47 protein-coding genes and 4 pseudogenes (1 of these 51 only partly in view) are annotated in these 57,671 nt (G+C 62.9%); 30 read left to right on the forward strand and 21 right to left on the reverse strand.

The genetic code is table 11. The annotated features are described in order from the left end of the window. Nucleotides 1-233: 233 nt before the first annotated feature. The 3 genes and pseudogenes from ABMA59_RS01625 to ABMA59_RS01635 all read left to right on the forward strand — a co-directional run. Nucleotides 234-440, forward strand: a pseudogene (locus ABMA59_RS01625) (transposase); the annotation flags it as partial. Continuing rightward, nucleotides 362-1,003 carry an IS5 family transposase gene (locus ABMA59_RS01630; protein ID WP_349003545.1) on the forward strand — a complete coding sequence of 214 codons (642 nt, stop codon included), beginning with the start codon at nt 362-364 and terminating at the stop codon, nt 1,001-1,003. The pseudogene ABMA59_RS01625 and the gene ABMA59_RS01630, both read left to right, overlap by 79 nt. A gap of 985 nt (nt 1,004-1,988) precedes the next feature. Beyond that, nucleotides 1,989-3,584, forward strand: coding sequence for a phage integrase N-terminal SAM-like domain-containing protein (locus ABMA59_RS01635; protein ID WP_349003546.1), 1,596 nt, complete (start codon nt 1,989-1,991; stop codon nt 3,582-3,584). 218 nt (nt 3,585-3,802) lie between these two features. Here the strand turns inward: ABMA59_RS01635 and ABMA59_RS01640 are convergent. Then, nucleotides 3,803-4,452: pseudogene (locus tag ABMA59_RS01640) on the reverse strand (DDE-type integrase/transposase/recombinase); the annotation flags it as partial. A gap of 37 nt (nt 4,453-4,489) precedes the next feature. Here ABMA59_RS01640 and ABMA59_RS01645 point away from each other — a divergent pair. Beyond that, nucleotides 4,490-4,762: pseudogene (locus tag ABMA59_RS01645) on the forward strand (Tn3 family transposase); the annotation flags it as partial. A gap of 82 nt (nt 4,763-4,844) precedes the next feature. Here ABMA59_RS01645 and ABMA59_RS01650 read toward each other — a convergent pair. Next, entirely contained in the window at nt 4,845-5,831 is a 987-nt protein-coding gene (locus tag ABMA59_RS01650) for a LacI family DNA-binding transcriptional regulator (RefSeq protein WP_349003547.1), read from the reverse strand. A 149-nt stretch (nt 5,832-5,980) separates the two neighbouring features. Between ABMA59_RS01650 and hisD the strand changes: the two genes are divergently transcribed. After that, nucleotides 5,981-7,285 (forward strand): histidinol dehydrogenase, encoded by a 1,305-nt coding sequence (gene hisD, locus ABMA59_RS01655; RefSeq protein ID WP_349003548.1) that lies wholly within the window; start codon nt 5,981-5,983, stop codon nt 7,283-7,285. After that, nucleotides 7,282-8,034 carry an SDR family NAD(P)-dependent oxidoreductase gene (locus ABMA59_RS01660; protein ID WP_349003549.1) on the forward strand — a complete coding sequence of 251 codons (753 nt, stop codon included), beginning with the start codon at nt 7,282-7,284 and terminating at the stop codon, nt 8,032-8,034. Before hisD ends, ABMA59_RS01660 begins: the two co-directional genes overlap by 4 nt. Before the next feature lie 281 nt (nt 8,035-8,315). Here ABMA59_RS01660 and ABMA59_RS01665 read toward each other — a convergent pair whose 3' ends face one another. The 8 genes from ABMA59_RS01665 to ABMA59_RS01700 form a co-directional block, all read right to left on the reverse strand. Next, the gene (locus tag ABMA59_RS01665) at nt 8,316-9,596 is read right to left on the reverse strand and encodes a TRAP transporter large permease (RefSeq protein ID WP_349003550.1); all 1,281 of its coding nucleotides are present in this window, start codon (nt 9,594-9,596) and stop codon (nt 8,316-8,318) included. Next, on the reverse strand, nt 9,593-10,093 hold the full coding sequence (locus ABMA59_RS01670) for a TRAP transporter small permease (RefSeq protein WP_349003551.1): 501 nt from the start codon (nt 10,091-10,093) through the stop codon (nt 9,593-9,595). Before ABMA59_RS01670 ends, ABMA59_RS01665 begins: the two co-directional genes overlap by 4 nt. A gap of 5 nt (nt 10,094-10,098) precedes the next feature. Then, the gene (locus ABMA59_RS01675; RefSeq protein WP_349003552.1) at nt 10,099-11,103 is read right to left on the reverse strand and encodes a TRAP transporter substrate-binding protein; all 1,005 of its coding nucleotides are present in this window, start codon (nt 11,101-11,103) and stop codon (nt 10,099-10,101) included. 164 nt (nt 11,104-11,267) lie between these two features. Beyond that, nucleotides 11,268-12,278, reverse strand: a complete 1,011-nt coding sequence (locus tag ABMA59_RS01680; RefSeq protein WP_349003553.1) for a TRAP transporter substrate-binding protein — start codon at nt 12,276-12,278, stop codon at nt 11,268-11,270. Nucleotides 12,279-12,470: 192 nt separating this feature from the next. After that, nucleotides 12,471-13,154, reverse strand: a complete 684-nt coding sequence (locus tag ABMA59_RS01685; protein ID WP_349003554.1) for a GAF domain-containing protein — start codon at nt 13,152-13,154, stop codon at nt 12,471-12,473. Continuing rightward, nucleotides 13,073-14,389 carry an amidase gene (locus tag ABMA59_RS01690; RefSeq protein WP_349003555.1) on the reverse strand — a complete coding sequence of 439 codons (1,317 nt, stop codon included), beginning with the start codon at nt 14,387-14,389 and terminating at the stop codon, nt 13,073-13,075. The genes ABMA59_RS01685 and ABMA59_RS01690 overlap by 82 nt, the downstream gene beginning before the upstream one ends. Before the next feature lie 26 nt (nt 14,390-14,415). Continuing rightward, nucleotides 14,416-15,804 carry a phenylacetate--CoA ligase family protein gene (locus ABMA59_RS01695; protein WP_349003556.1) on the reverse strand — a complete coding sequence of 463 codons (1,389 nt, stop codon included), beginning with the start codon at nt 15,802-15,804 and terminating at the stop codon, nt 14,416-14,418. A 22-nt stretch (nt 15,805-15,826) separates the two neighbouring features. Then, nucleotides 15,827-17,185: an MmgE/PrpD family protein gene (locus ABMA59_RS01700; protein ID WP_349003558.1), complete on the reverse strand. Its 1,359-nt coding sequence runs from the start codon at nt 17,183-17,185 to the stop codon at nt 15,827-15,829. A 109-nt stretch (nt 17,186-17,294) separates the two neighbouring features. Here ABMA59_RS01700 and ABMA59_RS01705 point away from each other — a divergent pair, with 109 nt between their 5' ends. Together ABMA59_RS01705 and ABMA59_RS01710 are read left to right on the forward strand one after the other, a co-directional pair. After that, on the forward strand, nt 17,295-18,569 hold the full coding sequence (locus ABMA59_RS01705; protein WP_349003559.1) for an acetyl-CoA hydrolase/transferase family protein: 1,275 nt from the start codon (nt 17,295-17,297) through the stop codon (nt 18,567-18,569). After that, nucleotides 18,566-19,330: a GntR family transcriptional regulator gene (locus tag ABMA59_RS01710; RefSeq protein WP_349003560.1), complete on the forward strand. Its 765-nt coding sequence runs from the start codon at nt 18,566-18,568 to the stop codon at nt 19,328-19,330. Before ABMA59_RS01705 ends, ABMA59_RS01710 begins: the two co-directional genes overlap by 4 nt. A 2-nt stretch (nt 19,331-19,332) precedes the next feature. Here the strand turns inward: ABMA59_RS01710 and ABMA59_RS01715 are convergent, their stop codons facing one another. The 7 genes from ABMA59_RS01715 to ABMA59_RS01745 are packed head-to-tail and all read right to left on the reverse strand — an operon-like array spanning nt 19,333 to nt 26,558. Next, nucleotides 19,333-20,457 (reverse strand): CaiB/BaiF CoA transferase family protein, encoded by a 1,125-nt coding sequence (locus ABMA59_RS01715; RefSeq protein WP_349003561.1) that lies wholly within the window; start codon nt 20,455-20,457, stop codon nt 19,333-19,335. A 24-nt stretch (nt 20,458-20,481) separates the two neighbouring features. Next, nucleotides 20,482-21,717: a CaiB/BaiF CoA transferase family protein gene (locus tag ABMA59_RS01720; protein ID WP_349003562.1), complete on the reverse strand. Its 1,236-nt coding sequence runs from the start codon at nt 21,715-21,717 to the stop codon at nt 20,482-20,484. Continuing rightward, nucleotides 21,717-22,886, reverse strand: coding sequence for an acyl-CoA dehydrogenase family protein (locus tag ABMA59_RS01725; RefSeq protein WP_349003563.1), 1,170 nt, complete (start codon nt 22,884-22,886; stop codon nt 21,717-21,719). Before ABMA59_RS01725 ends, ABMA59_RS01720 begins: the two co-directional genes overlap by 1 nt. Nucleotides 22,887-22,900: 14 nt before the next feature. Then, the gene (locus ABMA59_RS01730; protein ID WP_349003564.1) at nt 22,901-23,419 is read right to left on the reverse strand and encodes a MaoC family dehydratase; all 519 of its coding nucleotides are present in this window, start codon (nt 23,417-23,419) and stop codon (nt 22,901-22,903) included. A gap of 18 nt (nt 23,420-23,437) precedes the next feature. Further along, a complete protein-coding gene (locus ABMA59_RS01735) occupies nt 23,438-24,280 on the reverse strand; it encodes an HpcH/HpaI aldolase/citrate lyase family protein (RefSeq protein ID WP_349003565.1) in 843 nt (280 codons plus the stop codon). After that, nucleotides 24,277-25,677 carry an MmgE/PrpD family protein gene (locus ABMA59_RS01740; RefSeq protein ID WP_349003566.1) on the reverse strand — a complete coding sequence of 467 codons (1,401 nt, stop codon included), beginning with the start codon at nt 25,675-25,677 and terminating at the stop codon, nt 24,277-24,279. The genes ABMA59_RS01735 and ABMA59_RS01740 overlap by 4 nt, the downstream gene beginning before the upstream one ends. Next, nucleotides 25,677-26,558 carry a polysaccharide deacetylase family protein gene (locus ABMA59_RS01745; RefSeq protein ID WP_349003567.1) on the reverse strand — a complete coding sequence of 294 codons (882 nt, stop codon included), beginning with the start codon at nt 26,556-26,558 and terminating at the stop codon, nt 25,677-25,679. The genes ABMA59_RS01740 and ABMA59_RS01745 overlap by 1 nt, the downstream gene beginning before the upstream one ends. A gap of 221 nt (nt 26,559-26,779) precedes the next feature. On the opposite strand from ABMA59_RS01745, the gene ABMA59_RS01750 reads away from it, so the two are divergent. The 4 genes from ABMA59_RS01750 to ABMA59_RS01765 all read left to right on the forward strand — a co-directional run bounded on the left by ABMA59_RS01750 (nt 26,780) and on the right by ABMA59_RS01765 (nt 31,177). Continuing rightward, the gene (locus tag ABMA59_RS01750; RefSeq protein WP_349003568.1) at nt 26,780-27,526 is read left to right on the forward strand and encodes an enoyl-CoA hydratase-related protein; all 747 of its coding nucleotides are present in this window, start codon (nt 26,780-26,782) and stop codon (nt 27,524-27,526) included. Nucleotides 27,527-27,641: 115 nt separating this feature from the next. Next, entirely contained in the window at nt 27,642-28,403 is a 762-nt protein-coding gene (locus ABMA59_RS01755) for an SDR family NAD(P)-dependent oxidoreductase (RefSeq protein ID WP_349003569.1), read from the forward strand. Nucleotides 28,404-28,414: 11 nt separating this feature from the next. After that, complete coding sequence (locus tag ABMA59_RS01760) at nt 28,415-30,040, forward strand: GMC family oxidoreductase (protein WP_349003570.1); 1,626 nt, start codon at nt 28,415-28,417, stop codon at nt 30,038-30,040. A 72-nt stretch (nt 30,041-30,112) separates the two neighbouring features. Then, a complete protein-coding gene (locus ABMA59_RS01765; protein ID WP_349003921.1) occupies nt 30,113-31,177 on the forward strand; it encodes a serine hydrolase domain-containing protein in 1,065 nt (354 codons plus the stop codon). A 36-nt stretch (nt 31,178-31,213) separates the two neighbouring features. Here ABMA59_RS01765 and ABMA59_RS01770 read toward each other — a convergent pair whose 3' ends face one another. Continuing rightward, nucleotides 31,214-32,593 (reverse strand): MmgE/PrpD family protein, encoded by a 1,380-nt coding sequence (locus ABMA59_RS01770; protein WP_349003571.1) that lies wholly within the window; start codon nt 32,591-32,593, stop codon nt 31,214-31,216. Between the two features lie 76 nt (nt 32,594-32,669). Further along, nucleotides 32,670-34,508 carry an oligopeptide/dipeptide ABC transporter ATP-binding protein gene (locus ABMA59_RS01775; protein ID WP_349003572.1) on the reverse strand — a complete coding sequence of 613 codons (1,839 nt, stop codon included), beginning with the start codon at nt 34,506-34,508 and terminating at the stop codon, nt 32,670-32,672. Nucleotides 34,509-34,688: 180 nt separating this feature from the next. Between ABMA59_RS01775 and ABMA59_RS01780 the strand changes: the two genes are divergently transcribed. The 11 genes and pseudogenes from ABMA59_RS01780 (at nt 34,689) to ABMA59_RS01830 (ending at nt 47,282) form a co-directional block, all read left to right on the forward strand. Next, a complete protein-coding gene (locus ABMA59_RS01780; RefSeq protein ID WP_349003573.1) occupies nt 34,689-36,494 on the forward strand; it encodes an ABC transporter substrate-binding protein in 1,806 nt (601 codons plus the stop codon). Between the two features lie 58 nt (nt 36,495-36,552). Beyond that, entirely contained in the window at nt 36,553-37,578 is a 1,026-nt protein-coding gene (locus ABMA59_RS01785; protein WP_349003574.1) for an ABC transporter permease, read from the forward strand. After that, entirely contained in the window at nt 37,575-38,483 is a 909-nt protein-coding gene (locus tag ABMA59_RS01790) for an ABC transporter permease (RefSeq protein ID WP_349003575.1), read from the forward strand. Before ABMA59_RS01785 ends, ABMA59_RS01790 begins: the two co-directional genes overlap by 4 nt. A 78-nt stretch (nt 38,484-38,561) precedes the next feature. Further along, the gene (locus tag ABMA59_RS01795; protein ID WP_349003576.1) at nt 38,562-38,873 is read left to right on the forward strand and encodes a hypothetical protein; all 312 of its coding nucleotides are present in this window, start codon (nt 38,562-38,564) and stop codon (nt 38,871-38,873) included. Nucleotide 38,874: 1 nt separating this feature from the next. Beyond that, a complete protein-coding gene (locus ABMA59_RS01800; protein ID WP_349003577.1) occupies nt 38,875-39,714 on the forward strand; it encodes an SDR family NAD(P)-dependent oxidoreductase in 840 nt (279 codons plus the stop codon). A 103-nt stretch (nt 39,715-39,817) separates the two neighbouring features. Beyond that, nucleotides 39,818-41,230, forward strand: a complete 1,413-nt coding sequence (locus ABMA59_RS01805) for an FAD-dependent oxidoreductase (protein WP_349003578.1) — start codon at nt 39,818-39,820, stop codon at nt 41,228-41,230. A 241-nt stretch (nt 41,231-41,471) separates the two neighbouring features. After that, on the forward strand, nt 41,472-42,593 hold the full coding sequence (locus ABMA59_RS01810; protein WP_349003579.1) for a sugar ABC transporter substrate-binding protein: 1,122 nt from the start codon (nt 41,472-41,474) through the stop codon (nt 42,591-42,593). A 42-nt stretch (nt 42,594-42,635) separates the two neighbouring features. After that, nucleotides 42,636-44,183 (forward strand): sugar ABC transporter ATP-binding protein, encoded by a 1,548-nt coding sequence (locus tag ABMA59_RS01815; RefSeq protein WP_349003580.1) that lies wholly within the window; start codon nt 42,636-42,638, stop codon nt 44,181-44,183. Continuing rightward, on the forward strand, nt 44,155-45,159 hold the full coding sequence (locus ABMA59_RS01820; RefSeq protein WP_349003581.1) for an ABC transporter permease: 1,005 nt from the start codon (nt 44,155-44,157) through the stop codon (nt 45,157-45,159). Before ABMA59_RS01815 ends, ABMA59_RS01820 begins: the two co-directional genes overlap by 29 nt. Nucleotides 45,160-45,228: 69 nt before the next feature. Continuing rightward, nucleotides 45,229-45,927: pseudogene (locus ABMA59_RS01825) on the forward strand (SDR family NAD(P)-dependent oxidoreductase). A gap of 287 nt (nt 45,928-46,214) precedes the next feature. Beyond that, nucleotides 46,215-47,282 carry a LacI family DNA-binding transcriptional regulator gene (locus tag ABMA59_RS01830; RefSeq protein ID WP_349003582.1) on the forward strand — a complete coding sequence of 356 codons (1,068 nt, stop codon included), beginning with the start codon at nt 46,215-46,217 and terminating at the stop codon, nt 47,280-47,282. Between the two features lie 56 nt (nt 47,283-47,338). On the opposite strand, the gene ABMA59_RS01835 is transcribed toward ABMA59_RS01830, so the two are convergent. Together ABMA59_RS01835 and ABMA59_RS01840 are read right to left on the reverse strand one after the other, a co-directional pair. Further along, nucleotides 47,339-49,117 carry a hydantoinase B/oxoprolinase family protein gene (locus ABMA59_RS01835; RefSeq protein ID WP_349003583.1) on the reverse strand — a complete coding sequence of 593 codons (1,779 nt, stop codon included), beginning with the start codon at nt 49,115-49,117 and terminating at the stop codon, nt 47,339-47,341. 4 nt (nt 49,118-49,121) lie between these two features. Then, on the reverse strand, nt 49,122-51,179 hold the full coding sequence (locus ABMA59_RS01840) for a hydantoinase/oxoprolinase family protein (protein ID WP_349003584.1): 2,058 nt from the start codon (nt 51,177-51,179) through the stop codon (nt 49,122-49,124). Nucleotides 51,180-51,359: 180 nt separating this feature from the next. Between ABMA59_RS01840 and leuC the strand changes: the two genes are divergently transcribed. From leuC to ABMA59_RS01875, 7 genes are all read left to right on the forward strand, one after another. Then, complete coding sequence (leuC, locus tag ABMA59_RS01845) at nt 51,360-52,787, forward strand: 3-isopropylmalate dehydratase large subunit (protein WP_349003585.1); 1,428 nt, start codon at nt 51,360-51,362, stop codon at nt 52,785-52,787. Continuing rightward, nucleotides 52,784-53,443, forward strand: coding sequence for a 3-isopropylmalate dehydratase small subunit (leuD, locus tag ABMA59_RS01850; protein ID WP_349003586.1), 660 nt, complete (start codon nt 52,784-52,786; stop codon nt 53,441-53,443). The genes leuC and leuD overlap by 4 nt, the downstream gene beginning before the upstream one ends. Next, nucleotides 53,436-54,068: an isochorismatase family protein gene (locus ABMA59_RS01855; RefSeq protein WP_349003587.1), complete on the forward strand. Its 633-nt coding sequence runs from the start codon at nt 53,436-53,438 to the stop codon at nt 54,066-54,068. Before leuD ends, ABMA59_RS01855 begins: the two co-directional genes overlap by 8 nt. 2 nt (nt 54,069-54,070) lie before the next feature. Then, nucleotides 54,071-54,952, forward strand: a complete 882-nt coding sequence (locus tag ABMA59_RS01860) for an isocitrate lyase/PEP mutase family protein (protein WP_349003588.1) — start codon at nt 54,071-54,073, stop codon at nt 54,950-54,952. Then, nucleotides 54,952-55,899, forward strand: a complete 948-nt coding sequence (locus tag ABMA59_RS01865) for a 3-hydroxyacyl-CoA dehydrogenase NAD-binding domain-containing protein (protein ID WP_349003589.1) — start codon at nt 54,952-54,954, stop codon at nt 55,897-55,899. Before ABMA59_RS01860 ends, ABMA59_RS01865 begins: the two co-directional genes overlap by 1 nt. Nucleotides 55,900-55,969: 70 nt before the next feature. Beyond that, a complete protein-coding gene (locus ABMA59_RS01870) occupies nt 55,970-57,559 on the forward strand; it encodes a GMC family oxidoreductase (protein WP_349003590.1) in 1,590 nt (529 codons plus the stop codon). A 56-nt stretch (nt 57,560-57,615) separates the two neighbouring features. Next, on the forward strand, nt 57,616-57,671 hold the 5' end (the start) of the coding sequence (locus ABMA59_RS01875) for an iron-containing alcohol dehydrogenase (RefSeq protein ID WP_349003591.1). The gene runs 1,105 nt beyond the window's last position; only the first 56 of its 1,161 coding nucleotides appear in the window; its start codon is at nt 57,616-57,618; its stop codon lies beyond the right edge, outside the window.

Genomic DNA, 57,671 nt, shown 5'->3' on the forward strand with positions numbered 1-57,671 from the left:
ATTTTTCAATAGGTACGGCATAGGTACGAAATGGCCTCAAGCTATGCGTACCTGAGGCCCGAGAACCCGCTGAGAGTGATCTCAGTGTCGTATAACGTCGCTGGAAAGTGTCAGGCAGTTGTTCTAGGCCGTGTGGACGAATTGACTCAAGTATAGGTTTGAGGATTCCGGGAACGAATTCAATGTGATTCATGGACCGCCGACTGATTTGGAGGTTGGCGATGTCGACACGGATGGCTGAAGCGGATTGGGCCGTTGCGTTGGAGGTGTTCCGGGCGGCGCTGCCGCGACGTGGCGCCAAGGGTCGGGACGATCGGCTGTTCCTGGAAGCCATGCACTATTTCTCGGAACACAACATCAAATGGCGGGCGCTGCCCGAGCGCTTCGGCAACTGGAACAGCGTCTGGAAACGCTTCGACCGGCTGAGCAAGGCGGGCGTGTTCGAAACCTTCTTCGATCATCTTGCGGCGCTGTCGTCTTCGGCGCACCTGGTTCAGATGTTCGACTCAACCGTAGTTCGCGCGCATGTGTCGGCGGCCGGCGCAAAAGGGGGCAGCAAGGCCAGGCGCTTGGCCGCTCGCGCGGCGGCTTCTCGACGAAAATCCATTTGAAAACAGACTTCGACGGTCATCCCATCGCCTTCGACCTCACCGGCGGCGAGAAGGGCGATGCGCCTCACTTCAAGGTCTTGCTTGGTCTCGGTCCCGATACCGATCCACGCGCTGGCGTCGGCGACAAGGGCTATGCCAGCAAGGCCAATCGGGCAGCCGCGCGCAAACGCGGCATCATCCCGGTCATTCCCGCAAAAGCCAACGAAAAGGCCCAGCCTGCCTTCTTCCCCAAGCTGCTCTACAAGGGACGAGCGCGCATCGAACAGACCGTCGGCAAACTCAAACGCTTCAAGCGGGTCGCACTGCGATGCGAGAAAACCAAACGAAACTTCTTCTCAATCGTCGCCTTGACCGCCGCTTTCATCTTGGTCAAATCCGTCCACACGGCCTAGTGGGCGTGATGTCGCCATAAAGCCGCGTTCCGGGTCTGCATTGCTCGCCAGCCCGACATGAGCCTCTTTAGACAATCTACACCGATGCGATGCGATGCCATTCTATTTAGAGTTGTATCAAAAAATCCAATTTCAGCAATATGCCTTTTTTAGTTGCGCCATCTGGCGAATCGCGGCAATGTTCGTGCTTAGTCTCATTGCTTCATAGCTGGACTTATTGCGAAACATAAAAGCGTAGGACGCGCTCTACCCGGGAGGGAAGAGTGTCTGCGCTTCGCTGTCCAAATCACCTGCAACTTGACCTTTTTTTTGATGCCGGCCATTTACCCCGGCGCATTGAGAGCCCGCGCCCAGACGCAACTGCAAAGGACAGCAATCCCACTAGAATTGATAGCGAGCCCGTAGCTCGTGCTCCAAAGGACAGCGATCCTAGCGAGGCCGTAGCGTTTGCGGCGAAGGCGGGCGGTGACGCAGCTGCAGAAAATCAATGTCACCTGGAAGTATGGCTGACCGATGTAGCGGTTGCGACCCGTTACGGCGTTTCAAGAGCTACAATCTGGCGATTTTGTGCAGACAATCCTTGCTTCCCCGTTCCGCGCAAGATTTTTGCGGGCACCACACGATGGCGATTGTCGGAGCTGCTGGAATTTGAGGCTCGAATTCCTCAGTTCCAGAGATCAGGCGTCGCGCATTCTGAACACCCGACTGAGCCAAGATGCCGCCGCTCTGCGAGCATCGCGACTGCAATAACGACGGTAGATGTAGACCCAGCCGCAGAACGATTTCTTCGGGACGCTCAGGTGGCACGGACCTTCAACGTGTCGCGAGCAACAGTTTGGCGGTTGTGCGCTAGAAGTTCAAACTTTCCTCTACCCTATAAGATTTCCGCTGGGACCACTCGATGGCGGCTTTCGGAGCTGCTCGAATTTGAGGCGCAAACATCCGAATTTCAGGTGGGTGGCTTTGCGCACCTAGGAGGGGCCAAATGACCCGCTCCTATCGGAACATACGGCTAAAGGGCGACCTGGTATATAGCGAAGCTTTTTTGCTTTTTCGTTTGGATATCTCCAACAGCACGCTGATCCGCTTTCAAGCTGACGATCTGCGGCCCATCGATGATGCTAAGCCTAAGCTGTTTCGTGGCGCTGAAATTACTCGCTATCTCAAGAAAATAGCGATCGACAGCCCCGAGCCGTGTCCCCTCAGCAAGTTCAGGTGTCTCAAATGTAAAATTCGGGTGGAACCTGAAGTGAACACGCTGACGGTCGGATTAACGATAAGCGGCAGGTGGATGGTGCGCGGCCACTGCCCGTTCTGCGATCGACCTGTGAAGAAACTGTTCAGCGCGACAGTTTGCGACAAGGTGCACGCGTGTATCGATTCCAATACCAAGCTCGGATCGATAGACGAATGTGTCGGCGCAACTGAGGTTGATGTTGGGAAGGAAGCAGCCCGGGCTGACCTGACATGGACTCCCGAAAACGAGCGCTGCATTTACGCCTACCAGAGCTATGGGGGACGCTATGACGCCAAGACGCTTGATGCGCATATCGCAGCAGTACGAGCCTTCGAGAAGTTTCACGGAGGTAAGCCCTTCTCGAAAATGAAACCCGAGGATGCCGCGGCATATAGGGGTTACGTTCTTGGCGCTCGACATTTCTCGCGATCCACCATCCGCCATCAGATGTCGTTCCTGTCGCGTATCTTTGGGTGGCTCGGGAAACAGGAAGGCTACCAACAAATTGGCGAGACTTTCGCAGAGGGTTTTCTACTTCCTCGGCGTTTCGAATCCAAGGAGGCGACGGAACCTCGGCCGTTTCCGACTATGGAGGAGGTTTTCCGCATGGTCCTGGCCATGCCTCATCACACGCTTTTACAGCGCCGGGATCGGGCGATAGTGGTTGCCTCGTTTTTGTTTGGAACCCGTAGCGAAGCGACGGCCTCGTTGCGCGTTGGATTGGTCGACGTTCCCAAACAAACCGTGTCTCAAGATCCTACTCTGATGCGCATCAAAAATGGCAAGAGCCAAATCACAGCCTGGTTTCCGATTGGCGGGCCATTGGCCGAGATTCTCAGCGCCTGGATAAAAGAAATGATTGATCTTGGCTTCGTAGGGAATGACGCGCTTTTTCCATCGGACCAACTTCTTACCACACACAAAATGCTTCTAAGGGATTCCAATCATATGCCAATTGAACCTTGGAGTACGGACGCTGCGGTAAGGCGAGCCTTCCGCCGCGGATGTGCGGCCGCTGGGTTACCCTACTTCAATCCACACTCTGCGAGGCACTTTCTAAGGTCCGTACGTGACATGTTTTGCAGAACTCCGGAAGAGCGGCGAGCATGGTCCCACAACCTCGGGCATGAACGAGAAAGCACCACAGAGCTGAATTATGCAAAAATGACGGACAGACGTGCCAGCGAGATTTTCAAGCAGATGAAAATAGGAAGTTTTGAGACCAACGCTGAGAGAGACCTGCTTATCGCTTACTACGAGCACGACTTGATTCCAGGAACGCCAGAGTTCGGACTGGCAGAGCGGCTAAGTTACGAGCGCAAGAGTCGCAAATTGCGACGCTAATCTGGATGGCTGCAAGTCATTCCTGGTCACGTCATCGACGATATTTAGCGCCCGGAAGCGTCGCCCAAAGGCAAACCGGTCAGATCGTGTCCCATTGAGTGGTGTATGACCTGTGATCTGCCTCCGAGTTTTCATCCAGCAGCAATTAGAGCCTCGGCGGGTCTTGACGTGCTCCCCAATTTTGGACCGCCCGGCTGGAGGATTTTCCGGGCCAAGGCTCATGGCGGATGGGATGCGCCGGAGCCGTTCATGAGCGATATCGGCACCTTGTTGCCGATGGCGCTGTGAGGACAAACTTCGTTGTAGTCTCGACGCCAATGCTCCATTTTCTGACGGGCGTCGTCAAGCGTCAGGAACCAGTGGGTGTTCAGGCACTCCGCCCGGAACTTGCCGTTGAATGTGAGGAGGGATCAGCAATTGATCCGGTGGATCAAATGCCCCGACGCAAGATGAACGAGTTGTCGGTCGCCTTGCCTGGCCACGAGAAGTCGAGAACGACATCCTTCTGATAAGCCCACAGGTCGAGGTCGCGCGAGATGAACTCGGAACCCTGGTTGACGCGGATCGTGCTCGGATAGCCGTGCTGGCGGCACACCCGTTCGAGCGTGGCGACGACATCTTCGCCGCGATAGCTGAAGCGAGGATCGACCACCGGCGAGAAGCGCGACCAGGTGTCGACGATGGTGAGAACGCGCAGCTTCCTGCCGGTCGCCAGTTGATCGTGGACGAAATCCATCGCCCAGGTCTGGTTGCATCTTGTCGCCTCGGTTCGGTCTTCCCGGAGCTTCGCCTTCACGCGTCGCTTCGGAGCCTTGTTCCTGAGCTGCAGCCCTAACTCATTGTAAAGCCTGCGGGTTCTCTTCATGTTGATGGAGGATCGAGCGGTATTCGAGTCTGCATAGCCTCGGCGCTGCCAAGCAGGTATCAACAAAAGGGAGGCAGCGCACAAACTCAAACGCGCGGTCTTCTTCCAAGAGCGAGGCGAAATCCGTGAGCGCTCATTCGAGAGTCAGGTGTTCGGTAAGCCTCCGACTCGGTCTTGTCGGCAGCGCGATCGTGTATTGGAATACCCTCTATCTGAAAACCTGACCGGCATCTACTCTTCGAACACCGAGCATCAAACGCCAGAAGGCTTCCGGTCGCCCAGACTGCCGGCAACGCGGCTTCTTGCTGCATGATGTTCATGCTCCGTGCAAGCGTAGCATATGTAGGAAAACAGATCTTGTTCCGGCGCCCAATGGATCAATTATACCGGATAGTCTAAGAAATGGTGTTCCTCAATACAATCTCGATCGGAATGTTATTCATTTCTTTCGTGGCCGAATCCCGCTCAAGGCTTGCGATTGTCAGTTCGACCATCCGATCCAGAGGTTGGCGTACAGTCGTAAGCAGGTAGGAAGGCCAAGCGGCCATTGCGATATCGTCGAAGCCCACGACTGAAACGTCCCGAGGAATCGAGAGGCCAGCCGTGCCTCGAAGATAGTCCATTCCGCCCAGCGCCAGAATGTCGTTGGCGAAGAAGATCGCGTCGGGCTTTGTCGCGATTGCAGCCTCGGCGGCCCTGAAACCCTCGGCGAACGAGTAGCTCGCCGTATCGACGCGTCCGACGAGCGAACTGCCGGCCCCCATGAGGCCCGCAAGAAAGCCTGCCTCGCGCTCCCTGTTGGTCGAAGTCTGCCGCGGACCTGCGACATAGGCAACGCGCCTGTGACCTCTATCGGCGAGCATGTTCGCCACATCGCGGGCGCCGCCGAAATTGTCACAGGATACGCTCGGCACGTCGGCGTCGGAAATCGTTCGGTTGAAGAGCACGATGCGGCGCGAATCGCGCCGCCACTCCTCGGCGATGCGCGATGAGATGGATGCCGAGGCGACGATGAGGGCGTCGACATTGTACTGGCGAAGCGCGGGCAACTGCCCGTCGACGTCCTGGCCTGGAGGGGCCCGGAACAGCAGCGAACGGAAACCCGCGAGATCGAGGGCGGCCGCGAGCTTGTCCAGCACTTCCGAATAGAACGGGTTTTCCATGCCGCCCATGACGATGGCGACGATGCCGCTGCGGCGCGTCGACAGGCTTCTGGCGATGGCATTGGGACGGTAGCCGAGCTTCTCGGCCGCCTCCATGATGCGTGCCCGGTTCGCAGGGGATACCTTGCCGGCAGGGTCGAACGCGCGCGACACCATGGACTGCGAGACGCCGAGGAATCGGGCGATATCGCGGGATGTGACGGGGAGAGCGCGCTTCATGGGCTTCTTTCTCGTGCAACGTTTGTGCATCCGAGTGCATCGGGCGACATTCGTCAATCGAATCCTGCATATATGTATACTTGTTCCCATTGCAATCGCTCCTTGGCAACGGTATGCATCCGGATGCACAGCATAATCGGAGACTTGTCATGGCAGTTTGGTTGAAGCGTGGATCGGTTTCCGACAAGGCGGTTCAGGATCGCCGCGTTCGCGACACCGTCGAGGCGATTCTCCAGGATGTGGAAACGCGCGGCGACGAGGCGATCCGCCAGCTCTCCGTCAAGTTCGACGGCTGGGATCGTGAGGACTACCGCCTGACCGAGACGGAAATCGAGGCCTGCCTGTCGCAACTCACAAAGCGCAACCTCGACGACATCCGCTTCGCGCAGGCCCAGATCCGCAATTTCGCGGAACATCAGCGCGCGTCGATGAAGGACATCGAGGTCGAGACGCTGCCGGGCGTCTTCCTCGGGCACAAGAACATCCCGGTGAACTCGGTCGGCTGCTACGTTCCAGGTGGCAAGTATCCGCTTCTCGCATCGGCCCATATGTCGGTGATCACCGCCAAGGTGGCGGGCGTGCCGCGCATCATCACCGCCGCACCGCCCTTCAAGGGCGAACCCGCTCCGGCGATCGTCGCCGCGCAGCACCTGGCCGGCGCCGACGAGATCTACTGCCTTGGCGGCGTCCAGGCGGTCGCGGCGATGGCGGTCGGCACGGCGACGATCGCACCGGTTGACATGCTCGTCGGTCCGGGCAATGCCTTCGTCGCGGAAGCCAAGCGCCAGCTGTTCGGCCGGGTCGGCATCGACCTGTTTGCCGGCCCGACGGAGACCCTTGTCATCGCCGACGACACCGTCGACAGCGAACTCTGCGCGACAGACCTTCTCGGCCAGGCCGAACACGGCCCGGACTCGCCCGCCATACTGCTCACCAACTCGGAAAAGCTCGCCCGCGAGACCATCCGGGAGATCGAGCGCCTGCTGGAGATCCTCCCGACCGCCGAGATCGCCCGCAAGGCGTGGGAAGGCTTTGGCGAGGTGATCGTCTGCGACAGCTACGAGGAGTTGGTCGCCGAGGCCGACCGTATCGCGTCCGAGCATGTGCAGGTCATGACCAGGGATCCGAGCTACTTCCTGGACAATATGACCAACTACGGCGCGTTGTTCCTCGGGCCACGCACCAACGTCGCCTATGGCGACAAAGTGATCGGCACCAATCACACGCTGCCGACGAAGAAGGCCGGCCGCTACACCGGCGGTCTCTGGGTCGGCAAGTTCCTCAAGACCTGCACCTACCAGCGGATCGAGAGCGACAGCGCCTCGGCGCTCATCGGCGAGTACTGCTCGCGCCTCTGCGCGCTGGAAGGCTTTGCCGGCCATGGCGAGCAGGCCAATATCCGCGTGCGCCGCTATGGCGGCCGTAACATTCCTTACGCCGGGATCGCAGAATGAGCGACCGTTTTCGGCTCGACGGCAAGACGGCCTTGGTCAGCGGCGCCGGGCGCGGGATCGGGCTGGCCGTTGCCGAAGCGCTGGCGCAGGCCGGCGCGGACGTTACGCTCGCGGCACGGACGGCCGATGATATTGAAGGCGAGGCCGCCCGGCTGCGGGCCGGCGGCTATCGCGCCAAAGCGCTGCGCCTGGACGTCCTCGACGTGCTTGCCGCGACGGATGCGATCGCGACAGCCGGGCCGTTCGACGTTCTCGTCAACAATGCCGGATCCAACCGTCCGGCAAACTTCCTCGACGTGACGCCGGAAGACTACGACGCCGTGACCGACCTCAACGTAAGGTCGGCCTTCTTCGTCGCCCAGGCCGTGGCAAGGGGCCTTGTCGCAGCCGGCAAGCCTGGCTCCATCATCAACATGTCGTCGCAGATGGGCCATGTCGGGGGACAGAAGCGCACGGTCTACTGCGCGACCAAGCATGCGATGGAAGGCTTCACCAAGGCCATGGCGCTCGATCTGGCGCCACACGGCATCCGGGTGAACACGGTCTGCCCGACTTTCATCGAGACGCCGATGACAAAACCCTTTTTCGCCGATCCGGTGTTTCGCGAGACGACGCTGGCGAAAATCCCGCTCGGCCGGCTCGGCCAGCTCGATGACGTCGTCGGCGCGGTGATCTACCTGGCCAGCGACGCCTCCGGTCTGGTCACCGGCTCGGCGCTAAGGGTCGATGGCGGCTGGACCGCTGTCTGACCCAGGAGGAAAATGGGCCGACTGCCGGCATCGGCGGCTCTCGTCAAATCAGACCGATGTTCGGGGAAGTGGCGCCATGATCGGTTGATGGCGCTGCTGGCAAGCCGGTGAAACTCAGGCGCGAGATCCGGGCCGCCAGTCTGCCGGGAATGCCACGATGCCATCCCGGTTGCCGCTGAACAGATCGGCCGTCTCGTCAGCTTCGTATTGGCTTGCCGATACGAAGCCCGCAGACAGACCCATACCGCCGACGAACCCCGTCCTTGCGACCCTTGCCTTCTTCAATAGCCCGCCAGCTTTGGCAGGAAGAGGAAGATGCTCGGGAAGAAGAGAGCGCCCAGCGTCACGCCGAATTGGATGAGGATATACGGCCATACCTCTTTGACGATCTGGGAGATCTTCAATCCCGATATGCCCACCATGACGAAGAGCAGCACGCCGACGGGCGGCGTCAGCATGCCGACGATCAGGGTCAGGATGAAGACGAGCGCGAAGTGGAGCGGCTCGATGCCATAGGCGAGGGCCATCGGCGCGAAGATCGGCACGAGCATCACATAGGCCGCCGTCGATTCCATGAACATTCCGATCACCACCAGCATCAGGAAGATGAGGATCAGGAACATGGTCGGATCGCTGGTCATGCTCTCGATCGTGGTGCGCAGCAGCAGCGGCAGGTGATCGATTGAGAATATGAAGGTGACCGTGGAGGCGAATGCGATGATCACGGTGACGACGCCCGTCGCCAGTCCCGCATGGAGCAGGCAGACCGGGATGTCCGAGAGCTTCAGCTGCCGCGTGTAGAAGAGGCCGAGCAGCAGCGAGAACACTGCGGCGATCGCGCCACCCTCCGTCGCCGTGAACACGCCGCCCATGATCCCGCCGATGACGATGACCGGAAGCATCAGCACCGGCAGGGAACGGAAGCCGACACGCGCGAACTCGCCGAAGCTGAACGGATTTCCCAGCAGCGGAAAGCCGCGCCAGCGGGCGGCGAAGTAGACATAGAAGATCATCAGCCCGGCAATGAGCACGGCGGGCAACACGCCGGCGATGAACAGCGCCGGCAACGACAGCTCGGGGCCGACGATGGTGGCGTAGACGATCATCGCCGTCGACGGCGGCAGGATCGGACCGAGATTACCGGTCGCCGCGATCAGTGCCGCGCCGAAGGGACGGCCGTAACTGTTGCCGAGCGGCTTCATCAGCGCGCCGCCCAATGCCGCCGCATCGGCGACCGCGGTCCCCGAAACCGAGGCGAGGCCGAGGCCCGACAGGATGGTCACGTGGCCGAGACTGCCGCGCACACGGCCGATCAGGGTGTTGGCGAATTCGATGGCAACCGCGACGATGCCGCCGCGGACCATGAGCTCTCCGGCGAGCATGAAGAAGGGGATGGCCAACAGCGGAAAGGAATTCACCGCGAACATCATCTTCGAGGCCAGCATCTCGACCGGAAGGCCGCTCATCCAGAGGCCGACGAGACCGGCCAGCCCGAAGGCAAAGGCTATCGAGAGGCCGAGGATGCAGGTAACGAAGAATACGATTGCGACAACGGAACTCATGATACCGCCTGCTCCGTCAGCCCGTTGTCCGTACGTTCGACCGGCTTGCCGGCGATTAGGCGTGCGACGAGATGGACCGCCGACCATGCCGAACCCGCGGCGAGCGGGTAGTAGTACCAGGCCGCGCTGATCGGCAGGGTGTTCAGCATCTCGAACGATCGCGCCTTGATGCTGACAACAGACCCCCAGCACACCACGCACATCAGGACGAACACCGCGGCCACGCCGATCCGGTAGAGCCATGGCCGGTAAGCTTCCGGCAGGGCGTCGGGCACGGTCGTGACGGCGACGTGGAGGCCGCGCGAGATGCCGAGCGGCATTGTCAGGAAGGTCATCCAGATGAACGCCATGCGACTGAGCTCGTTCGCGAAGAGAAGCGATTTGCCGAAGCCGTATCGACCGACGACGTCGGCGGCGATGACGACCACGAGGATGGCGATCAGCAGCGTGACCGCAACCATCAGGGCGCGGTCGACGGCATCGAGAACACGCGTCATCGCAGTTACTTCACAGCCTCGACCGCGGCGATGAAGTCGTTGACGAGCTTGTCGCCGAGACGTCCCTTGACTTCGTCGACAACCGGCAGGGTAGCCGTCCGGAAGGCCTCGCGCTGTTCTGGAGTCAGCTTGGTGAACTCGACGCCGTGCGACAGGACCGTCTCGAGGTTCGTCGCCTCGTCGGCCGCCGCGTATTTGCGCTGCTCGAGCGTGGCCAGACGGCCGGCCTCGATCACCGCGGCGCGGTCCTCGGGCGTCATCGCGTCGAGCGCGCTCTTGCTGGCCGCGAAGACGATGACGTCGAAGAAATGACCGCTATCGGTCAGGTATTTCTGTTTGGCGTCGTAGAGGCGGAAGCTGTTGATGACGGCGTAGGGATTCTCCTGACCGTCGACGACGCCCTGGCTCAGCGCCGCGAACATCTCGCTCGCGTCGATCGAGGTCGGGCTGGCGCCGAGCAGATTGAACGTCGCGATATGAACCGGGTTGTTCTGCAGCCGGATCTTCAGGCCCTTCAGGTCATCCGGCTTCGAGATCGGCCGCACCGAATTGGTGATGTTGCGAAAGCCGAGTTCCATGAAGCCGAGGACGACGAGGCCCTTGGCCTCGAACAAGGGCTTCAGGCTCTCGCCGAACGGGCCGTCGAAGACCTTGAACGCCATTTCACGGTTCTGGAAGGTGAAAGGCATGTTCGTGACGCCGATTTCCGGCACCTGGGAATTGTAGAAAGCCGAGGAGACGAAGACGCCGAAATTGATTGCGGACTGCGCCTGGTTGATCATCTCGGGCGCCTGTCCGAGCTCGCTGTTGGCGAAAACCGACGCCGTATAGCGGCCCTGCGTCAGTTCCTCGACCTTCGGCATGAAGATGTCGCGCATGGCGCGGGTCGAGGAATGATTGTCGCCGAAGCCCGAGCCGAGCCGCAGCTCCTCGGCATGGACGGTGATGCTCGCCGCCGCCAGGGTGATAGCGCATGCAATGGCCTTGAAGCCATGCTGAAAGATGGACATGTCTTGACTTCCCCATTCTTCGGGCAGCCGTTCCCGCAGCTGCCGCGAACCATTGAATACGCATGCACTTTGTAAGGCCTGCGCCGTCTTGTCAAGCTTCGAACTGTGGAGAATCCGGGAATCCGAGAGCTGCGGGGCGTGCGGCGCGCGCGCCGCATCCGATTTCACTCGTTCGCCGCAACCTCAGCCAGGAAGCTGTCGACCAGTTCCTTTCCGAGCGTTCCCCGGACCTGATCGTAGACGGGCGCCGTCGCCGCCCGGAACGCCTCGCGCTGCTCCGGAGTAAGGACGGTGATCTCGACGCCCTTCTCGGCCACCACCTTCCGGTTAGCCGCTTCGTCTTCCGCTGCAATCCGGCGTTGCTCGATCGTGGCAAGGCGGCCCGCTTCAATGACCGCGGCGCGATCCTCGGGGGTCATCCGGTCGAGCACGGCCTTGGAGCCGGCGAAGACGATGATGTCGAAGAAATGCCCGGTCTCCGACACGTATTTCTGCTTGGCGTCGTAGAGGCGCAGGTTATTGATGACGGAGTAGGGGTTTTCCTGGCCGTCGACCACGCCCTGGCTCAGGCCTGAAAAAATCTCCGTGCCGTCAAGCGCGACCGGGCTCGCTCCCAGCAGTTCGAACGTGGCGATATGAACCGGATTGCTCTGCAGCCGGATTTTCAGGCCTGCCACACCCTTGGGCTCGACGATCGGATGTTTCGAGTTGGTGATATGGCGGAAGCCGAGTTCCATGAAGCCGAGGATGACGAGGCCCTTTTCCTCGAATTGCGGCTTCAACTGTTCGCCGAACTTGCCGTCGATGACCTTGAAGGCGGTCTCCCGGTCCGAGAACACAAAGGGCAGGTTCGTCACGCCGAGCGCCGGGACCTGGGAATTGTAGAAAGCGGTGGAGACGTAGACGCCGAAGTTTATCCCGCTCTGCGCCTGGTTGACCATTTCCGAGGTCTGGCCGAGCTCGCTGTTGGCGAACACGGAGGCCGTATGCCGGCCCTGCGTCAATTCCTCGACCTTCGGTGCGAAGACTTCCTTCAGGGCGCGGGTGCTGGAATGTGTGTCGCCGAAATTGGAGCCGAGGCGCAGGTCTTCGGCGTTCGACAGTCCCGTCAATGCGGTGAGGGTGGTCGCGCATATCGCGATCAGCGCCGTCCGACGCAGGTGCATCATGTTCATCTCGTTTTCCCATTTGTCGCATGTTGTTCTTGCATGCGTATTCAATATTGATGCGACAAGGATTTGAGGTCAACAATAAAACAAATGAATAATAATGAATAATTTCGCTGATGGAACTTTATGAAAAAAGAGAATATATCCAGCAGGAATATTCCTGACGGTTTCCTAGTCTATTTTCTTGAAGCCAAGCCGTTATTTGTTTCGGATCGCCTCCATGTACTCGCTGCGCAACCATTCGGGGCCGCCATGCGCCATCCATGCGGCTGTGATGGTCGGCGCGATGGCCCGAAGGATCTCGAGATCGGCCTGACGCATCGTCCACCTCGCCTGTGCCGCCATGATGAAGAGACCGATCGTGTCTCCTTGCCAGATCAGGGGCGCGTAGATCGCCGAGCCCATGCGGGAAGTTTTGAGATACTGCCTGAAATCCGGGGCGGCCTCGGTGTCGGCGAGCAGCAGCGGCATGCCGCTGGCGATGACCTGGCCGGGATTGCCGCCGTCGATCGGGATCAGGAGGCGGCGTTGTTCGGGAGGAAATCCGATATTGCCGATCAGCATCTGATGCTGGCGGCCGGGTGTCACGAAGAAGCAGCCCGCGACGAAGAACTGGGTTTGCCCCGGGCGCAGCGCATCGGGCAATTCGTGCGCATGCCGGTCGCCAAGGCCGGCGAAGACCACGGAGGCAGCCCTGTTGACAACGGTCTCGGGGCCGTCTGCCGCGCAAATGCGGGCGCCGGCTTCGCAGACGAGCGTGATCGCCGAACCTGCAGCGGAAGGATCGTGACCGGGTTGGCTCATTTCAACCTGTCCATCTCGCGGGCGATCGCGATCAGCTGCATGTCCGACCAAGGCCTGCCGATCAGCTGGATCGAGCACGGCGCACCGCCGTCCGCCGCTTCGCGTGGAAACGCGACGGCCGGGCACCCGGCAATGTTCGCGACGGCGGTCAGATCCGCCTGATTGACCGGTGCCGGTGCGCCGTGCGGAAAGGCGCGCTGCGGCGCGGTCGGAAGGAGCAGGACGTCGACCTGCAGAACGGCGCGCAGGGTCGCGGCGCGCAGGTCGCGGAGCCGGTGGTAGGCAGCGGCGAGACGCTCGCCGGGCGCGCGGCGGCCGTATTCGATCATGGCCCTGAACGGGGACGAGAAGGCGTCGCCGCCGGCGTCTATCTCCCTGCCGTGGACGAAACCGCCCTCCGCTTCCGAGACCAGCAGCCCGGCGCGGCGCGCCTCGGTCGGACGCCAGCCCGCTACGTCGACCGGCCTGACGGTCGCGCCGGCGTTGCTCGCCGCATCCAGCATGGAGAGGTAGGCCACCTTGACTTCCGGTTCGCACGCGACCTCGTCGACAGCGGACGACACGCCGAGAGTGACACCTGTCAAATCGATCGCCGGCAAGCCCGGGTCGATCCGATCCGGGGCGCAGAAGCCGTCCGGGTCCATCGGATCACGCCCCGCCATCGCCGAGAATGCCTGTGCGAGGTCGTCCGCGTTGCCAGCCAGCGGGCCGATCGAATCGAGGGTCCATGACAGCAGGGAGAGGCCGCCCGTCGGCACAAGCCCACGCGTTGGCTTCAATCCCCAGGCGCCGCAATAGGCGGCCGGAATGCGGACCGAGCCCATCGTGTCCGTGCCGAGCGTTATCGGCACCAGCCCGCCTGCGATGGCTGCGCCCGACCCGCCGCTCGATCCGCCTGGCGTGTGCCCGGGAACCCGCGGGTTCTCGCAGCGGCCCCAGAACGGATTGTCGGTCGTCGCGCCAAGCGCGCCCTCGTGCATATTGAGCTTGCCGACGATGACGGCGCCTGCCTGGCGCAACCGCCGCACGACGACCGCATCCGTCGATGCCGGCTCTGTCCTGAAGCTGGCACCGTTGGTGGTCACCAGACCCGCGACGTCGATATTGTCCTTGATCGCGACCGGCACGCCGTCCAGCGGTCCGAGCAAGCTGCCGGCTCTGCGTCGCTCGTCGCTCGCATCCGCCGCGAGCCGCGCCGCATCCGCGGCGATCGAGGTGAAGACATGCCAATCGCCATTGGTCGCTGAGATCGCGGCAAGCGTCTCTTCCAGAAGCGCGCGCGCCGTCGCCTCGCCTGCGCCCAGCCGATCCATCGCCGATCGCCCTGGTGCCGCAACGGTCATGCCTCGGCCTTGCGATTGTCGATCAGCCGGATGGGCTTCTGCCGGCTCTCGATCTGGGTCAGCGAGGCGAGGGCGCCCGGTGCCTCCAATTGCACGCCGATCTCGACGCCGAGACGGGCGCGCAGCAAGGTCTCGTAGGCGGCGACGTCGCCATGCCGGTCGCCCCGCGTCTCGACATGGACGGTCATGGCGTCACGTCCATCCGCGCGCTCGACCTTGCAGATATACTCCGACAGCAGTTCCGGATGGTTCTCGGTGAGGATGGCGCCGATGCCCGTGGGATAGATGTTGATGCCGCGCAGCTTCACCATGTTATCACTGCGGCCCAGGAAGCCGACGAGGCGGCGCAGCTTCAGCCCGAGCGGCGACTCGTTGGTGTGGAATGCCGATACGTCATGCGTGTTGAAGCGGATGATCGGGAAGACGTCGTCCTTGTAGAGGCACGTGCAGACCATGTCGCCCGACTGGCCGTCGGCGACCGGCTGCCCGGTCGCGATGTCGAGGATTTCCAGGTATTGCGCGTCCTCCTGGACATACATGCCCGCGACGTCGGGACCTTCGCCGGCGATGGCACCCGTGTCGCCCACGCCATACCAGTCATACACCTTGGCTCCGCCCCAGGCGGCCGACATCGTCTCGTGGCTTTCCGCGCCGAGGTGGCCGGCGATGATGCGGATCGGGATGTCTTTCCCGGGCTCCAGCCCCATCTCGCGGGCGAGCTGCGACAAATGTTTGATGTAGTCGCCGAAGCCTATGATGACGGTCGCACCGAGATCCTTCATCAGGTTCACCTGGTTGGCCGACCGGGTCTCCACGCCCGTTCCGCCGGTGAGCATTTGAGCGCCGATCCAGTGCAGGATCGTCTCGCGCACATAATGGCCGCCATTGACCATGCCGTGGCCGTAGACGGAGTGCACCACGTCGCCGCTGTTGATGCCCTGCAGCGCATAGAACCGCGCCAGCAGCAGGTTCTGGATCTCGCGGCTCTTGGGTCCGAAGAGCAGGGGTTGCGGGCGTCCGGTGGTGCCGCTCGTCGTCTGGAAGATCAGCGGCGGGCGCTGCTCGGGTGCATAGGTGTCAAGGCCGTGGAAGTCGCCGATAGGGGGATGCGCCTCGACCGATTTCATCAGGTCGCCCTTCGAATAGGCCGGCAGCTTCACGATGTCGTCAAGGCCGCGTATGTCGCCGCGCTCGATGCCTGCGGCACCCCAGTGGCGCTGGTAGAAGGGCACCTTCCAGGCGAATTCGAGGGTGGACTTGAAGCGGCGTTCCTGGATCGACCGTAGCTCGTCGCGGCTCAGCCTGGAGAAGGTGGCGAGGAAGTTTTCCGGCCGGCCATACTCCGCGATCATGCGCGGATAGTCCATTGCGTCGAAATAGTTCATGGCGGCCTCGGAAGGTTAAGCGCTACTGGAATGAAGGGCGTCGAGCGATGATGTCGTCGGCGATTGCGGAGAAGGGAGCGCCCTCGGCGAGAGCGGCGGCGCCGTCGATGAGGGCTTGCGCGCGTTCGGGCGTCACGCCCGCGGCTGCGAGCAGCGTGCGCGCCTTGTGGAAGACCTCCGCGTCGCTCATCGGGTTCTCGGAATCACCCCAGGCATCGTCGATGCGACGCTCGACGACGCGGCCGTCCTTCATGGTGACGCGGACCGATGCGCCGAAATGAGCCGGATAGACGTCGGTGAAGGCCGGAGACGCGGCCACCGTCACCTTGCGGCGCAGTTCGGACGGGGCATTGCCGCGCAGCCGGTCCGGCTCGAAATCCTCGAGCTTCGGGCCGCCGCGCAAGAGGGCGAGCGCTACGACATGCTGCAGGCTGAACTTCGCGCCGGCCGTCGTCGTCGGCTCGACGCGGTCGCAGAAGGTGATCGCGTCGGAATAGCTGTCCACATGGATCGACGCTATGTCGTCGGAGTGCACGTCGTCGAGCGCCTCGCGGATCAGCAATGCGGCATCGATGGCGGGGTGCGCGTGCCGGCAGGCCGGCCATGGCTTGAAGCTCGTATCGTAGATCGCGAGACGCGCGTCGGGTCTCGCCGCGATCGCCTGCGGCGTGCCATCCGGGGCCATGGCGGCAAAGAAGCCCTGCGGGCCTTCCAGTATGTACCGCGGACCGGTGACGCCGCGCTGTGCGAGAACAGCGGCTGCGACGCCCCGGCGCGCGGCCTCGGCGACATGGAAGGTCTTGGTCATCACGGGCTCGTTCCGGCACTGCCAGAGGCCTGACGCGACGGTCCCGGCATTGCCGAGCGCGGAAACGGTCGCCGCCTTGTCGAGGCCGAGCGCATGAGCGGCGGCGGCGGCCGCGCCGAAACCGCCGCATGTTGCCGTGTTGTGGAACACCGCGTAGTGCGCCGCGCCGACCGCGCCGGCTATGCGCACCATCGCCTCGTAGCCCGCTACGATCGCGTCCAGCAGGGTCGCGGTCTGGATGTCGCGCGCAAACGCCAGAGCGGCGGGCATGACGACAGGGCCGGGGTGCAGGATCGCGGTACGGTGGATGTCATCCATCTCGAGGACACTGCCGAGACCGCCGAGCGCGAACGCCGTGGCCGCGGGATCGTCCGATGACACCGCGAGCGGCAGCGCCGCCCCGTCGGCATTGCCGGGCGACAGAAGGCCGCCGACCGTGCTCACATGGCCGATCGCCGCGCAGCCGAGCCAGTCCACTAGGTGCAAGGCAGCGCAGGCTCTGTCGGCGTCGGAGCGCGGCCGCGACAGCAACTCGACCAGGGACTCCGTTATGCTCGGGGCCGGTACATTCATCGACTGTGGGCTTGCTCCATCGAGGCATTTGACGCATGCTGCATCAAAATTTGTCCGGACAATTTATCCGTACATTCGGTAATCGCAAGCCCAATTGGACGAATCTGCGTTGCAAAATGGACATAAGGTCAGTGCCGAAAGCGCCGTCCGCCTCGCCTGCCGAGGTTCGCGCATCTACGTAGCCGGCTGCCTCGGCGAACCTTCGGCTGTTCTCGATGTTGCGTCGGCCGACCCGGACCTGTGGCAGGACATGCGCATCACCGGTGTTCACGTTCCGGGCGTCAACGAACGCGATCTCTCGGCGATCGGCCGGCGGACGACAGTCGAGACGATCTTCGCGACAGCCGGCCTGCGGCCGCGGCGATCTTCGGGGCGCGTCGAGTTGATGCCGCTGCACTACTCGACCTACGAAGCATGGGTCCGCTCGGCGGGCACGATCGACATCGCCTACTTCAACGTCACGAAACCGCGTGGCGACGGAACGGTCGGGCTCGGGCCTTCCGCCGATTTCACGCCGTCGGTGCTGGCCGGCGGGGCAGGTGCCGTCGGGATCATCAACACCAACCTGCCGGATGTCCCGGACGGGCCGAGATATCCGCTCGATCGCTTCGAGGCATTCGTCGAATCCGGCGCCGCGATGGTCGGCTACGACGCAGGCGAGCCTGATGCGCCGACCGAAGCCATCGCCGAACTCATCCGCGCGCAGATCGGCGCGGGCGACACGATCCAGCTCGGTCTGGGCAAGCTGCAGACGGCGGTCCTGCGGCGGCTCGAGGGCATGCGTGGGCTAGGCTTCCATGGCGGGATGCTCTCGGGCGCGTTCATCGAGGCGAATCGGTCGGGAGCCTTCGAGCTGGGAGTGACGTCCGGGGTGGCGCTCGGACATGCGGATTTCCTGGCCGAGGTCGCGAGGCAGCCCAATGTAAGGTTCCGGCCGGTGAGCTTTACGCATGCGGCGGGCGTTCTGGCGAACATCCCAAATCTGGTGTCGATCAACTCCGTGCTCGAGATCGACCTGTACGGCCAGGCCAATGCGGAATTCATGGGGGATATCCAGGTGAGCGGCCATGGCGGCATGGTGGATTTCGTGCGTGGCGCACGCGCATCGGCGGGAGGGCGATCGATCCTCGCGCTTCCGTCTGCCGCGCGGGACGGAAGCGTCAGCCGCATCGTGCCTTCGTTGTCATCGACGAACCCGATTTCGGTAGCGCGTTCCGACATCGATCTCGTCGCGACCGAACACGGCATCGTCAATCTCCGCAATATGGGAACCGAGGGCCGCGCCGAAGCGCTCATCTCGATTGCCGCGCCGCAGTTCCGCGACAGGCTTGCAACTGCCTGGCACGGCAGGCACAAGACGAACCAGCATGGAAGGGCTGGATGAGCCAGGGCGACGCAACTTCGAAGTCACCACGATACCAGCAGCTCGGTGATCTCCTGCGGCGCAAGATCGTCGACGGCGTCTATGCGGTCGGGGATTTTTTGCCGACCGAGAACGAGCTCTGCAGCGAATTCAGCGTCAGCCGCTACACGGTTCGCGAGGCGCTGCGCCAACTGATTAATGCCGGCCTGGTCAAGAGGCGGCAGGGCTCTGGAACGCAGGTGGTCGCGTCGCAGGTCCAGGGCAACTACGTTCATTCGATGCGGTCGCTGAGCGAGCTTTTCCAGTATGCGGCCGATACGGTTTTCCGCATATACGCGCATGACACGCATCATCTCGACGCGGAACTGGCGGCATATGTCGGAGAAGAGGGCGACAAACCCTGGCTGCAGGTTTCGGGCGTCCGCCTCGGGCATGAAGGCGAAGCTCCTATTTGCCATTCGACGGTGCTGATCCATCCGGCCTTCGCCAACGTCGCCGACAGTCTCGAACAGCACGAGGGCGCCATCTACAGCCTGATCGAGCAGAGATACGGGGTCGCGGTCGCCGATGTCGTGCAAGAGATCAGCGCCGCTCCCATCACCCGCGTGGCGGCGGCCCGGCTGGCGACGTCATCGCGGATCTGGGCTGTGAGGGTCATCCGCCGTTACCTGTCGGCCGACGGCAAGGTGCTCCTCATCTCGATCAACGATCATCCCGGCGACCGCTTCTCCTACACCATGCATCTTCGCCGCGAGGGCAGCCGGGGCTGGAGCGGAGTATAGTTCTAGCCGCGTGAGCCGATCTTGTCCCGCACCTGCCGGGTATGCTCGCCAAGGGTGGGCAGGCGGGGATCGAGTCTGCCAGGTTCGTCCGCGTATTTTATCGGGATGCCGATGTGCCTGTTGCCCTGTGCGTCCGTCACCAGCATCTCGCGCGCTGCCACCTGAGGCCGATGGAAGGCCTCGTGCAGGTCGAGTACCGGTGCGAAACAGACGTCCTTGTCGGCAAACCACGTTTCCCATTCGTCGCGCGATTTCCGGACGAATTCGGACGCAAGGAAATCCTTGACCGGCTGCTGATGCGAGCCGGGTCCGCGCGTCGCCAAATCGATCAGGTCGGGGCGGCCGAGCGCGTTGAGCAGGTTCTCCGCGAATTTGTGCTCGACGCCGCCAAGCGCGATATGCCTGCCGTCCGAGGTCTCGTAGATCGAGAAGAGCGCGTTGCCGCCGAAGGAACGTTCCTCCTTCACCTTCGGGGCGCGGTCCTCGGCGAAGACGGGGCCCGTCACATTGGGCAGCCAACTCATGGTGGCGTCCTGCATCGAGATGTCGATGTAATCGCCCCGCCCGGTCTTCTCACGCCGCAGCAAGGCCATCAGGACGCCTGAGAGCGCGACAAGCGATCCCGCCATATCCGCCACGGGCATGTGCGGATTGGTAGGCTTCCCGTCGGCCCCGAGGTTCAGGCTCACCACACCGGACAGGGCTTCGATAGCAAGGTCGTGGGCTGGCCGGCGCACCTCCGGACCGCTCTGGCCGAAAGCCGAAATCGAGACATAGACGATCCGGGGATTGACCGCGGATACGGCCTTGTAGCCGACTCCGAGCCGGTCGACGACGCCCGGCCGGAACGCCTCGACGACGACATCGGCGGTTTTCGCCAGTTCGAGGAAGAGCGCCACGTCGTCCGGCTTTTTTAAGTCGAGCACGACGCTCTTCTTGCCGCGATGCGTGTTGCGGAACCAGACGCTTTGCCCGCCGGCGCGGTAGCCGACGTTGCGGACGGGCTCGCCGCCAATGGGCGGTTCGATCTTGATCACTTCCGCGCCATGGTCGGCGAGCGTCTGCGTCAGCATCGGGCCTGGCAAGAAGAGCGACAGGTCGAGAACGCGGAAACCCTCCATCTTCATGCCGTCGGTCCTTCTCCAAACCGTCTAGATGACATTGGCGGCACGCAGCGCCGCAATCTGGCCGGCAGTAAGTCCCGCCTCCCGCAACACCGCGTCGGAATGTTCGCCGAGCGCCGGCGCACGCGACGCCTCGAGGCGGGCACCGTCGACCCGGATCGGATTCGAAAGCACGCGATAGTTGGGGTGTTGGGGATGGTCGAAGCTCTGGATCATGCCTGTTTCGGACAGGTAGGAACTGTCGAGCGCCTTGGGCAGGGTGAAGACCGGCGCGACCGGCACCTTGCCCGCAAGGACCTGCACCCATTCGGCGGTCGAGCGTCCGGCGAAGGCGCTGTCTAGGAGCGCGGCCAGCGCATCCCTGTTGGCGAAGCGTCCCGCAGGCTCGGCGAAGCGGGGATCGTCGACGAGTTCGGGCAGGCCGAGTTCTCGGCAGAGCGAAATCCAGAATTTCGGCAGGATGCACATCACAAAAATGCTGCCGTCCCTGGTCGGGAACGTCTCGCAGGGAACGACCGCCGGATGGCCGGAGCGCGGCCGGCGCTCGACCACGTCGCCGGCATTCAGGTACCATGCTGCAGGGTAGGTCAACTGATGCACCGCAACGTCGAACAGGGTCACGTCGACATCGCGGCCGCGCCCCGTGCGCGCTGCACCAAGGAGGGCGGCCGTCAGTGCCAATGCCATGGTGATGCCGCTCAGATAGTCGACGATCGACAGGCCCATGCGCGTCGCCGGGCCGTCCGGCTCGCCCGTCAGCGACAGGAACCCGGCCTCCGCCTGCATGAGGTAGTCGTAGGCCGGCCAGGACTTCCGGTGGCCGGTCCGGCCATAGCCCGAAAGATGCGCGCAGACGATCGACGGTTTCGTTCCGGCGAGCGCGGTGTGCGTCAATCCCAGCTTCTCGGGCTGGTCGCCGCGCAAATTGTTCATCACCGCATCGGCAGTCAACACCAGGCGAAGGAAGACCTCGCGCCCTTCTGGCTTGCGCATGTCGAGTGTGAGGCTTTTTTTGCCGAGATTGAACGTCTGAAAGAAGTAGCTGTCGTTCTGTCCGAGGAAGTGCGGCCCGGACTGGCGCGACGAATCCCCGCCCGGGTTCGGGCCGTCCGCAGGCGCCTCGATCTTTATGACCTCGGCTCCCATGTCGGAAAGATAGAGGCTGGCGAACGGGCCGGCGCCGTACTGCTCGACCGCGAGGATGCGGATGCCCGCGAGCGGCAGGTCCCGCTTGTCATCCGTCCCCGCGGCCTCCTGCGCCATCACGCCGGGTTTCTTTCGATCAGCTGTTTCGCGATGATGATGCGCTGGATTTCGTTCGTGCCTTCTCCGATGCACATCAGCGGCGCGTCGCGGAAATAGCGTTCGATGTGATACTCCTTCGAATATCCATAGCCGCCGTGGATGCGCATGGCTTCGAGGGCATTTTCGACGGCCGCCTCCGAGGCGAAATACTTCGCCATTCCGGCTTCCATGTCGCAGCGTTCGCCGCGGTCGTAGGCGCGGGCCGCGTCATAGGTCAGCAGGCGTGCGGCCTGAAGCCGGGTCGCCATCTCGCCGAGCTTCAGCTGGATCGCCTGATGTTCGCCGATCGGCTTGCCGAAGGTCTTGCGGATCTGCGCGTATTTCACGCTGTCGGCCAGCGCCGCGCCGGCAAGGCCGCAACCGCGCCCCGCGATGTTGATGCGGCCGAGCTCCAGCCCGCCGAGAGCGGCCTGCATGCCGCGGCCTTCCTCGCCGCCTATGAGATTTTCCGCAGGAATGCGATAGTCGTTGAACACCAGTTCAGCGCTGTCGACGCCCTTGTAACCCATTTTCTCGAGCTTGCGCGATACCGTGAAGCCTTCGCCCTTCTCGGCGATGAACATCGACATGCCCTTGTGACGCGGGGTGGCGTCGGGATTGGTCTTTACGAGAAGGGCGAAGCAAGAGCCGTGGATGCCGTTGGTGATCCAGGTCTTGGTGCCGTTGACCACATAGCTGTCGCCGTCCCGCACCGCGCGCGTCCGGATCGCCTGGAGGTCGGTCCCGGCATCCGGCTCGGTGAGCGCCAGGCCGCCGCGGATCTCGCCCGTCGCGAATTTGGGGAGATACTTCCGCTTCTGTTCCGGCGTGCCGTTGCGGTTTACGCAGGCGGACATGATGAGATGCGAATTGAGAACGCCGGTCAGCGACATCCAGACCGAGGCGATCTTCTCGATGATGCGCACATATGTGGTCGCGGACAGTCCAAGGCCGCCACATTCTTCCGGGATAACCGCGCCGAAAAGGCCGAGCGCCTTCATCTGCTCGACCATCTCTGCCGGGTATTCATCCGCATGCTCGAATTTCAGCACATGCTGCCGGACGTCGCGGTCGAGCCACTTCTCGACCGCGTCGAGGATCGCGGCGTCGTCTTCGGAAAGGTCGGCGGGATTGGCGTTGAGGCTCATCGTGCGGGTCTCCGTCAGTACTTGGCCTTTTCCTCGACGTCGAAGCCGCGCTTCGCCACGAGGATGGTGCGCTCGAACTCGCAGACGAGCTTGCCGTCCTGGTTGAAGCCGCGCGACCGGACGGTGCACAGGCCTGCATTCGGGCGCGACTTGCTCTCGCGCTTCGACAGCACTTCGGATTCGGCCGTCAGCGTATCTCCCGCGAAGAGGGGATAGGTGAGCTTGATGTCGGTCCAACCCAGATTGGCGATCGCCTTCTGGCTGACATCGGTGACGCTCATGCCGACGACGAGCGCCACCGTGAACGGCGAGGCGATGATGCAGCGGCCGAACTCGCTGTGCTTGGCGTATTCCGCATCGAAATGCATAGGGTGGGTGTTCATCGTCAGCAGCGTGAACCAGGTGTTCTCCGTTTCGGTGATGGTGCGGCCGGGGCGATGCTCGTAGATGTCGCCGACGACGAAGTCCTCGAAGTAACGGCCGAAGCTCTCACGATATCGGTTCGGGCCGACCTGCTTGATGGTGGTGACCATGATGTTTCCCAATGTTGATCAGTTGGTGACGTCGCGAAGCGCCAGGATGCGCTCCATGGCGCGGACAACGGGGCGTTCGATGAGCTTGCCGTCGATCACGGCAAGGCCGTTCGGGCTCGCTTCATAGGCGGCGACGACCGCTTCGGCGCGGGCGACCTCTTCCGGCTTCGGTGTGAAGACGGCGGATACGGTCGCGACATTGGAGGGATGGATGACGCCCTTGCCGGTGAAGCCGAGGCATTTCGCGGTCTCGGTCTCGCCCTGGACGACAGCCTGGTCGCGGAAATCGAGCGACGGAACGTCAAAGACGTCGACGCCGGCGAGCCTAGCTGCGTGGACGACCCGGGATCGCGCGTAGAGCAGCGGGTCGTGGGAGATGGCGACGCCCAGTTCGGCCGAGAGGTCGGCCCCGCCGAACATGGCGAACACGATGCGCGGGCTCTCGGCGAGGATCGACGCGACGTTCTCCAGTCCCTCCACGCTTTCGATCAGGATCGCTATGTCGAGCGGCAGCCCTGCCTCGGCGAGAATCTCTGCGACCAGCCGGACCTCATCCTTCGTCGCCACCTTCGGCAGGAAGATCACGCCCTGCCGCGGACGCGCGTCGACGATGGTGAGCAGGTCCCTCAGCCCCTCAGCGGACCGGACGGAATTGATGCGGATCACGCGTTCCGGACCCGGTTCTCCGGTCAGGAACGGCACGGCAAGGGCGCGCGCCTCTGCCTTGGCGTGAGGCGGGACGGCATCCTCGAGATCGAGGCAAACCACGTCGGCCCCGCTTGCCAATGCCTTCGGGTGAACTTCGACGCGATTGCCCGGCGCGAACAGAAGGGTGCGCCGGGCTCTCGCCGGCCTGCTCATGACGCCCTCATCAGATCGACGAGGCGGGTAATGTCCGGGGCGGCATCGAGTGCGTCGACGAGGGTGACGATCTCGTCGACCTGCGCCTCCGGCAGCGGGTGCAGGCCATACCCGCAACAGCGGCGGAACTTGTCGATGTTCTCTTCTCGCGTAAGCGCCGCCTTGGGGTGGCCGTAGACATAGGGCAGCGTTATGGAGTGCTCGCTTCCATCCCGGAGCCACACCGTCACGCTCTGCGGGTCCATGGCGTTGGGGTCGGGATTGTCGTCCAACTGGACATCCACGAGCGATGCGAAGCGATGCGCCTCCGGGTCGTCCAGCATTTCGCGCCCGCGGAAATCCGGGACGTCGACATGGCCGCGCGACAGGAACACGCCGGCCACGAATGGCAGGCAGAGCTTGGCGTAATTCGGCTCCGGGTTCGGGATATCCGGCCGGCCGACGAGGCGATGCACGAGCGGAGGCACGCGACAGACGATCCTGGCGATATCTGCTGGGCTGAAACCGTCCCGCTTCATCAATTGGCCGAGCGCGTCGATCGATCCGTGGGTCAGCCGCCCGCTCGGGTAAGGCTTGTGCGACATCGCGTCGATCTGCCACTCCCTGCCGAGCCGCGCGAGTTCGGGCGCCAGGTCGTAGTCGTCCTTCTCGTACAGGACGAAGTAGCCGTAGCGCCCGGTCAGCAGATCGTGGGGCCCGCGAAAGCCCGCGGCGGCAAGATCGTTGGCGGCGATGGCGGCGCGTGCATTGAACCCGACCTGCATACCGAGCATCGGCGAACCCTCGACATGCGCCTGCATGGTGCCGCTGGTCTGGGAGTATTGCGCGCCCAGCGCGTTCTTCACCCACAGGACGTCGGCGCCGGCGAGTTTGGCGATCGCGGCAGCCGCGCCGAGCCCGCCGGCCGTGGCCGGACGGAAGAAGGTAAGTGGTGCGTTGCTGGCCGAGCCGAGCATGGTCGAGATGTCGACACCGATCGCCAGCGCCGTGATGAAATCGCGCCCCGAGATCAGTTCGCCGGTCCGGGCTTTGCGCCGCTCCGCCCACGCGAAGACCGCCGACAGGATGGTCGCCATGGGATGAAGAACGGCGCGCTCGTGCACGCAGTCGAACTCCAGGCAGTGGATCTGATAGGCGTTAACCAGTGCCGCCGACTGGGCCGCCATGCGTTCCCCCGTCAGCCAGACTGTCGCCTCGTCCGCGCCGGGCGCCAGGTCCGCGGCGACCTCCTTCAGTTCAGCGACACCGGCGCCCGAGGTACCTGCGATGCCGACGCCGAGCGTGTCCAACAGGAAGGCCTTCGTCTTGGTGACAGCGGCGGCCGGGAGGCTTTGGAAGCTCGTGTCGACGATGTGCCGCGCGACGCGCTCGACCGGGTTCGGTTCTGCCGAAGTCATCAGGAAACGCTTTCGGGAGCAGGGACGGCCGCCGCGAAATGGCGGGCGATGTCGAGGCGGGTGGCGCACCATACCTGCGGACGCGCCTTGACGTAGTCGATGAAGCGGGCGAGCACGCCGATGCGCCCGGGACGCCCGATAATGCGCAGGTGAAGACCGAGCGACATCATGCGGGGCGCCTCGGCGCCCTCGTCGTAGAGCTGGTCGAAGGTCGCGGCGGCGTAATCGAGCCACTGGTCCGGCGTATAGGCCGGAGCCGTCCAGAATTTCATGTCGTTCGTATCGAGCGCATAGGGGACGATGACCATCGGTTTCGGTCCGTCCGTCGTCTCGACCATTTCCCAGCGCGGCACGTCGTCGGAGAAATCGTCCATGTGATAGACGAACCCTTCCTCGACCAGCAGCCTGCGGGTCCTGTCGGTATGGAGGTAGCGCGACAGCCAGCCATAGGGCCGCACGCCGGTCGTCGATTCGATGCTGGTGACGGCCTTGCGGATAAACTCGCGCTCGCGCGCCTCGTCATAGGAGAACTGATGTATCCATCGCCAGCCATGGCTGCAGATCTCATGCCCGCCATTGCGGATCATCGCGGCGAGTTCCGGCGCCGCCTCCAGCGCCTGGGCCGCGGCGGTCACGGTGGCCGGGATGCCGCGCTCCTCGAACAGGCGAAAGACGCGCGGCCCGCCTGCACGGACGCCGTATTGGTAGTTGCTTTCGTTCGCATAGTTCCGGATCGGAATCTTCAGCGCGACACCCAACTCGTCGACGGGCTCGGGACCCTTGTCCCCGCGCGCGATCGACATCTCGGAACCTTCCTCGATATTGATCACGAACGACATGGCGAGACGGGCTCCCCCCGGCCAGGAAAACGGTGCAGTCATGATCACTCCCGGTCCGGATGGGCGCGTAACCTGTCCGGAGAGTAGATTTGTCCGGACAAATTCAGCTCATGTGTCCGCCGAGTCAATCCCCATGTCAGGAAAAAATCGACGTCGGCAAACTTGACAGTGCAGGAAGGGCATGCGTGATTTGTCCGGACAAATGTCGTGAGGCGTGACTGATGGGTCTGAACGAGGAACAGTTAGCGGGTGGAGCGCTCCGCTTGTCCCGCGAAGGTTCGACGGCGGTGGTGCAGCTCAATCAGCCAGGCAGGCGAAACGCCATATCGCAGGCCATGTGGCGCGCCTTGCCCGAGCTGGTCGCTAGGATCGAAGGCGATCCGGGCTGTCGCGCGGTGGTGGTGCGCGGCGCCGGCGACGCGTTCAGCGCGGGCGCCGACATCAGCGAATTCAGCACGATCTATGCGGACCGGGAATCCTGCGACGCGTACAATACCCTCATCAAGGTGGGGCTGAAGGCGCTCCGCGACATCGACCGGCCGACGATAGCGCTGATCGACGGCATCTGCGTCGGAGGCGGGTGCGCGACGGCCCTGGCGTGCGACCTCAGATTTGCCGCGACGCACTCGCGCTTCGCGGTAACGCCGGCGAAGCTCGGCCTGTCCTACAGCATCGACGACACGCGTCGCCTGATGGAGAAGGTCGGACCTGCGCGGGCAAAGGACATACTGTTCTCCGGCCGGTTGATCGATGCGCAGGAAGCATATGCGATCGGCCTGGTCGACCGTCTGGTCGCAGTGGACGACATCGAGGCGGCGACCTTCGCGTATGCCGAGCATCTCGCCACCCTCTCCCAGGCCTCGATCCGAACGAGCAAGGCGACCGTTAACGCCATTTTGGACGGAGCGGACTTCGCGCCTGTTGAAGCGAAGATCAGGGCCTGTTTCGAAGGAGACGATTTCCGCGAGGGCTACAATGCGTTCATGGAAAAGAGACCACCCCGCTTCTGAGTGGCCGGCGCGAGAAGTGATTGCATGCGCATTCATTTCATGTAGATTTGCCAGCAGGCGACAGGTGCCGGAACGATCGGCCGAAAGTCGTGCAGGGTGAACTTCGGAGGTACGCATGGGCGTTCATGACGGCAAGGTTGCATTGGTAACGGGCGGCGCAAGCGGCATCGGCAAGGGGATCGTCGAGCGGTTCCTCGCCGATGGCGCCTCCGTCGTTTCTTTCGACCTGAAACCGACCGCGATCGATGCGCCGAAGGACCGGTTCCTGTCCCTTGAGGGAAATGCCTGCGACGAGGCCGCGGTCAACAAGGCGGTTGCCGATACAGTCTCGCGATTTGGCTGCCTCGACGTCATGGTCTGCAATGCAGGCGTGATCGCGATCACCCCGGTGGTCGAGATGGATTTCGCCGAGTGGCGGCGTGTCACCGAGGTGAACATGCACAGCATATTCCTCGGCGCCCGAGCGGCGGCGCGCCAGATGATCAAGCAGGGCAGGGGCGGCGTGATCGTCAACGCCTCCTCGGGCGCCGGTCGCCGCGGCGCTCCGAACCTGTCGCATTACTGCGCCTCGAAAGCCGCCGCGATCGGCTTCACGCAGTCGCTGGCGATCGAACTCGCCAAGCACAGGATCCGCGTGAACTGCTACACGCCCGGCCACATACAGACGCCGTTCTGGAAGGACATTTCCGAAGGCTTTTCGCGGGTCACCGGCAAGTCGCCGGACGACATCGTGAAAGGCTTCATGGACACGGTTCCGTGGGGGCGCTTCGGCACGCCGGCCGACGTTGCGGCGGCTGTATCGTGGATCGCGACGCCGGACGCCGAGTATATCAGCGGTCAGGCCATCGCCATGAACGGAGCCGAACTCCCATTCTAGGGTGAGTACGTATGCAAAGTTTTGACTTCGTCGTCGTCGGTGCCGGATCGGCCGGCTGCGTCTTGGCGAACCGCCTGTCGGAGGACGGACGCCACAGCGTGCTGCTCATCGAGGCAGGCGGGTCCGATCGCAACCCTGTCTTTTCGATTCCGCTGATGGCCGGCGCGGCCTATTTCTGGCGGCCGAGCAACTGGCACTATTCGACCGCGCCCCAGGAGCATCTCGACGGCCGCTCGGTGAAATGGCCGCGTGGCAAAGTCCTCGGCGGCTGCTCCAGCATCAACGGCATGATGTATATGCGCGGCACGCGTGCGGACTACGATATCTGGCGGCAGATGGGATTGACCGGGTGGGGCTACGATGACGTGCTTCCCTATTTCATTCGCGCCGAAGACAATCCCGAACGGCCGGGCAACGCCTTCCACGGTCAGGGCGGCCCGCTGCATGTCGAGAAGGCGAAGGCGGCAAATCCGCTGTATCAGGCGTTCCTCGACGCCGGTTACGACGAAGGTTTCCGCCGCAACGACGATTTCAACGGCGCGCGCCAGGAAGGACTGGGCTGCTACGATTTCAACATACTGAGGGGCCGCCGCGTTTCCAGCGCGACGGCTTATCTGCGGCCCGCGCAGGGACGGCAGAACCTGACCGTCTGGACGAAGACCATGGCGCGCCGCATCAGGCTGGAGAATGGCCGCGCCGTCGGTCTCGAGGTCTTACGCGAGGGGCAGCCGCAGACCGTAATGGCGCGTCGCGAGATCATTCTCAGTTCCGGCGCCATCAATTCGCCGGCGCTGCTGCAGGTCTCGGGTATCGGCGATCCGGCAGTCCTGAAGCAGGCCGGCGTGGCGCCGGTCTTCGAACTGCTGGAGGTCGGACGCAACCTCCAGGACCACATGGGCGTGTATCTCAAATATGCGGCCAATCAGCCGATCACGCTTTACTCACTCTTCCGCCCCGATCGCGCGGTTTCCGCGCTGACCCGCGCCTATCTCTTCGGCACGGGACCGGCGACCGCGGTCCCGCTCGAAGCCGGCGGGTTCCTGAAGACGCGGCCCGAACTCGACGAACCCGATATTCACATCACCTTCGTGCCCGGCCTTAATCTCGAGACAACGCGGGCCGGACAGGGCCGCCACGGCTATCTGATCAGTTATTACCAGCTTCGCCCCGAAAGCCGCGGCCAGGTCACTATCACGTCTCCCGACCCAATGGTCGCGCCGGTCATGGATCCCGCCTACCTCGCTTCCGAATATGACCGGCAGGTGATGCGCGACGGTTTCAGGCTGGCGCGCAGGATCGGGGAGAATCCGATCCTGGCCCGCTACAAGGCTGCGGACATTTCGCCGGTCGAAGCCGACACGGTGAACGACGCGGCAGTCGACGCATGGGTTCGGCAGGGGGCAAACACGGTTTTCCATCCGACAGGCACATGCCGGATGGGCGCGGATCCGAAGGCGGTGGTGGATGCCGAACTCAAGGTCAGGGGAATCGACGGCCTGCGGATCGCCGACGCCTCCATCATGCCTGCGATCGTGAGCGGCAACACTTCCGCGCCTACGATGATGATCGCGGAGAAGGCTTCCGACATGATCCTCGGCAAGCCGGCCCTGGCGCGCATCGAACACGCCGCGGCTTGACCAATGGCGGGTAGATCCGTCGCAGGCACTTGGTCGCCGCAATTCGGACGGCTGGCCGATGTGTTCGCGACGATGGTTGCGGCGGGTGAGGAGCGTGGTGGCATAGCCGTCGCCATCGATGGCGAGATCGTCGTGGATGTCGCCGGCGGGGCGGCCGACCCGGCATCGGGGGCCGATTGGCAGCCGGACACGCTCGCATGCTGCTTCTCGGTGACCAAGGGCGTCCTGTCGATCCTGGCGCATCGCCTCATCGACAAAGGCGTGTTCGAGCTTGGCATGCCTGTGGCGAGCTACTGGCCTGAATTCGCGCAAGCCGGGAAGGCCGACATCACCGTGCTCGACGTGCTGACGCACCGCGCCGGCCTACCTGCCGTCAGCGTGCCGGTGCGCCCAGGAAGCCTGTATGACTGGGATGTTATGACGGGTATGCTGGCGGCATCGCAACCCGTCGTCCCCCCGCGCGGCAATCCGGTATACCATAACATGACCTACGGCCATCTGCTTGGCGAAACGATGCGTCGCGCTGCAAGTGCCACCTCCCTTACGAGCCTGCTGACCGCGGAATTGCTGGGGCCGCTTGGCGCAGATTTCGCGCTTGGCATGACGTCCGGCCAGGCCGAACGAGCCGCCCGCATTACTCAGGAGACCGGTCGGCAGCCGCTCGACGGAATCGATTTCGGCAGCGACGACCTGTTCCAGCGCTCGATGCGCTTCTTTTCGGCGGATGAGGACTTCAATTCACCGCAATGGCGCGCGGCAGCAATCGGCTCCGGCAGCGGTCATGGGACGGCGAAGTCCATCGCGCTAATCTTTGGACAGCTTGTTGGGAGAAGCAGCCTGCTGACACCGGACAGACAGCTTGCCGCGCGGGCGGAACAAGCCTCCAGCGACGGCTGCGACCCGGTGATGAGTATTCCGATACGCTATGGCCAAGGACTCGAACTCTCCGGTCCGCCATGGCTGGATTTCGGACCGAATTCGACGAGCGTAGGTCATTGGGGCGCCGGTGGTGCAATCGGATTCGCCGATCCGAGCCCCCGTCTTTCGTTCGGCTATGTCACGGCATCAATGGCGCCGGGCTTCGGGTCGTCGCCGCGCTCGCGCAGGCTGGTGGAAGCGCTCTACCGGTGTCTATGAGCCGGCGCGGCGTGGACGCCGCGCCGATATCGAAGCTCATTTCACCAGATATTTTGTCAGGCCGGCGACATCGTCGATCGTCTCGAATTCGTCGACGATCCCAATAAAGGTCTCGCCCGTCTCGGGCTTCAGCCCGGCCCGCTTCCAGCAGCGCCGGAACTTGTCGAGGTTCTCGTCGCGCGTGAGCGGAGCGTCCGGATGGCCGTACACAGCGCCAAGACGGATGCCATGCGACTTTCCGGACTTCAGTTTCACATCGAGGGTCTGCGGCACCATCGTGTTCGGGTTCGGATTGTCATCCTGCACGACGGTAACCCGCGCCGCATACCCGTGGGTCTTCTCGTTGTTCAGCATGTCGGGGCCGATGAAGTGCTCGACGTCGACCTTGCCATGGTTGAGGAAGGTTCCCGCGACGAAAGGCAGGCAGAGCTTGGCGTAGTTGGGCTGCGGCGTCGGTACGTCCGGACGGCCGACCAGCCGCTTCACCAGCGAAGGCACGGTGCAGGTGATCGCCTCGATGTCGTCCGGCACAAAACCGTGCTCCTTCATCAGCCGGTTCAGGCCGTCTACCGGTCCGTGCGTCAGCCGCCCGGTCGGGAAAGGCTTGTGCGACATCAGCTCGATCTGGAAATGGGCTTCGAGTTCGCGCTTGCCGTGTTCGACGTCGAAGTCATCTGCTTCGAACAGCCGGAAATAGCCATACTGCCCGGTGAGAACGTCGTTCGGCCCCAGCAGCCCTTCGCGCGCCAGGTCGCAGGACACCAGCGCGGCGCGTGCGTTGAAGCCGACCTGCATGCCGAGAAGCGGCGATCCCTCCACATGGGACTGCATGGTGCCGCAGGTCTGGCTGTACTGGTTGCCGAGGATGCGGGCCAGCTTTTCCGCATCGAGGCCCTCGAGCTTCCCGAGCGCGGCTGCCGCGCCGAAGCCGCCCGCGGCGGCTGGCCTGAAGAACCGGATCGGACCGTTGGAAGATTTTCCGAGGAATACCGACAGGTCGACGCCGGCGACCGCGGCCGTCAGGAAATCCTTGCCGCTTACCGGCTTGCCGGCGCGCGAGCGGCGTTCGGCATACGCGAAGAGCGCGGAGAGCAGCGTCGCCATCGGGTGCAGGACGGCGTCCTCGTTGACACAGTCGAACTCGAGGCTGTGGATTTGGTAGGCGTTGACGAAGGCCGCGCCGGTCGCAGGCAGCCTTTCGCCGCTGACCCAAACGGTGGCTTCGTCCGCTGCGCCCCATCCCGACGCGACCTTAATGACCTTGTCGACCGCGAAGCCGGCGCAGCCGGCGACGCCGACACCGAAGGAATCGAGAAGGAATGTCTTCGCTTTGTCGACAGCCAGCGCGGGCAGGGTGTCGTATGTCGTCGAGAGCACGCGTTGCGCGAGCCAAGGAACGGGATTCTGTTGCGTCAAGATGGTCCCCTTTTTCGATGACGACGGACCGGCGGCCGCGGCGCGTCGTTGAAAGCGATGAGCGACGGAGCCTGCTCTAGGCGAAGGTTGGCGTTCGGACCGTGTCGGCGGCCGGCTGGAGGCTGCTCTCCTCGCGGGCGCGCCAGCAGCGGACCATCCGCCCTTCCGCATCGGGAGCGAGCTTCTGCGGCTCAATCTGGCAGCGGTCAAGGCGGTAGGGGCAGCGACTGTAGAGATAACATCCGGTCGGCAGATCGATCGGGCTCGGAATCTCGCCCGCAAGCGTGTCCTCGTTTTCGCGATCGACGCGGCGGTTCGTGACGTCCGGCGCCAGATGCGACGCGATCAACGCCTTGGTGTACGGATGTTTCGGATTCTCGAAAACATCTTGGATGCTACCGATCTCCACGATCTGACTGAGATACATGACGACGATCCGATCGCACACCTCGCTTACAGTCGTCAGATCATGCGAGATGAACAGGAACGACAGTCCCAGCTCACGTTGAAGCCGGCGCAGGAGCGCGATCAGGCTGGCGCGTGCCGACGGAGCGAGAACCGATGTCGGCTCGTCGAGGATCACGAACTCTGGGTTTGTAGCAAGCGCACGCGCTATGTTGACGCGCTGCAGCGCGCCGGCGCCGAGGCCGCGCGGCCGCATTTCCGCCATCGATTCATCGAGGTCGACGAGATCCATCAACTCCTTAACGCGCTTGCGCTTGTCGGCACGGGACATTTTCGTGTGGACGTCGAGCGGCTCCGAAAGAATTTTTGCTACAGTCCAGCGCAAGTCTACCGCGTCGTAAGGGTCCTGCAGGACGATCTGCATGAGCGAGCGAATGGCTTTCAGTTCCTGCGCCCTGAGAGCATGGACGTCCTTGCCTTTGAATACCACTTTTCCGCCATTGATCTCGAACAGCCGGATGATGGAGCGACCGACGGTCGACTTGCCCGAGCCGCTTTCGCCTACAAGGCCGACGGTCTCGCCCGCCTGTACGGTCACGTCGAAATCCGTGACGGCATGAACCTTCTTGTCCGAGTTAGCGATCGGAAAGTATTTCGTCAGTCCGGAAATCTCCAACAGTGAGGCCGGCTTGTCCTTTTTCTGTGCGGCCTCCTTGGCGGGTGTCCTGGCGACGTGGCCTTTCGAATTGCTGCGTGCGCGCCCGAAATAGCTTCGGGTATCGGCCTCGTCCACGATACGGCCCTTGTCGAGCACCACAACGCGGTCACAGTAGTTCGCAATGATACCGTCTTCCTGTGTGACCAGGAGAACCGACGAATTGGTGCGCCTGACGGTCTGCCACATCTGGTCGAGGAACTGCGCTTGAATCGTGACGTCGAGACCGCTGGTCGGTTCGTCCGCAACGAGCAGCTTGGGTATGGAGGACAGCGCCATCGCGATGAGCACACGCTGCGCCATGCCGCCTGAGAGTTCGTGTGCAAACGCCTCCAAGCGCCGCTCCGGATCGTTGATACCGACGAGGCGCAGCATTTCCAACGCTCGCTCACGTGCTGCCCTTGATGACCCGTCATTATGCGCTTGCCAGACTTCGGCTATCTGGCGCCCCACCTTCAGCATGGGATGCAGGGCGGAACGAGGGTTCTGAACTATCAGGCCGATATTGCCTCCCCGCACCTCACGGAGGTCGCCGGGAGGCATGTTCAGCAGATCCCGGCCTTCAAGGCGAACCTCGCCCGCGACGATCCTGCCCGGAGGCTTGACTAGTCCCAGCATCGCGTAAGCCGTGATCGACTTGCCGCTGCCGCTTTCGCCGAGGAGACCGACGATCTCGCCCGGGCGGACCTGGAAATCAACCCCGTCAACGGCGCGAAGGCCGTTAAATTCTATGCTGAGGTTGCGGACCTCTAGCAATGGGTGACCGCTTGCCGAAGCGCTCTTGCTAGCTGTCATTCAGATTCCCTTTTCCACTGGCGCTCTGACATTCCCATGAGATCGCGACCAGCTACCGTCTGAATTCGTATTCACGCCGTATGCGTAATCCTTTGTCAACCAAATTTGCACCAGTAAAGCAAAAAAAGGTCGAGCTTTCTGGAAAACTTTCACCGTTGGAGGTTGCGAAAAGTGCTTGACATGGGCGAAGCGCTGCTGATGATTGAATTCGCATGCAACGTGTCTGTCAGGGGAACAAAAATGAACGTTTGGACCACAAATGCGGGCTCGCCGAATGGGGCCGGAAAGCTTCGAAAAAATGCGTTGGCGGTGGCCGCCGGCGCCCTTCTTTGTTGCGCGGCGATCCTTCCAGCTGCGCAAGCCCAAGAGAATTCTTTGCTCTTCCTTGCTGAAGACGTGCCATCGGGTCTCGATCCCGACGGTCCCTCGATCGCCATTCCCACGACCCAGCTGGGCATGGTCCAACTGCTCGAACCACTCATTGCATACGAGAATGCCGCGCAGCCGAACGACGACGGAGTAAACGTCCCGGACTTCACCAAGCCGGTCGGAAGGCTCCTGGAGAGCTGGGCTTACGATGCGGACAAGCTCACCTGGACGCTCAAGCTGCGCAAAGGCGTGAAGAGCTGCGCCGGCAATGAATTTTCCGCCGACGATCTCATGTACACGTATGCGCGCGCACTAAACGTCGGCGGTGCCGTGCCGAATGCATGGTTCCTTCTGAACATGGCGGGAGTGAAGGGCTTCACCACCGACGTCTTCAGCTCGGACAAGGCAATTGCCGACAAGGCCAAGCAGCTGGGCGATGGCATCCGCAAGATCGACGACTACACGGTCGAGGTCGAGCAGGTGAAGCCAAACCCCCTCTATCTCGTCAACATCGCGGTGACGATATCGCAGGGCGTGTTCGACTCCAAGGAGATGAAGGCGCATGCCACTGACGCCGATCCGTGGAGCTACGACTACGCCAACAACGTCAACCTGCCTTCGTTCGGGCCTTACTGCCTCGACAACTGGACGAAGAATTCGGAAATCCGTTTCAAGGCCAATCCGAACTACTATCGCGGCAAGGCGCCTATCGACGTCGCGATTATCAAGAAAGTGCCGCAGGGCGGCAACCGCATCTCGATCCTTCAGTCGGGCCAAGCCCAGCTCATTCAGGGCATGACACCGAACCAGTACGATAACATCCGTAAAATGCCTGGCCTGAAGGTGAGCGGCGTGCTCGGCAACGAGGGGCTGTTCATTGTGATGAACTTCAAGACCCCGCCCTTCGACAACATCAAGCTGCGGCAGGCGATCGCCTACGCCATGCCCTATGAGCGCGTCATCCAGGTCGGTTACGGCGGGCAGGCGAAGCAGTGGGAGAGCGTGGTTCCGTCCACTTATCCAAGCTTTATCAAGCAGGATCCGCCCTACACCTACGATCCTGAGAAGGCCAAGGCGCTGCTAGCAGAAGCTGGCTATCCCGACGGCAAAGGTCTCGAGAAGTATGCTGATCAGTTCAAGCTGACCTACGTCAGCGAGAAGGAGACGACGCTCGGTCCGGTCGTCAACCAGATCCGCTCGGCCCTTACGGGCGTCGGGATACCGGTTACCCTCGATCCGATCCCGCAAGCTCAGTATGGCGATCGCCAGATCGTCAAGAAGGACCTTGCATTCGCGGTCAACGATCAGGAAAAGCCGATCGGCGTCGACACCGGCTACGCCATGCAGCTGTTCTTCGTCTCTAAAGAGGCAGGCGGTCTAAACAACATGATGAATTATGCCAATTCCGAGCTGGACTCCATGTGGGCCAGCGCCCGCAACGAGCCCGACAAGGCCAAACGCGACGCCACGCTTGCCGACATGCAGAAGATTCTCATGCGGGATCTAGCCTGGCTGCCCGTCGTCGAGTTCAAGACCCAGTGGGCTCATACGGACAAGCTGAAGGGCATCACTTGGAATCCCGGCAACTCGCTGCTGCTCAACGAGCTGCATTACTAATGCAAACGGGAGCGCCTCCTCAGATAGTGGCGCTCCCAGCCTTGATGGATCGCGGTCAATGCTGAGACGCTTCCTGATCCGCCGACTTATCACGAGCGCCGTCCAGATGTTGGGGCTGACGCTGGCGGTGTTTTTTTTGGTCCGTCTGCTCCCGGCCGACCCGGTGGCGCGGCTCGTTGGCCTCAACGCTTCTCCAGAGGCCTATGCGCAGGCTCAACGCAGCCTCGGCCTCGATAAGCCGATGTTTCAGCAGTTGCTCGACTATATCGGCCTTGGTTCGAGGATGGGACTGCTGCAGGGTGACCTGGGCGTCTCCTGGGTCACCAGCGCGCCTGTTCTTAACGAGATAGGGATGTCGCTCCCCATCACGCTGGAACTACTGACCTACAGCTTCCTGGTCACCCTGCTGATCTCGGTGCCGGTGGGTATCATGAGCGCGGCGAATCCGGGTAAGCTCGTCGACAAGATAGTCTTTTCCTATGGTCTGTTCGGCGGCTCGCAGCCGGAGTTCTGGTGGGGCCTGCTGTTCGTGCTCATCTTTTTCTCGACCTTGGGCGTCGCCCCGGCGCCGCTCGGCATGATTGATCCGCTCATGATGCCGCCGACACGCTTAACCGGCTTCTACACGCTGGACGCGCTTCTCGCCGGCGACATCCCTGCGCTTATCGACATATTCCACCATCTTATGCTGCCAATCCTGACGATGGTGTTCGTGCTGTCGGGTCCGGTCATCAAGATGGTTCGTCAGAGCATGATCCGCGCTCAAGCCTCCGACTATGTGCTCTACGGCAATGCCGCTGGGCTGCATAGGTCGACCGTTACGGCCTATGCGCTGCGCGCTGCGATCGCACCGACCATCACTCTGGTCGGCATCCTCTACGGTGTAATGCTCGGCGGCGCGGTGCTTGTCGAAAGCGTCTTCGCGCTCGGTGGTATCGGCCAATATGCCGTCCGCTCGGTGCTAGCGTTCGACTATCCCTCCATCCAGGGGATCGTTCTGGTGATCACGGCGATCTCGCTGCTGATTTATCTCGTGCTCGATATTCTTTACGCGGTCATTGACCCAAGGGTGGTGTACTCATGACCCAGGTCCCGCCGATTCCGGAGGCAATGCCGATACGGCGCGGGCGCAAGCAGACGAAGCCGTGGCTCTTTTGGTTCGCCGTCGTGTTCGCTGGAGCAGCGCTGTTCCTTGCCGCGTTTGGCGAATACGTCGTGCCGCACAGCCCCACCGACAGCTCGTTCATGCCGAGCATGCCGCCTCCGCCGCTCGCGGACGTCCCGGGTTTGCTCTGGGCCACGATGACGCGAACGGCGACGGAGCCGATCAACTGGTTCGGCACCGACTCGTCTGGTTTCGACGTTTTCTCGCGCGTACTGTGCGCGCCGCGCATCGACCTCTCGATCGCGCTCGCAGCCAACGCTCTGGCGATGCTCATTGGGATCCCGTTCGGTCTGGTCGCGGGCTATTTCCGCAACCCCTTCACCGAATTCATGATGCGCGCGTCGGACGTGCTGCAGTCATTCCCGGTCTTCATCTCAGCGATGATCCTCGTCGCCCTGGGTGGCCAGTCGATCCTGAATGTCGTGCTCGCGCTGTCGCTCTTGTACGCACCGATCTACGTTCGGCTGACGCGCACCGAGGTGCTCGCGCAGAAGAGCAGGGGTATGGTCGAGGCATCTCGCGCTATCGGCCAGAGCGAGATGATGATTGCGCTGAAACATGTCCTGCCCAACTCCATGGGGCCGGCGCTGGTGCAGAGTTCGGTGACGATCGGTTTCGCGATCCTGCTGACAGCCGGCCTTTCATTCGTCGGCGCCGGAGTCCGGCCGCCCAGCCCGGAATGGGGCTTGATGATTTCCACCGGCGCCAATGACATCGTGCTCGGCCAATGGTGGACGTCGGTCTTCCCGGGCATCGCGATCTCCCTGACGGTGTTCGCTTTCGCCGTCATCGGCGACGCGCTGGAGCGCCGCTACAACAGCTAGGTTCCAGCCACCAGACTTTGTCGTCCGGGTTCAGCCGGGCGGCGCATGCGGCCTCGGCCGCCCAGACAGGAGGACTTCATGCGTATAATCGTTCTGTTCAATCTGCGCCCAGAGACGGATGTTGCCAAATACGAGGCATGGGCGAGGGAAACGGATATTCCGATCGTCAACAGGCTCGGCTCCATCAAGAGCTTCACCGTGCACAAGGCGACCGGCCTTCTCGGGTCCGACCAGAAGCCGCCGTACCAGTACATCGAAGTCGTCGATGTCGCCGACACCGATCAGTTCGGCAAGGACATCTCCACCGCGACGATGAAGAAGGTCGCGGCCGAGTTCCAGGCGCTGGCCGACAACCCGACATTCGTCACCACCACCGAAATCGGTGCCTGACATGGCTTCCGGCGTATTGGAGGGCAAGGTCGCCCTCATAACGGGAGCCGGCCGGCAGGCCGGCCTTGGGCAGGGCATAGCCACCGCCCTGGCTGGCGCCGGCGCTGCCGTGATGCTGCACGATCGTGGTGCGGTTGAGGGTGAACTGGCGCCATCGCATGGCGTCGGCACCAAGTCGGATCTGGAGCAGGTCGCCGACGAGATCCGCGCCAGCGGCGCCGAGGCGGACACGGTCACGGGCGATCTTCTCGACGAAGCGATCATCGAAAAGATCGTGGCAGCCACCGTGAAGAGGTTCGGTCGGCTCGACATTCTCGTCAACAATGCCGGCATCGGCTACCTTTTCGGGCCGACCACGGAGTTGAAGGCCGAGCATCTGGACGCCGTCCTCGGCGTCAATCTTCGCGCTCCTATCCTTGCTACAAAACATGCCGCGCGGCAGATGATAAAACAGGGCGATGGGGGGCGCATCATCAACATCGCGTCCCAGGCGGGCAAGTCCGGCTTTGCGCTGGCCACCTCCTATGTGGCTTCCAAGCACGGCATCATCGGCTTGACGCGCTCGACAGCGATGGAATTCGGTGAGCACGGCATCACCGTCAATGCCATTTGCCCCAATCACGTGACCACCGGACTTGGTCAATGGCAGAACGATTTCGTGTCCAAGTCGCGCGGACAGACGGTCGACGACTATCTGGCCGAGATGCGCCGCCGCATTCCGCTGGGCCGTACCGGAACCCCGCAGGACATCGGACAGGCGGCGCTTTTCCTGTGCTCGCCCAGCGCCGCCTACATCACCGCCGAGGCGATGAATGTGTCGGGCGGCGAGGAATATCACTGACAGCAGAAACGTGACCGCCGCGGCCGGGCGCCGCGGCGGTAGCGCATTCCGAGGGCTGGCAGTGCGCCGCCCGCATGAACATTTGACGGACTGGAAGGCTGAGATGGCTGGAGTTGTAAGGGACGCGGTCGAATTCGACATGGAGGTGCCCGTCGTGGTCGTCGGTGCGGGAGCGTCCGGCCTGACCGCGGCTCTCGCGGCGCGCGATGCCGGAGCCGACGTCTTCCTGCTCGAGCGCGATCTGGTGCCGCGCGGCAGCACCTGCATGTCGCAGGGCAATGTCTGCGCCGCGGGCACCAAGCTGCAGAAGGCGAAGGGCATCGTTGACGATGCGGATTCCTTCTATCGCGATATCATGGCGCAGACCCACAACACCGCCGATCCGGTAATCGCCCGCACGGTTGCCGACAACGCCGGCCCGACGGTCGACTGGCTGATCGAGAAGTTCGAAATCCCGTTCACAATAAATACGAAATGGGGCGCCTCCTTCGGCCATTCGGCCGATCGTCAACACGGCATGCCGACCCGCACCGGCGGAGAGCTTCACGGCGCACTGACGCGGGCCGCCGAGGGTATCGGTGTCGACATCATCGCCGGCGCACATGTTGATACCGTCTACGCCGACGAAGACGGCCGCGTACGCGGCGTCGCCTTCACGCGCCCCGACGGCACGGCGGAACGTGTCGGCTGCCAGGCGCTGGTGCTGACGACCTGCGGTTTCGGCGCCAATGCCGAGATGGTCAAGAAGTTCATCCCGGCCTTCGGCAACACGCCCTACTACCGTTACTTCGGCCACGAAGGAAACGAGGGCGAGGGCATCAAGTGGGGTATGGAGCTCGGCGCTGCCGTCGGCAGCATGGATGCGTTCCAGGGCTATGGCGCACTCGCCGAGCAGTACGGCATCATCGCTAACTACGACCTCGTGCTGAGCGGCGGCATCCAGGCCAATGCGCGCGGCGAGCGCTTCTCCAACGAGGTAGCTGACATCTCGGGCCAGGCGCTCAACGTGTTGCCGCAGCCCGACGGCATCGGCTGGATCGTCTTCGACGACATACGCAGCGCGACCTGCGAGAGCTACCCGGAATATGTCGAGCTGAAGGCGCTCGGCGCCATCCGCACCGGCGCAACCGCCGCCGAGCTCGCCGCGGCCATAAAAGTGCCGGTCGATGCGCTGGAGAAGACCCTGAACGAGGTGGCGGGCTACGCCAGGGGCGAGGCGAAGGACCCGTTCGGCCGCGACTTCACCGGCAGGCCGCCGATGAAGGGGCCGTACCAGGCCATCAAGACGACGGGTGCGCTGTTCCATACGCAGGGCGGCCTGCGCGTCAACGCCAACGCTCAGGTGATGCGTCCGGATGGAAGCCTGCTTCCAAACCTGTTTGCGGGCGGCGGCGCTGCGGAGGGCATCTCCGGCGCCGGTCCGTCCGGCTATCTTCCAGCCGCGGGGCTTTGCACCGCCGTAACGCTTGGCCGTCTCGCCGGGGCTGCCGCAGCCGCTCTTGTCAAAGCAGGTTGAGCCGGTCGCAGACCGAAGGCTTCGGTCAGCGGCCTCGACAGCGGCGATGTCGAGGCACGGTGCAATAAGAATGCGCATGCAGAGCTGCGTTCAGTCCGTTGGTATGATGTGATTGTCGCTCTTGCGCTGCGATTAAATCATCGAACCGCATTCGACGGCGTGTTGACAACCTCACAATCCGGTGTGAGAAATTGAATGCGTATGCGAAACCTATAGAGGCATAAGGATAAAGGGGAATTCCATGGCCACGCTATCGGCACGGTCGCTCATTCTTTCAGTCGCCCTGGGGCTCGTTTCGGGTATCGTTCCGGCTGCTGCCGACGAGGCCAGCGACGGCCTGGCCCGCGCGAAGGAACTCATTGAATCCTACCGCAAGACGCCCGAATACAAGCCGGGCGGCGAGGCCTTCGACATTCGCGAAGTCGCGAAGGGCAAGAAGGTGCTCTCAATCCCGAACACCAGCTCCAACCAGTTCCTCAAGGGCATCATCGCCCGCGAGATCGAGGTCGGCAAGGAGATCGGTCTCGAGGTCCGCGAATGGGAGAATCAGGGCCAGCCGAGCCAATGGGTTCAGGGCATCGAATATGCCATTGCCAACAAGTTCGACGTTGTCGATCTGATTTCGGGTGTCAACCCGGCCGTCATCGAGCCGCAGTTGCAGGCCGCCAAGGAGGCGGGCGTCAAGGTCTTCACCTCGCACTTCTATGACCCGTCGCAGCCGGCAAACCCGCTACTGGAGGGCGATCTGCCCGTCAGCTTCTACAATGCCGGCGTCATCCTGGGTAACTGGATGATCGTCCAAACGGAAGGCGCGGCCAACGCCGTCATTGTCAAGACCGAGGAGGTCCCGCCGACCGGGCCACTGGTCAAGGGCATTCACGATGCATTCGAGAAGAACTGTCCGAAATGCACGATCGTGCAGGAAATAAACGCCGGCATCACCGAATGGGGTACCAAGATCCAGCCGTCGGTTCAAGCGGCGCTGATCGCCAATCCTTCGGTAAACTACGTCATTCCGATCTACGACTCGATGAGCCAGTTCGTCGTGCCGGCAATCGAACTCACCGGCAAAGCCGACAGCGTCAAGGTCGCGACGTACAACGGCACGCCATTCGTCCTCGACTTCGTCCGTGAGGGCAAGGTCGAAATGAATATCGGCGAGAGCCTCGACTGGATCGCCCGCTCCACCATCGATGGCTACATGCGCAAGTTTGCCGGCCTTCCGATGCCGAAGGAGATCGGCAGCCCATTCTACATCTTCGAAAAGTCGAATGTGGAAAGTGCCGGCGTCCCGGCCGAGCCGAGCAAGGGCTATGGCGAGGACTATATCAAGGGCTACAACGAGACCTGGAAAGTCCAGTAGCCGGTATTTGCAGGCAAGGGCGGCTGCGTGGATAATCCGGTCATGGTCGATCCCGTCAAAGCCGCCCTGCACGTATCGAACATATCTAAGACATTCGGCGGCGCGCGCGCTCTGAAGAACGTCGAGGTGATCGTCACGGCCGGAGAGGTGCACGGCCTGCTCGGACAGAACGGCTCGGGCAAGTCGACCCTGGTAAAGGTACTGTCCGGATTTCATGCGCCTGACCCCGGCGGGTCGATCGCCGTGTTCGGCAGGCAGATGGAGCTGCCGATGCGGCCCGGCGCATTCCGCGACTACCGCATGACGTTCGTGCACCAGCACCTCGGCCTGGTCCCGTCGCTGTCCGTTCTCGAGAACATGCGGGTCGCTTCCATTACCGCCATGAAGGCCCGCATTGACTGGAAGGCCGAGCGCCGCGCCGCACAGGTGGCGCTTGACCGCTTCGGCGTTAAGCTGAGGCTGGACGCGCGGGTCGGTGCGATCTCCCAGATCGATCGTGCGCTTCTCGCCATCGTACGGGCTTCCGACGATCTGCGGGCGGCTGCGAGCGCGCCGGACGAGCATGGCATCCTCATTCTCGACGAGCCGACGCCGTTTCTGCCGCGCGAAGGCGTCGAACGCCTGTTCGAACTCGTGCGCCAGGTGGTGTCGCACGGCGACAGCGTCATTTTCATTTCGCACGACATCGATGAGGTGCGCGAGATCACCGACCGCGCCACCATCCTGCGTGACGGGGTCGTCAGCGGCGCATTGGTGACGAAGGACGCGTCGCATGACGATTTCGTCGAAGGCATCATCGGACGTCGCATAACGCGCAGCGTGACGGTCGCGCCGGCGACGTCCGGCGCCGCCAAGGCCGTTATCAGAGATATCTCGGAACCCGGCCTGACCGTTCCGTCCATAAACGTCGGACGCGGTGAGATCCTCGGCCTGACCGGCCTGATCGGTTCGGGCTACGAACGATTGCCCTACCTCGTCTTCGGGGCTACCCCGGTCAGCGGCGGCACGCTCGAGTTCGACGGCGAGACGATGCAGCTTGCGGCAATGACGCCGCGCACCGCGGTCAAGCGGGGGCTCGCGCTGCTGCCGGCCGACAGGCCCAAGGCGAGCGGCGTTTCCAGCTTGAGCATCGCCGACAACATGCTGATCCTCGATCTTGAGAGGTTCATGGGGCCGCTCGGGCTGAAGCGTCGCGCCATCGCACGAAAGGCGGCCGAGCTTTCAACCACTTACGAGGTGCGGCCGAACAATCCCGCCATGCGGCTCGGTGCTCTCAGCGGCGGCAATGCGCAGAAGGTACTGCTCGCCAAGTGGCTCATCCGCAATCCCGGCCTGCTGATGCTCGACGAACCCACTCAGGGCGTCGATGTCGGCACCCGCCAGCAGGTGTTTCAGGTCATCCGGAAAGCGGCGTCGGATGGCGCGGGCGTCATCTGCGCGAGTTCGGACTTCGAGCAACTCGCCGATCTTGCCACGCGTGTCCTCGTTTTCGCGCGCGGCAAGGTGGTCGCCGAACTGACGGGAGGCGATATAAACAAGGATTCCATCGCCGAGGCCTGCTATGGTCATACAAGCCTCCAATCCGCTTAACATACCGGTCGGCATGCAGAACTTCAGTCTCGGAAATTTCGTGGAACGCTTCGGCCTGATCGGCGTCTGGCTGTTGATCATCGTTGCATTTAGCATCGCCTTGCCGGGCATTTTCCTGTCATGGACAAATTTCTCGATCCTCTTTGCCACGCAATCGCCCGGGGCGATCCTGGCACTCGCGCTGATCATCCCGCTGGCCGCGGGCGACTACGATCTCTCCGTCGGGGCCACCCTGACCATGTCGGCGGTCACGATCGGCGTTCTCAACGTGATCTACCAGATCCCGATCGGCATTGTTGTCCCGATAGCGCTGCTGGTGGGCATCGTTGTCGGGCTCGTGAACGCGTTCTTCATCGTCTACGTCCGGATTCCATCCCTTGTCGTCACGCTTGGTACGACGTCGGTCATCACCGGCATCGTCCAGTGGATAACAAATTCATCGACCATCGGCGGCATATCGCCGACGCTGGTGAACGTCGTCTCCCGCTTCCGGCTTTTCGGCATCTCCTACGCCTTCTACTACGTGCTCCTGATCGCTCTGATCATCTGGCTGATCTTCGAGTACACGCCGCTCGGCCGCCGTATCCTGTTCGTAGGCCGCAGCCGCGAAGTGGCGCGCCTCTCCGGAATCGACGTCGGGCGCGTGCGCGTCGGCTGTCTCGTCGCCTCTGGCTGCCTCGCATCGCTTGCGGGTGTCGTCTATTCCGGACTGATCGGCGCGGCGGATCCGTTCTCGGGCTTCAACTTGCTTCTGCCTGCCTTCGCGGCGGCGTTCCTGGGGGCCACGGCTATCATTCCCGGGCGGTTCAATCCATGGGGCGCCGTCGTCGCCGTCTACTTTCTGTCGACCGGCATCACCGGGTTGACGATGCTCGGCATTCCTCTCTGGGTCACAAGTGCCTTCAATGGCGCCGCGCTGATCCTGGCGGTGACGGTTTCGCAGTTCGCGCGCGGTCGCGAGGAGACCGATTTCTGAGGACCGGCAGGTTCATTCGGGGAAGGATAGGCTTTGAATTCGACACGTTTCGACAAGCGCGTCATCGTCGTGACCGGGGCGGGCAGCGGGCTCGGGCGGGCGACTGCTGAACTCCTCGCCGCAGAGGGCGCGATTGTCGTCGGCATCGATCGCGCTTTCCCGCGGCCGGTCGGCGCTCCGCACGCCATCGAGGCGGACGTCACCTGCCTCGATCAGCTCACCGGCATAGCGCGGCGCGTCAGCACGGAGATCGGCCGCGTCGAGGGCCTGGCCACCTTCGCCGGTGTCGAGGCGCCTGGTCGCCTCGATCAGGTGGGCGAGGACGTCTGGCGCAAGGTACTTGATGTCAACGTGCTCGGTTAGGCGTATTCCGTAAAGGCGTTTCTGTTCGATCTGGAGGCCTGTGGCCGTGGGTCCGTCGTCCTCTGCTCTTCGCAGCTTTCCCTGTCCGGCGGTCGCGAATGCGTCGCCTACGCAACGTCGAAGGGGGCGATCAACGCGCTCTGCCGGAGTCTCGCCGTTGACCATGCGCGCAGTAACCTGCGTGTCAACGCGGTCGCTCCCGGCGCCACGGAAACGCCGATGATGGAGCGGGCCTTCGCCGCGGCGCCAACGGGAACGCGTGAGAAGGCGAGGGAACGTCATGCACTGGGCAGATTCGGGAAGCCGGAGGAGACGGCGGCCGTCGCGGCGTTCCTGCTCAGCGACGAGGCAGCCTTCGTGGCTGGCCAGCTCCTGGCGGTGGATGGCGGCTGGACCGCCGCTTGAAGGGACCCGCCGCGCGGCTTCCACCAGTAGTATTGCGTGGATCGGCACGCGCTCGGGTTGAGGGGTCTGCCAGTGCTCCTACGCACGCGAGCGCCGCAAAACGGTCTCAAGAGTCCCGGAATGCATGCGCATGCAAACGCCAATTGGTATCTGGAGCGAAGGCGTTCAGAAGGCGATTTTTGGCGGAACTTGTGGACTTGGGGAAGGATTGTGGTTTGCTTGCCGAACACCTTGTTGCTATCCTTCTGTCTTCGCTGCATACGGTTGCGAAACTCGGGAGTTGAAACATGCGACGTGGTTCATTCAGAACGACCTCCTTCGATGTAGCCGCTTTGGCCGGCGTGTCGCAATCCGCCGTGTCACGCGCGTTCACGCCCGGGTCCAGCATCGCTGAAGAAACGCGCGTAAAAGTTTTCGAGGCAGCGAAAAAGCTGAACTACGTTCCGAACTCGATTGCAAGCAGCCTCACAACGCATCGTTCCAACATCGTTGCCGTTCTTCTCGGCAACTTAGGAAATCCGTTCTACGTGCATGTCCTGGAGCGATTCAGCCAGGAATTGCAGAAGCAGAATCGGCACATACTGACGTTTATGCTTGGCGAGGAGATGTCGACGGACAGCGCCATAATGAAGGTGCTGCAGTATCAGGTCGATGCCGTCGTCGTCACGTCAGCCCAGCTGTCGACGCGCACGATCAGTCTTTGCCACGACCGGGGCATACCTGTTGTTCTCTTCAACCGCTACATCCCGAACAGTGGCGCGTTTGGTGTTCGCTGCGACAACGTCTATGGCGGCAGCCTTATCGCCGATGCCTTCCTCAAGGCCGGTGCGCAATCCTTCCTCATGATCACCGGCGATCCCAACGGCACAACGAGCCAGGACCGCGTGCGGGGGTTCAAGGAGCGCCTGCTCGAGTCTGGCGTCAAGCGTGACGCGATACTCGAATACGAGGGCCAGTCCAACTATGACGGCGCCAAGCGCGCCATCGACCGCTTCATGGCCGACGGCCGCAAGGTGCCGGACGCGATCTTCGGCATCAACGACATCATGGCGATGGGCGCCATGGATGCGTTGAAAGTCCAGTATGATTTGCGGGTTCCCGACGACGTCATGGTCGCCGGATTCGACGACATTCCCGAGGCCGCCCGTCTTCCCTACCGCCTGACCACCGTTCGCCAGCCGATTCGCAGAATGGTGTCGGCGACAATCGACCTGCTGCATCTCGACGATCCGAAGCGCCCGATAGAGATGGCGAGCGACACTCCGATCGTCGGCGAGTTCATCTGGCGCGATACCATTCTCGGCGACATGCCGGAAGGTGCAGTCCGATCCGTCGATGCGCAAACGGCGGGCTGAGCCCGCCGTTTCTTGGTGTCCAGGGAAGTGAACAGGGGCTCCGAAAGCCCTAATTACTATTCGGCTGCTTCCGCCAGTGGCGGGAAGTATCCGAAGCTGAACGGCTCCGGCTCGCCGCGCTTCTTCTTCATGTTGGCGCGCAACGCCTCGGTCCTGGGCATGTCCGCATTGTTGCTGCCATCCAGGATCACACCATAGTCGCGCTCGGCCTGCTCGGCGGACACGAGGTCATAGCGCACGTCGCGCGCCACGAATTCTGCCGGCCGGTCGAGCGGATCGCCCCAGCCGCCGGCCCCGGCCGTGCGGAAGATCACCTTATCGCCGGCATTCACCGCGAGGTTGTCGATCTTAGAAGGAATGCGCTCGGCCTCGCTTGCGTCCTTCTTCTGCAGCCATTTGCTCGACGTGCCGCCGTAGAGGCCGCCATTGATGCCCCATGGCGGCACCACTTCGCGGTCGTCATGGATCGACACCTTGCCCGGCTCGAGCACGCGATAGATCTTCTCGATGCCGGCTCCGCCGCGATGCAGGCCGGCGCCGCCGGAGTCCTTGATCGGGCGGTAGCCTTCGATGAGCACGGGATAGTAGTTCTCGATGTACTCGATCGGCGTCGCCGAGAACAACGGCCACCAGGCATGGCCGTCGAGACCGTCGCCGCGCGGACGCCCCGGTACCCCGCCGAACAGCAGCTCCATCAGCTGGAAGTATTTGTTGTCCTTGTCGTGGCCCGTGAAGATGAAGTGTGGGCTGGTGCCGTAGCCGGCCGCCATCGACAGGTGCGGAGCGCGCTGGCCCAGCGCGCCGGCCTGGCAGTCGAAGAAGCGCGTATGCGTGTTGAGCCGGTTCGACAGCGCCGCGGGGAAACGCGGATTGAGCAGGCTGCCCTCGGGGAGCACGATCTCGAACAGGTCGTAAAAGCCTTCGTTGAACAGGACGGAGGGGTCGAAGGCCATGATCATGTACACGCCGAAGAAGAGCTTGCAGAGCCCTTCATGGATGTGGAAGTTGATCGGGCCTTCCGCCTGGTCGTCCGTGCCGGTCCAGTCGAAGACCGCCTTGTCGCCCTTGCGGTAGATCGACAGCGTCATCTTGAACGGGCCGTTGCCGAGGCCGTCGTCGTCGACATAGTCGGTGAAGCTGACAGGCTCCTCCGAGATGTACTTGTCGATAAGGACTTTCATGGCCTCGCGGGTGCGGTCGAGAAGCATGTCGCAGGCCGACATATAGGTCTCGCGGCCGAACCGGTCGCAAAGCTCGCGGACGCGCGTCGAGGCCGTGCGGCAGCCCGCGATGAGAGCCATCAGGTCGGCGCGGTTCATGTCCGGCGTGCGGCTGTTGTTCAGCATGATGTCGAGCACGCCCTGGTTGAGCACGCCCTTGTCGTAGATGCGCACCGGAGGCACGCGCAGGCCTTCTTCCCAGATCGTGCGGGCGTCGAACGGCATCGAGCCCGGCACCTTGCCGCCGACGTCGACCATGTGGCCGAAGATCGAGGAGAAGCCGACCAGCAACTTCTCGTGGAAGATCGGCATCATCACGCACCAGTCGTTGTTGTGCGAGATCGAACCCTTGCAGGCATAGGGGTCGTTCCAGACGAAGATGTCGCCTTCGTTGATGTCGCCTTCGAACTTCTCGACGATCGCCGGGATGTAGGAACCGAACTGGCCGACGACCATGCGGCCCTTGGCGTCGCAGATCATCGGGAATTCGTCGTGCTGCTCGCGGATGACCGGCGACAGCGAGATGCGGACGACGACCCCGTCCATCTCGAAGCGGGCGTTCTTGAGCGCGTTCTCGATGATATCGAGGGTAATCGGATCGACTTTTGCAGCCATGGTCTCAGTTCCCCTTTGCGACCGGGCGGATGAGCAGGTTGCCGTGGCTGTCCACCACGGCAAAGTGATTCGGGAGCAGCACCGTCGTGGTATCGTACTGGCGGATGATCGCCGGACCGTTCACCTTGGCTCCGACCCCGAGCTTGTTGCGGTCGTAATGCGGCGCGTCGACCCAGGCGCCGTCGAAATACGCCTTCTGGGTTTCCATCAAGGCCTTCTCCGGGTCGGTCGTGGCGCGCTCGGGGATCGCCTCGTCGACCGGCGGTGTCGCACCGGTGGCGACCACGCGAAGCGCGACGAGTTCGACGGGAACGTGGAAGCGCACGCCGTAGAGGCGCTCGTGGATCGCATGGAAGTCGTTCAGCACCTTGTCGAGGCTACCGCCTTCGGCGATGAGCGCCGGCGAGACGTCCACCGTCACCTCGAATCCCTGCTGCTCGTAGCGTAGATCGAGCGAATAGGTGATGCCGCGGTCCGCCTCCTCGACTTCCTGGGCGTCGAGCCATTCGATCGCCTTGTCACGCAGCCCCGCGAAACGGGTCCAGACCTGCTTGGCGTCCATGTCGCGCGTCGTGCGGATGAAGGTCTGCACGAACTCGTTCTTGAACTCTGCCTCGAGGAAGCCGAGCGCCGAGAGCACGCCCGGATTTGCGGGCACGACCACCGGATAGCAGCCGAGCAGTTCGGCCAGGGCATTCGCGTGAAGCGGGCCTGCGCCGCCGAAGGCGACGATGCCGAACTCGCGCGGGTCGAGGCCGCGCTGGACGGTGATGACGCGCAGCGCGCCCAGCATCACCTCGTTGGCGATGTCCAGAATGCCCTTCGCGGCATCCTCGACCGACAGGCCCAGCGCATCGCCGATCTTGGCGACCGCCTTGCGGGCGCCCTCGACATCCAGCGACATGTCGCCGCCGAGCAGCACGGCGGGCAGATAGCCTAGCACGACGTTGGCGTCGCTGACCGCAGGCTCCGTACCACCGCGTCCGTAGGACACCGGGCCCGGGCGGGCGCCGGCCGAGCGGGGACCGACGCGCAGCGACTTGGTCAGGTCCGAAACCTCGGCGATCGAGCCGCCGCCGGCGCCGACCGAGCGGACGTCGAGGGTGGGAACCTTCGCCGGAAAGTAGCCGACCTCGGTCGAGCGCGAGATGGTCGGCTCGCCGTCGATGATGACCGACACGTCGGTCGAGGTGCCGCCCATGTCGAAGGCGAGCAGTTTGCTGAGGCCGGTGCGGCGCGCCACCATCACGGTGGAGGTGACGCCGCCGGCCGGGCCGGAGAGGACGGTGTGGACGGGACGGTCGGATGCCGCCTCGGCGCTCATCAGGCCGCCGTCCGAGCGCACTATATGGAGACGCGCGGTCACGCCTTCCTTCTTCAGGCGGTCCTCGATGCGAAGGAGGTAGCGCTTCATGATCGGACGCACGTAATCGTTCATCACCGTCGTGATGGTGCGGTCATATTCACGGAATTCCGGAAGGATGTCCGAGGACAGAGAGACCGGGATGTCCGGGTAACGCTTGTTGATGATGTCGCGCAGCGCCTGCTCGTGCTTGGGGTTTGCATAGGAATGCATGAGCGAAATGGTCAGCGCCTCGATGCCCGAGGAGCAAAGGTCGTCGATCAGCGCGGTGGCCTTTTCGATGTCGAGATCGCGCACGACCTCGCCACGCGCGTTCATGCGTTCAGGAATGCCGCGGGTATCGCCGAGCGACGCCAGCGGATCCGGCTTGTCCATGACGATCCAGCCGAACAGCGGCCCCGGCGTCCATGACTTGGCCAGGTGCAGTGTATATTCGAAACCTTCGGTGACCAGCAGGCCAACCCGCGCGCCTTTGCCTTCCAGCACCGCATTGGTCGCCACGGTGGTACCGTGCAGCACCAGCGAGATGTCCTGGGGCAAGATGCCGGCCTTCTCGCAGATCAGCTTCACACCAGCCGCGACGCCGATCGACTGGTCTTCCGGAGTCGATGGTGTTTTCGCTTGGTAGGTGCGCTGCGTGCGCTCGTCGTGAAGAAGCAGGTCGGTAAAAGTACCCCCCACATCGACTCCCAATCTCATCGCTCATTCCTTCATCTGGAGTTGCACGCGATTTTCGGTGCTGATAGTTATTGAATGCGCATGCAAATTGACTATAGTGCCTCGTTAATGGACGATGCAAGGCCAAAATTGAACGCGCTGCAAGTGGTTTGTGGTCGCGGCGCGATCGGGCCCACGCCCAGATTATGAATAGGAATTCGCGTGACCGGAACACCCGCAAAGGCGCTGACGCTGTATGAGAAGGTCTGGCAGAGCCACGTGGTCAAGACCTATGAGGACGGAGCCGCGCTGATCTATGTCGATCGCCATCTCGTGCAGGAGGTTTCCAGTCCGCAGGCATTCGCCGGACTGATCGAGCGCGGCCGCGCACTGCGGCGCCCCGACGCGCATATCGCGGTTGCCGACCATGCCGTTCCCACCCGCGATCGCCAGGTGACATTGCGTGAAGGGCTCGCCCGGAAGCAGGTGGCTCGGCTGGTCGCCAATTCCGAACGTTTCGACATCCCGTACATCCCGATGCGCGACCGCCGGCACGGCATCGTCCATGTCATCGGTCCAGAACTCGGCTTCACGCTGCCGGGTGTCGTGCTGGTCTGCGGGGACAGCCATACCTGCACCCATGGCGCGTTCGGCGCGATCGGCTTCGGCATCGGCGCGAGCGAATGCGAATGCGTCTTCGCCACGCAGACGCTGCGCCAGAAGCAACAGAAGACCATGCTGGTGCGATTCGAAGGCGAAAGGCCCCCCGGCGTCGAGGTCAAGGACCTGATCCTCGCGATGATCGCCCGGATAGGGGTCGGCGGCGGAATCGGGCATGCGATCGAGTATGGCGGATCGGCGGTGCGTGCGCTCTCGATGGAGCAGCGCATGACGCTCTGCAACATGTCGATCGAAGCCGGAAGCCGGGTTGGCATGGTGGCTCCGGACGAAGTCACATACGAGTTCCTCAAAGGACGGCCGCTGGCCCCGTCCGGAGGTGAATGGGAGCGCGCCGTCGCCTATTGGCGCACGCTGCCGAGTGATGCCGGTGCGGCATACGACCGCGAGATCGTCATCGATGTGACGACGCTCGCGCCGTTCGTTTCCTGGGGCACGACGCCCGAGGAGGCGCTGCCGATCACGTCACGCGTGCCGGATCCGGCGGCCGAACCGGATATCAAGCGCCGTGCCAAACTGCAGCGCGGACTCGACTATATGGATCTTGAGCCGGGTACACCGCTCTCGGACATCAAGATCGACCGCGTCTTCATTGGCTCCTGCACGAATGGCCGGATCGAGGATCTGCGTCTCGCCGCAGCGATCGTCGCCGGCCGCCGTGTCGCCCCCAATGTCGCGGCCATCGTCGTTCCGGGGTCTGCGGCGGTGCGCATCCAGGCGGAGCAGGAGGGTCTCGACAAGGTATTCCTCGATGCCGGTTTCGAGTGGCGGGAATCCGGCTGCTCGATGTGTGTTGCGATGAACGACGATCGGCTTGCCGAAGGCGAGCGCTGCGCGTCGACATCCAACCGGAACTTCGAAGGTCGGCAAGGCAAAGGCGGACGCACTCACCTGATGAGCCCGTCCATGGCCGCCGCCGCCGCCCTCACGGGCAGACTTACCGATGTACGCGAATTCCCGGCGGCCCAGTGACTCCATTCAGTTCAATCACCAGCGTAGCGGCAGTCCTCGAGGAAGACGATGTCGATACGGACATCATCTTCCCCGCCCGCTTCCTCCTGCTGCTCGACAAGGCGGGGCTCGGCAAGCACGCCTTCCATGAGCGGCGTCACGCCCGGGCAGGCACAAACCAGCCTTTCGTATTCGACGTCGCTCCGTTCGACAAGGCGAGGATTCTGATCGCCGGGCGCAACTTCGGCACCGGATCGAGTCGCGAGCAGGCGGTCTGGGCGCTTGTGGACTTCGGCATACGCTGCATCATCGCGTCGAGTTTCGGCGAGATATTCTATGCCAACTGCTTCAAGAATGGCGTCCTGCCTGTGCTGAGGACGGCGGAGGAGATTGCCGAGCTCCAGGCCGCGGGCAGGGCCGGCGAGGAGATTGCGGTCGATCTCGTCAATCAGACGATCAGCTCGGCAAGTGGGCTGGCGCAGGCATTCGACATCGATTCGTTCCGCAAGGACGCGCTTTTGCAGGGGCTCGACGAAATTGGCTCCATCCATGTTCACGACATGGACGATATAATCGCCTTCGAGGCGCGCCAGCGTGCGGGAAGCCCATGGCTTTACCTCGACGGTCGAAAGCAGTCGTTCTTCGACGATCTGGATGAGGAGAAAGCGCTTGAGTGAAGAGACCCTGGACGACAACTACAAGCGCGCCTTCGGCAAGCGCATCGGGTTCGGCAAGAAGCCGGCGCTGATCCTCATCGACCTGGTCGAGGCCTATTTCAGCCCGTCCTGTGGTCTATACGCCGGGGTCGAGGACACGCTGGCTTCGGCCCTGCGTCTCCAGGCGGCCGCGCGCGCTGCCGGCGTGCCGGTCATCTATACCAATGTCGTCTACAACAAGTCCGCGCTCAACGGAGGCCGCTTCTATCAGAAGTCGATGACGCTCCATAACTTCATCGAAGGCAACCCGATGGGCGCATGGGCGAAGGGCCTGGTGCCGGCCGACGATGAACTGGTCATCTCCAAGCAGTATCCGAGCGCCTTTTTCGGCACGTCGCTCGCCTCTACGCTGACGACGATCGGTGTCGATACGCTTATCCATACCGGCGTCTCGACCAGCGGCTGCGTGCGCGCCACATGCGTCGACAGCTGCTCGTACGGTTTCATTCCGATCATCGTCCGCGAAGCGGTCGGCGACCGCCACCAGGCGCCGCACGAGGCCAACCTGTTCGACATGGACGCCAAATATGGCGATGTCGTCAGCGAGGCCGAAGTCATTTCATACCTGCAGAAACTGGAAAGTTGATAATGGCCAAGGCTAATCTCAAGTCCGTCCTCGCATCGGGCCAATTCGTCGCCGCACCCGGCATCCACGACATGATTACGGCGGTCGTGTCGAATTCCGTCGGCTTCGATTTCGTGTACGCGTCCGGCTACTGGATGACGGCTTCCACCCACGGAATTCCGGATGCCGGCATCGCCACCTACACGCAGATGGTGGACCGCGTCCGTACGCTCTGCTCCAAGGTCAATGCCGGCGTCATCGCCGATGCTGACACCGGCTATGGCGGCCTGCTCAACGTCCATCATACGGTGCGCGGCTACGAAGAAGCCGGCGTGGTCGCCATCCAGATCGAGGATCAGGAGTTTCCGAAGAAGTGCGGACACACTCCCTTCAAGCGCGTCGTTCCGACGATCGACATGGTCGAGAAGATCAAGGTCGCGGTCGAGGCGCGCCGCAGTCCCGACACGCTGATCATCGCGCGCACCGACGCGCGCCAGGTCGAAGGTTTTGAAGGCGCGGTCACGCGCATGCAGGCCTATAGCGAAGCCGGGGCGGACATCCTCTTCCTCGAGGCGCTTGAGAGCGACGACGAGATGCGCGAAGGCAACCGCCGCTTGAACAAGCCGACCTTCGCCAACATGGCGGATGGCGGCCTGACGCCTATCAAGTCGGCCAAGGAGCTGCAGGAACTCGGCTACGCCATGGCGATCTTCCCGTCGATCACCGGCCTCGCCGCAGCGCATGCGGCGTTCAATGCGCTGACCGTGCTGAAGGCGGAAGGCTCGTCGAAGTCTCCGAACATCCAGCTTTTCCCGTTCAAGGAATTCAACGAGCTGATCGGCTTCCCCGAAGTATGGGATTTCGAACGAAAATGGGCTCGCGACGAGATCAAGGCGGCTGAATAATGGCCAGGATAGCGTGCATCGGTGCAGGTCTGGTCGGCAGCGCCTGGGCGACGGTGTTCGCGCGGGGCGGCCACGACGTGTCCGTCTTCGACAGCGCCGGCGGCGGCGCCGAGGAGCGCGGTCTCCAGGCGGTTGCCCGTACGCTCGAAATCCTTGACCGGAACGGCTTTCTTCGCGAGCCGGCCGAGACGATCCGCCGGCGCGTCACCTTCACGGCGACGCTGCCGGAGGCAGTGGCGGGCGTCGTCCATGTCCAGGAGTCGGTGAAGGAGGACGTTGCGGTAAAGCAATCGATCTTCGCCGAGATCGCCGAGCATGCGCCGGCGGATGCGGTGCTCGCTTCCTCCACGTCGGCGATCATGGGTTCGCGGTTTCTCGACGTGGCATCCCCGGAGCGCGCGTTGGTGGTGCATCCGGTCAACCCGCCATCCTTGATCCCGCTGGTGGAAATCTGCGGGACGCCTGCGACGTCGCAGGCAACTGTGGACCGCACGGTCGAGCTGATGCGGTCGGTCGGAATGAAACCCGTTGTCCTGCGCAAGGAGATCGAAGGGTTCCTGCTCAATCGCTTACAATACACGCTCGTTGCCGAAGCCATGCACCTCGTAGGCGAGGGCTATTGCACCGCCGAGGACATCGACAGCGTGGTGCGCGATGGGCTGGCCATGCGCTGGTCGACGATCGGACCGTTCGAGGTCGCGCACCTCAATTCGCCGGAAGGTTTCTCCGGATTCGTCCACCATCTCGGCGACATGATGCGGGAGATGGGCCGCGGCGCCCGCACCGACTATCCCTGGACGGACGAGATGGCCGAAGGGATCCACGAGCAGATCGCGGGGCGGGTCGCCATGTCGATGCTCACGCGGCGTCAGGCGTGGCGCGACGAGAACATCCTCGCGACGCGCCGGGTTCAGGATGAGGCTGCTGCGCGCTGGGAGGGGCCGTGACAGCCGAGGCGCTGTAGGCTCCCGCAGGTGGTTTGCCCGGCACAGTCGGCCGGGACGAAGGGTGGAAGACATGAGTCGGGACTACATCATCATCGGCTCCGGCTCGTCCGGTTCGGTGCTCGCCAATCGCCTGAGCACGAATCCGAAACACAAGGTGCTGCTGCTCGAAGCGGGAGGTTCGGACAACCACATCCGTTACAAGCTTCCGGCGCTCTGTGCTTCCTGCATGGGGAATCCGCAAGCGGACTGGATGTTCAAGTCCGAGCCCGACCCGACCCGCAACGGCAAGCAGGACATGCTGTCCCGCGGCAAGGTGCTTGGCGGCTCCAGCTCCATCAACGGCATCATCTACGTTCGCGGCAACCGCGGCGACTACGACCACTGGGCCCAGCTCGGCAATCGCGGCTGGGACTACGACACGATGCTCGACTATTTCCGCAAGATCGAGCAGAACCGCGACGGCACCACCGACGTCTACGGCAAGGACGGCCCGGTCGTTGTCAGCCAGCTGCGCGGTGTGCCGCTGATGACCCGCGTCTTCGTGGATGCCATGGCCGAGATCGGCTACCCGCGCAATCCCTCGCACAATGCCGAGCCGACGGACGGCGCCTCGATCGCCCATGCGACGCATCATATGGGCATTCGCTGGAGCGCCGCACGCGGATATTTACACCCGATCCGTGACCGCAAGAACCTGACGATCCTGACGGGCGCCAACGCGCGCCGCGTCCTCTTCGAGGGCAAGCGCGCCGTCGGCGTGGAGTTCGAGCACAAGGGCGCAGTGAAGACGGAACGCTGCGACGGCGAGGTCATCGTCAGCGCCAGCGTCTTCAATTCGCCCAAGCTGCTGATGCTGTCGGGCATTGGGGCGGCCTCTGAGCTGCAGGAACTGGACATACCTGTCGTCCACGACCTCCCCGGCGTCGGGAAGAACCTGCACGACCATCCCGCGACCTACGTCAAGGCGCTGGTCAACCAGCGCACGACGAACCAGGATTTCAACTTCCTCGGACGGCTGAAGCACGGCCTGAAATTCCTCACCACGCTGTCCGGTCCGGCGACCTTCCTGCAGTCGGGCGTCGCCTTCGTGAAGTCGCGGCCGGAACTGGAATACCCCGACATCCAGTTCCATTTCGGCGCCTACGCCTACGAACTGACGCCGGACGGTTTCCGCATGCTCGACGTTCCGGGCGTGACGCTGCAGCCGAACGTCAACCGCACCCGCAGCCGCGGCTACATGAAGCTGCGTTCCAGCGACGCCGCGACCGCGCCGCTGATCCAGATGAACATGCTCAGCGATCCGCACGACGTCGAAACATTGGTGGCCGGTACGCGCATCGCGCGGCGCGCGCTGGCGACGAAGGCTTTCGCCCCGTATCTCGTCCGTGAGTTCGCGCCGGGCCCGGAACTGGAGACCGACGAACAGCTGGCCGCCTACACGCGCGATGTCGCCGGGCACGTCTACCACGCCTGCGGAACCTGCAAGATGGGGGTCGATCCAATGGCGGTGGTCGATCCGCAGCTGCGGGTCCATGGAATGGAGCGTCTGCGCGTTGTGGACAGCTCGATTATACCGCAGATACCGAGCGGCAACCTGAACGCCATCAGCATGGCGATCGGCGAGAAGGGATCAGACTTGATCCTGGCGGACGCCCGCTAGCCGCTCCAGCAGGTACGCACACTCGCCAGGACACGCCTCAGCGCCGGGGGACTCTCATGACACCTTTTGCATTCAATACGACCAAGTCGATTCTCTTCGGACCCGGAACCTC

It is taken from the genome of Mesorhizobium yinganensis, from assembly GCF_040081985.1.
Taxonomy (GTDB): domain Bacteria; phylum Pseudomonadota; class Alphaproteobacteria; order Rhizobiales; family Rhizobiaceae; genus Kumtagia; species Kumtagia yinganensis.

What these genes read in the sequence shown, in the direction of transcription:
- ABMA59_RS01630 (WP_349003545.1), top strand. Translation starts at nt 362, where the DNA reads ATGGCGGGCGCTGCCCGAGCGCTTCGGCAACTGGAACAGCGTCTGGAA.
- ABMA59_RS01635 (WP_349003546.1), top strand. Translation starts at nt 1,989, where the DNA reads ATGACCCGCTCCTATCGGAACATACGGCTAAAGGGCGACCTGGTATAT.
- ABMA59_RS01650 (WP_349003547.1), bottom strand. Translation starts at nt 5,831, where the DNA reads ATGAAGCGCGCTCTCCCCGTCACATCCCGCGATATCGCCCGATTCCTC.
- hisD (WP_349003548.1), top strand. Translation starts at nt 5,981, where the DNA reads ATGGCAGTTTGGTTGAAGCGTGGATCGGTTTCCGACAAGGCGGTTCAG.
- ABMA59_RS01660 (WP_349003549.1), top strand. Translation starts at nt 7,282, where the DNA reads ATGAGCGACCGTTTTCGGCTCGACGGCAAGACGGCCTTGGTCAGCGGC.
- ABMA59_RS01665 (WP_349003550.1), bottom strand. Translation starts at nt 9,596, where the DNA reads ATGAGTTCCGTTGTCGCAATCGTATTCTTCGTTACCTGCATCCTCGGC.
- ABMA59_RS01670 (WP_349003551.1), bottom strand. Translation starts at nt 10,093, where the DNA reads ATGACGCGTGTTCTCGATGCCGTCGACCGCGCCCTGATGGTTGCGGTC.
- ABMA59_RS01675 (WP_349003552.1), bottom strand. Translation starts at nt 11,103, where the DNA reads ATGTCCATCTTTCAGCATGGCTTCAAGGCCATTGCATGCGCTATCACC.
- ABMA59_RS01680 (WP_349003553.1), bottom strand. Translation starts at nt 12,278, where the DNA reads ATGAACATGATGCACCTGCGTCGGACGGCGCTGATCGCGATATGCGCG.
- ABMA59_RS01690 (WP_349003555.1), bottom strand. Translation starts at nt 14,389, where the DNA reads ATGGATCGGCTGGGCGCAGGCGAGGCGACGGCGCGCGCGCTTCTGGAA.
- ABMA59_RS01695 (WP_349003556.1), bottom strand. Translation starts at nt 15,804, where the DNA reads ATGAACTATTTCGACGCAATGGACTATCCGCGCATGATCGCGGAGTAT.
- ABMA59_RS01700 (WP_349003558.1), bottom strand. Translation starts at nt 17,185, where the DNA reads ATGAATGTACCGGCCCCGAGCATAACGGAGTCCCTGGTCGAGTTGCTG.
- ABMA59_RS01710 (WP_349003560.1), top strand. Translation starts at nt 18,566, where the DNA reads ATGAGCCAGGGCGACGCAACTTCGAAGTCACCACGATACCAGCAGCTC.
- ABMA59_RS01715 (WP_349003561.1), bottom strand. Translation starts at nt 20,457, where the DNA reads ATGAAGATGGAGGGTTTCCGCGTTCTCGACCTGTCGCTCTTCTTGCCA.
- ABMA59_RS01720 (WP_349003562.1), bottom strand. Translation starts at nt 21,717, where the DNA reads ATGGCGCAGGAGGCCGCGGGGACGGATGACAAGCGGGACCTGCCGCTC.
- ABMA59_RS01725 (WP_349003563.1), bottom strand. Translation starts at nt 22,886, where the DNA reads ATGAGCCTCAACGCCAATCCCGCCGACCTTTCCGAAGACGACGCCGCG.
- ABMA59_RS01730 (WP_349003564.1), bottom strand. Translation starts at nt 23,419, where the DNA reads ATGGTCACCACCATCAAGCAGGTCGGCCCGAACCGATATCGTGAGAGC.
- ABMA59_RS01735 (WP_349003565.1), bottom strand. Translation starts at nt 24,280, where the DNA reads ATGAGCAGGCCGGCGAGAGCCCGGCGCACCCTTCTGTTCGCGCCGGGC.
- ABMA59_RS01740 (WP_349003566.1), bottom strand. Translation starts at nt 25,677, where the DNA reads ATGACTTCGGCAGAACCGAACCCGGTCGAGCGCGTCGCGCGGCACATC.
- ABMA59_RS01745 (WP_349003567.1), bottom strand. Translation starts at nt 26,558, where the DNA reads ATGACTGCACCGTTTTCCTGGCCGGGGGGAGCCCGTCTCGCCATGTCG.
- ABMA59_RS01755 (WP_349003569.1), top strand. Translation starts at nt 27,642, where the DNA reads ATGGGCGTTCATGACGGCAAGGTTGCATTGGTAACGGGCGGCGCAAGC.
- ABMA59_RS01760 (WP_349003570.1), top strand. Translation starts at nt 28,415, where the DNA reads ATGCAAAGTTTTGACTTCGTCGTCGTCGGTGCCGGATCGGCCGGCTGC.
- ABMA59_RS01765 (WP_349003921.1), top strand. Translation starts at nt 30,113, where the DNA reads ATGGTTGCGGCGGGTGAGGAGCGTGGTGGCATAGCCGTCGCCATCGAT.
- ABMA59_RS01775 (WP_349003572.1), bottom strand. Translation starts at nt 34,508, where the DNA reads ATGACAGCTAGCAAGAGCGCTTCGGCAAGCGGTCACCCATTGCTAGAG.
- ABMA59_RS01780 (WP_349003573.1), top strand. Translation starts at nt 34,689, where the DNA reads ATGGGCGAAGCGCTGCTGATGATTGAATTCGCATGCAACGTGTCTGTC.
- ABMA59_RS01785 (WP_349003574.1), top strand. Translation starts at nt 36,553, where the DNA reads ATGCTGAGACGCTTCCTGATCCGCCGACTTATCACGAGCGCCGTCCAG.
- ABMA59_RS01790 (WP_349003575.1), top strand. Translation starts at nt 37,575, where the DNA reads ATGACCCAGGTCCCGCCGATTCCGGAGGCAATGCCGATACGGCGCGGG.
- ABMA59_RS01795 (WP_349003576.1), top strand. Translation starts at nt 38,562, where the DNA reads ATGCGTATAATCGTTCTGTTCAATCTGCGCCCAGAGACGGATGTTGCC.
- ABMA59_RS01800 (WP_349003577.1), top strand. Translation starts at nt 38,875, where the DNA reads ATGGCTTCCGGCGTATTGGAGGGCAAGGTCGCCCTCATAACGGGAGCC.
- ABMA59_RS01805 (WP_349003578.1), top strand. Translation starts at nt 39,818, where the DNA reads ATGGCTGGAGTTGTAAGGGACGCGGTCGAATTCGACATGGAGGTGCCC.
- ABMA59_RS01810 (WP_349003579.1), top strand. Translation starts at nt 41,472, where the DNA reads ATGGCCACGCTATCGGCACGGTCGCTCATTCTTTCAGTCGCCCTGGGG.
- ABMA59_RS01815 (WP_349003580.1), top strand. Translation starts at nt 42,636, where the DNA reads ATGGTCGATCCCGTCAAAGCCGCCCTGCACGTATCGAACATATCTAAG.
- ABMA59_RS01820 (WP_349003581.1), top strand. Translation starts at nt 44,155, where the DNA reads ATGGTCATACAAGCCTCCAATCCGCTTAACATACCGGTCGGCATGCAG.
- ABMA59_RS01830 (WP_349003582.1), top strand. Translation starts at nt 46,215, where the DNA reads ATGCGACGTGGTTCATTCAGAACGACCTCCTTCGATGTAGCCGCTTTG.
- ABMA59_RS01835 (WP_349003583.1), bottom strand. Translation starts at nt 49,117, where the DNA reads ATGGCTGCAAAAGTCGATCCGATTACCCTCGATATCATCGAGAACGCG.
- ABMA59_RS01840 (WP_349003584.1), bottom strand. Translation starts at nt 51,179, where the DNA reads ATGAGATTGGGAGTCGATGTGGGGGGTACTTTTACCGACCTGCTTCTT.
- ABMA59_RS01860 (WP_349003588.1), top strand. Translation starts at nt 54,071, where the DNA reads ATGGCCAAGGCTAATCTCAAGTCCGTCCTCGCATCGGGCCAATTCGTC.
- ABMA59_RS01865 (WP_349003589.1), top strand. Translation starts at nt 54,952, where the DNA reads ATGGCCAGGATAGCGTGCATCGGTGCAGGTCTGGTCGGCAGCGCCTGG.
- ABMA59_RS01870 (WP_349003590.1), top strand. Translation starts at nt 55,970, where the DNA reads ATGAGTCGGGACTACATCATCATCGGCTCCGGCTCGTCCGGTTCGGTG.